We start from the raw sequence: 57,671 nt of genomic DNA, 5'->3' as shown, positions 1-57,671 counted from the left end.
TTAGATTCTCACTCTTTAGTATTGGAAAAAGCAGCCTAGCGTAAAACTTGGCTGCTTTTTTGTTGGTCAGCAAATATCAAAAGTAGCAATCAAAACTAGTTTCTGCTTAAATCAATAGGAGATGTCATTGATACATTCAGGTGGGCAATATATGGTTTTAGATAAACAAGGATACGATGAGTTAGTCATGTACCTAACGCAACACTTAGCCTTGTTTGAGAAGCCGGGTGTGGTGAAAGCCAATGCACCTAAGGTGTTGGAGTTAATAGAAGATGTGATTGCTGAACACGTGATCCGCCTCTGTGAGCAACAGACCGGATTGACGACCGAACAACGTAGCCTGATTGTCAGAGAAGTTGACGGCATCGTATATGATTTGCAGGAAGTACTCTCCAGCGTCACTGAGCAGCGCGTAACCGAAGAACAAAGAGAATTTATTGAAGAATTCGCCGGGTTGGTGAAAAATCTGTTCGATAATGCAATTAACTGACACCGTTTTGGCTGTCAGGTAGTAAAGATAACACCGCCTTATGGCGGTGTTATTAGTTTTAGGAACTAGAGGAATAATAAACATGCAAGCAAGTGTGAAGTGGGTTGATGGCGATACCTTTATTGGGCGTTCTCATTCTGGTCATAACGTGGTTTTTGATGCCGGTGCTGAAAGTGCTGCACCCAGCCCGATGGAAATGGTGTTGATGTCGGCAGGTTGTTGCTCATCGGTGGACGTGGTGAGTATCCTGAAAAAAGCCAAGCAGGATGTCAGTGATGTCACTGTGGAGCTGACGGCTGAGCGCGCTGAGAGCGCACCTAGAGTATTTACAAAGATCAATCTACACTTTGTAGTGACTGGCAATAATGTGTCTGAAAAGCACCTAGCACGCGCCGTGCAATTGTCTGCTGAGAAGTACTGTTCTGTGGCCTTAATGCTTGAAAAAGCAGTAGAAATTACCCATAGCCATGAGGTGGTTGAAAACAGCGCAAAATAGTGCTTTTTCGAGACGCTATTTTCGTATAAAATCCGCGAACTTTTATTTCTGCAGCGCAGATTTTCACGTTTTAAGGTGGGTCTATCGTGAACAAGCCCTTTGATAAAATTAAACTCCATGGCTTTAACAACTTAACTAAGAGTTTAAGCTTTAGTATCTATGATATTTGCTATGCAAAGACCGAGCAGCAGCGAAAAGAATATCTGGAATACATCGATGAACAGTATAGTGCCGATCGTCTGACCGACATTCTGCGCGATGTTGTCGATATCATTGGTGCCAATGTACTGAATATTGCACGTCAGGATTATGATCCTCAGGGGGCGAGTGTCACCATTTTGGTATCGGAAGAGCCAGTGGAACAGCAGACATTCGACAGTAATGAAGCGCCTGGTCCGTTACCGGATTCGGTTGTTGCGCACCTGGATAAAAGCCATATCTGTGTGCACACCTACCCTGAAGCACACCCGCACGATGGCATTTGTACGTTCCGTGCTGATATCGAAGTATCGACCTGTGGTATTATTTCTCCGCTGAAGGCGCTAAACTTCCTGATCCACAAGTTGGAGTCAGATGTGGTGACTATCGACTATCGTGTACGTGGTTTTACCCGCGATGTGAATGGCGTAAAACATTACATAGACCATGCGATCCACTCTATCCAGAATTACATGACGGAAGACACCAAAGAGGCGTATCACATGGTGGATGTGAATGTGTATCAGGAAAACCTGTTCCACACTAAGATGATGCTAAAGGAAACCGACCTGAATACTTATTTATTCGGCATCACGACGGATGACCTGAATACTGAAGAGGAAGAGCAGATCCGTGAGCGTCTGAATCGCGAAATACAGGAAGTATTCTACGGCCGCAACCTGCCAGAGTAATGAATAGATACTAATAAAAAAGGCGCTCATCGAGCGCCTTTTTTCATTAGGCTTACAGATCGTATGTGAATGTCAGGCCAAATACCCGAGGCTCACCATACTGAACATAGTTTCGTGCTGTGTAGCCATCACGTGGATCATTACCAAAGTAAAATCCTCTGACGGGCACGTCGCGATCGGCCAGATTACGTCCCCAGGCAGTTAATGACCATTGTTCACCATAATAACTCACACTGGCATTGATCAGGTTTTGGCTCGGTGCTTGCTCATTGTGGCTGTCCGAGAAGAAATAATCATCTTTCCCTTCCAGGCCCAGCGTGACCACCAGGTTTTCCAGGATGTTGTAGTCTGCTGCGAACGCATATTGATACTTGGGTGCCTGTGCTTGCTCACGGCCGTCAAAGTTATCACCTGCTGTGGTGATAAAGTCTTCAATTTTAGTATCCAGATAACCCAAACTGTAGTTCAGCGTCAGCTGATCAGTGATCAGGCGTTGGCCTTCGATTTCCAGACCATAGTTCTCACCTTTACCTGCATTACTGATGAAACCGGCAAACTGTACACCATCGATTTGCCATTGCTTAAGCTGCATGTCTTCGCGTTCCATGTAGAAGGCGGTGACTGCCAGCGTGTGTTTTTTATCTTCAGACTGGCCTTTCACACCAAACTCTGCATTCCACAGATATTCTGGTTCAAAAGAAAATGCTGAGGCAGGAATGCTAAAACCATCATCTTTGGCTTTTGCCAGTGCTTCGCCATTGGCACCACCGACTTTATAACCGCGACTCAGGCTCGTGTAGATCATAGTACGTGGGACAACCTGATACTCCAGTGCCAGCTTACCGCCCACCATGGTTTCATCTTGTTCGATATTAAAGCCGTTGGAATCGAGGTATTCACTGTCGTAGCGCTCAACCCGTAATCCTGTAATTAAGCGGGTTTGCTCATTCAGATGTGTGACTTTCTGGCCAAATAATGCCTGGCTGGAGACATCATAGCTAGACTTAAACGATGCGTTATTGCGATCTAAGTCAACGTCACGACGCTGTGCGTAGGCACCAAGAACCCAGTCGCCTTGTTTGTCTTTGAGTTTAACTTCCAGGCTGCCGCGTTCATGATCGCGCAGATAACTGTCGAAGCTGACATAGTGATCAGGGTGTAACCCTGCAGCGCAGAGTTGAGCCTGGGTTGCGTCATGGCACGTCCAATCTTCGTCGTAGCTATACTCGGTATCTGCTTGTAATCCAGTCCCCTGAACTTCTATATCAAAGGCGCTCAGGCCCGTATAAAGTGCACTGAGTGCAAAGGCGTCACTGTTTTGTGTGTCTTTACCTGGTTGGTTGGCCACGCTATTACGTGTATTGTCTAACGTGAATCCGTCGTAGCCATTATCAATATCAATGTGATGCACAGCCAGGTTCACAGCCAGAGCCTCTGTTAGCTGGCTATTTAGTTTCAAACGTGCCAGTCGTTCCTGTTGATCCTGAGTCGGTTTGTTCAAATAGAGGTTATCGACATACCCGTCAGAGCCTCGTTGGTACAGGCTGATACGGGCGGCCGTGTTGTCTGTTAATCCAGTACCTGCGGCCAGACCCGCTTCGTAGCTATTATAATTCCCTGCGCCGACACGTAGTTTAAGAGCTGTATCTTGAGTGGGGGCATGAGATTGAAGATTGATGATCCCGCCCATTGCATCGGCACCAAAGCGTGTGCCCTGAGGGCCGCGGTACAGAGTGACCTGATCAATATCGAATAGCAGAGCACTGCCACCCAGGCCAGAGTAATTAATGCCATCGACCAGCATGCCAACACTGGGGGTGATTGGATCGACAAACTGAGAGCGCAGGCCAACCCCCCGGATCTGCACAAAGCGGCCGCGCGATGCACCGGCGGTAAAGTTAACGTTTGCTGTGCTGTTCAGTAGCTCATCGAGATAACTGGCGCCGCGATGGGTCACTTCAACTTCACCCATCACACTGGCACTGGCACTCAGTGTTTGTAGAGATTCTGTTTGAAAGTCGCCGGTGACTTCAATGGTTTCAAGGGGCGCGGTTGTGCGTGATTCGTCAGCCACGGCTTGGTATGACAGGGCAGCCAACAGGCTAGTGCTAAGCAGAGAAAGTTTAAGCTTCATGTCTTATCTTGTTCCATTTTTAATTGCGCACAGTGTAGCAAAAGCCCGACCAGTTAACAGTTAATATGTGTTATAAATTCGGCAACTTAGTGAAGAGGAAAAGCCATGACATTTAAGCTTGATTTCAAAGTCAGGGATTACGAATGTGATTTGCAGGGCATTGTGAATAACAGTGTGTATTTTAATTATCTGGAGCACGCCAGACATGAATTTTTGATTGCCAATGGTATTGATTTCGCGGCGCTGGCAGAGCAAAAAATCAATCTGGTGGTGATCCGATCTGAAATGAATTATAAGGACTCGTTGAAACCGGGCGATGCTTTTTACGTTGAAGTTGAAACACTGCGCGTGAGCAAACTGAAGTTTGCATTTGTTCAGCGTATTGTCCGTGCCGAGGACGATAAACTCATGCTGGATGCCATTGTCACTGGTACATCGGTGAATGAACGAGGGCGTCCGTTCCTACCTCAGGAAATTGATCAGCTTTTTGGCTGATTTTTTTACTAAAAAGGCAGAAAATTACAGATTTTTACTGCCTTTTCCATACCGCCTGACGTTATAATATTAATCATATTTTAAGCGGTTGGTTTACCATGAAAATTTCCATTTTTTTATGCCTAATGTGCGTAATATTGATGGCATGTTCCAGTACAGGGAAGGTAACCAGGGAACAGCTTAAGCACTCTCACTGGCAGTTAACTCAGGTTGATGGAAACAGTGTTGCAGATGCTGCTGCCATCGAAATCGAATTTCTCGATGCTTTACAGGTAGTTGGTTTTGCGGGTTGCAATCGGTTTTTTGCTGAGGGCAACATTGAGTCGGATGTACTCAAATTGGCTCAGTTAGGTATGACCCGTAAGTCATGTGGCGATGTGCTGGATGCGCAGGAAACGCAGTTTCTGGAGATGTTACAGCAGGGCGTGACCGTCACCATCCAGAATAGCAAGCTACACCTGCAAGGCCAGAAGATCTGGCAATTTAAAGCGCTGGACGCAGAGCCTTTGACTAACTAGGCGCGATTCAGTACACTTTTTCACAGTTCGTTACTTGTCGGAGTGCCCATCTGGGCTGAGATCGCAGTATTGCGGGATCCGTGGACCTGATCAGGTTAATGCCTGCGTAGGGAACAAGCTACCTAAGTTGGTATATCGCAAGATATCTAGGTTGCCAGCCATGTTGTGCCTGTGCCAACATGCTCCACTGAATGAAACCAGCACACAGTATTCACTGCTGTGAATTTGGTTTGGACCCTTCTCGCTCCCTTTGTGGAGTTCTGACAAGACACCTTAACTTAATAATGAGGCATGTCATGTCAAACAACAGTAGCAAGTTATCACGTCGTGAGTCACGCGAGGCCGCGTCGGATTTTATTTACAACCTTACCGGACAACCCTTTCCCAATTCCGAGAAAGTCTATGTTGATGGCGAGCAGGCGGGTGTACGCGTCGGAATGCGCGAAATTACCCTGAGCGATTCTTTTATTGGTGGCACCGAAGAAGATCCGATCTATGAGCAGAATGAGCCGGTTCGTGTTTACGATACATCAGGCCCTTATACCGACCCTGAATTTAAGCTGGATGTGCGCACGGGGTTGCCGAAATTCCGCGAACAGTGGATTTTGGACCGGGATGATACAGAGGTGCTGGAGTCGGTCACTTCGCAATTTTCTCAGCAGCGTATGGCAGATGAAGGGTTAGACCATATTCGTTTTGAAAATTTGCCTAAAATACGCCGCGCTAAACCCGGGCAAAACGTTACGCAAATGCACTATGCGCGTCGTGGCATTGTGACTCCGGAAATGGAATATGTTGCGATCCGTGAAAATATGGGGCGTGCCAAGATCCGTGAAGAGTTACTGGCGCAGCAGCACAAAGGTCAGTCTTTTGGTGCGGAGATCCCGGATTTCATTACCCCGGAGTTTGTCCGCTCTGAGATCGCTCGTGGTCGCGCCATCTTGCCAAACAATATCAATCACCCTGAAACAGAGCCGATGATTGTGGGTCGTAACTTCCTGGTGAAGGTGAATGCCAACATAGGTAACTCGTCGGTGACTTCTTCTATTGAAGAAGAAGTGGAAAAGCTGGTGTGGTCAACACGCTGGGGCGCAGATACGGTGATGGACCTGTCTACTGGACGTTATATTCATGAAACCCGTGAGTGGGTAGTGCGTAACTCACCTGTGCCTATCGGCACAGTACCTATTTACCAGGCGCTTGAAAAAGTGAATGGGGTGGCTGAAGATCTGACCTGGGAGATTTTCCGCGATACTCTGATTGAGCAGGCAGAGCAGGGCGTGGATTACTTCACAATCCACGCGGGTGTATTGCTACGCTATGTGCCCATGACGGCTAAACGTGTCACAGGTATTGTGTCACGTGGCGGTTCTATCATGGCGAAATGGTGTTTGGCGCACCATAAAGAAAACTTCCTGTACACGCACTTTGAAGACATTTGTGAAATCATGAAACAGTACGATGTCTGTTTCTCTCTGGGAGATGGTTTACGCCCGGGATCAATCGCCGACGCCAATGACGAAGCGCAACTGTCTGAGTTACGCACCTTAGGTGAGCTGACAACGATCGCCTGGAAACACGACGTACAAGTGTTCATTGAAGGCCCGGGCCATGTCCCTATGCACCTGATCAAAGAAAACATGGATGAGCAATTAAAGCACTGTCATGAAGCGCCTTTTTACACCCTTGGCCCACTGACCACAGATATTGCACCAGGTTATGATCATTTCACTTCGGGTATCGGTGCGGCGCAAATTGCCTGGTACGGTACGGCGATGCTGTGTTATGTGACGCCGAAGGAACATTTGGGTCTGCCAAATAAAGAAGACGTGAAAGAGGGTCTGATCACTTACAAGATTGCGGCGCATGCAGCGGATTTGGCGAAAGGTCACCCTGGCGCACAAATTCGCGACAATGCCTTGTCTAAAGCACGTTTTGAGTTCCGCTGGCACGATCAGTTCAATTTGAGTCTGGACCCGGAACGCGCGCTGTCTTATCACGATGAAACACTACCGCAGGAATCGGGTAAAGTCGCGCATTTCTGCTCTATGTGTGGTCCTAAATTCTGCTCAATGAAGATCACTCAGGATGTACGTGACTATGCTAAGCAGCTGGAAGCTGAGGGCATAGATCCAAACAATGCGGGCGAAGCCATCGCGATAAAAATGATCGATGTGGAAGCCGAAATGAAAAATAAATCACGTGAGTTCAAAGAGACGGGCTCAGAGCTTTACCACAAAGCACTGTGATTGAAGACGGCGGGCCCATTTGGGCCCGCATGGAGGCAAGATGTCCCAGACAAATAAACCGCGTGTTGCCATCGTCGGTTTTGGCCTGATCGGTCGGGTTGCTGCCTTGATGTTGGCAGAGCACTTTCACCTGAGTATCTTTGAACGTGATCCGGTCTCGGCGCCTTCCAGCGTCGGAACTTTAGCTGCGGCCATGCTCGCCCCCATGGCTGAATCTGTGATTTGTGAGCAAGATCTGGCGGAGCTGGGTTTAGAAGCGATGGCCTTATGGCCTGAGTTGCTGGCCAAACTTGATACGCCGATATTTTTTCAGCAGCAGGGGACAGTGATTGTTGCACATCAGCAAGACCGGGGTGATTTACTGAGTTTTCAGCGTCGTCTTAAGCCTTTGGCTGGTCATCAGGCACAAAGCCTGGATGGCTGTGGTATTGGTGCGTTAGAGCCTGAGTTAGCTGGTCGATTTCATCAGGGTTTGTATTTACCCTGTGAAGGTCAACTCGATAATCTGGCATTCTTTGCGGCGAGCCTCGGCACATTACAGAACATGGGCATGTGCTTTCATGAGGGGGCTGATGCACAGATTGAACAGGGCCGTGTGAATGGTGAGGCGTTTGACTGGATCATCGATTGCCGCGGGTTAGACGCAAAAGCGCAGAGCCCAGGGTTGCGTGGCGTGCGGGGGGAAGTTGCACGCATTTATGCGCCTGAGGTGAACTTACAACGCCCAGTACGTCTTATGCATCCGCGTTATCCACTCTATATTGCGCCTAAGCCAAACCATGAATTTGTGATAGGTGCCACCGAAATTGAGTCTCAGGATCGGGGCGATATCACAGTACGTTCGACGTTGGAGTTGTTATCGGCGGCTTATACGGTGCACAGTGGTTTTGCTGAGGGGCGTGTGATGTCATTACGTGCAGGGTTACGCCCAGCATATAAAGACAATCGCCCACAAATCAGTGTGACAGACAATGTGATCCGAATTAATGGTCTGTATCGACATGGCTTTTTGCTGGCACCTGCTGTGGTGCAACAAGCGTTACAACAAGGGGTATTATGAATATTAGTTACAATGGTCAGGCACTCACGTTGTCGCAGCCACACTCTCTGTTAGAGGTAATTGAAGCACAGGGGGCGCAAGCACCCTACGCGGTTGCGCTCAATGGCCAGTTTGTACCGCGCAGCGGGTTGGCAGAGCAGCAATTGCAAGAAGGTGACAGCATTGAGTTGTTATCGCCTATTCAGGGAGGCTGATGATGCAGACTGATAAGCCTTTCACGGTTTATGGAGAGCAGTTTGACAGTCGATTGTTGATAGGCTCTGCACTTTATCCCTCGCCGGAGGTGATGCAGCAAAGTTTGCTGGCTTCCCGGGCGCAAATCGTGACGGTTTCTTTACGGCGACAAAATTCTGTGTCAGCGGGGGATGATTTCTGGCAATTGATCAAGGATACTGGTTTGCGGGTATTGCCGAACACTGCCGGGTGTCACAGTGTTAAAGAAGTGGTGACACTGGCGCAAATGTGCCGCGAAGTGTTTGCCACTGACTGGATAAAATTGGAACTCATCGGGGATGAATACAATTTACAACCAGATCCGATTGCGTTGCTCGAAGCAACCGAGATTTTAATAAAGCAAGGGTTTAAAGTGCTGCCCTACTGCACCGATGATTTAGTGGTGTGTCAGCGTCTGGCGGATCTGGGGTGTGAAGTTCTGATGCCCTGGGGTGCTCCCATAGGTACCGGTAAAGGCTTACTTAATCCCTATAATTTGCAAACCATTCGTGAGCGTCTGCCTGACCATACCCTGATTGTCGATGCGGGACTGGGCTTGCCATCTCATGCCGTTCAGGCGTTGGAGCTGGGCTATGACGCCGTGTTGCTAAATTCGGCCATTGCAGGTGCCGGGTGTCCTGTGACTATGGCCAGCGCCTTTCATCATGCTGTGGTTGCCGGGCGTGCTGCCTATGTGGCGCAGGCGATGCCTGAGAAAGAGGTGGCGGCGCCTTCTACCCCGACAATGGGTATGCCTTTTTGGCATCAGAATTAAACACACGTTTACGTGTCATGAAGACTGTGTGGCGTATTGCACTTAATCATGCGCCCATGTTCAACAGTATAAGTAGGAGTAATTGTGGCTGAACTGGTATGGACCATTGCAGGGTCGGACTCGGGTGGGGGAGCAGGCATACAGGCGGATGTGAAAGCTATGCACAGCTTTGGTGTGCAAACCTGCACGGCCGTAACCGCACTGACGGCGCAAAATAGTCTCGCGGTAGAGGAAATTAACGCGGTGTCCAGTGAAGTACTGGAATCTCAGTTGCTGGCGCTCGAAGCTGACTTAAAAGCGACTGTGATTAAGATTGGCATGCTCGCTAATAGTACGCAGATCCAGTTGGTTGCAGAGCATCTGGCACAGTACAAAAGCCGCTGGGAAAGACCGCCTGTGGTGGTTTTTGATCCTGTTGCGATTGCATCCAGTGGCGATGCGCTGACCGAAGAAGATACCCTGGATGCGCTGAAAAAGTACCTCTTGCCGCTGGTTGACGTGATCACGCCCAATACGCAGGAAACACAGGTACTGACTGGGGTATATCTGATTGGCCCAGACGCAGTCAGGGACGCTGCCCGTAAACTGAGGGAGCTTGGGGTGAAATCGGTGATTATTAAAGGGGGTCACTGGGATTACCCTAACGGTTACTGTATAGATTATTGCTGGAGCGAGGGCGAGGAGTATTGGCTTGGTAATGAGGCGATACAAACACCACATAGTCATGGCACTGGTTGTAGCTTTGCATCCTCTGTCGCTGCATGTCTGGCGAAAGGTTACCCTATCAAAGATGCCTTTATTCTGGCCAAAGCTTACATCAATCAGGGGTTGAAAGTAGCACAACGATTTGGTGAGGGCAGGGGACCACTGGCCCACGCCGGGTTCCCAGAACAGATCAGCGATTTTCCCCAGGTCATAGAGGCGGGCAGCTGGCTGGGCGATGAGCTGGAGTTTGCGGTTAGCGAAGAGTTTAACTTTGCCGCAGGCTTTGCTCCGGTGGGAGAAGAGCTGGGGCTCTATGCTGTTGTTGATTCCGTAGACTGGGTGGAAAAATGTCTGGCTGAGGGCGTGAAAACCGTGCAACTCAGAATTAAACAGGCTGACGAAACTACGCTGGAAGAAGACATACAGTGTGCGATCACCCTGGGGGAAAAGTATCAGGGTCGGGTTTTTATCAATGACCATTGGGAACTGGCCATTCGCCACGGAGCTTATGGTGTCCATCTTGGTCAGGAAGATTTGGATTCGGCTAACCTGGTTGCCATTCAACAGGCGGGTTTACGTCTTGGGGTATCAACACATGGTTTTTACGAAATGCTACGCGCTCATAACTACCGACCCAGCTATCTGGCGTTTGGGGCAATATACCCTACGACGACGAAAGACATGACAGGTCAGATCCAGGGGCTGGAGAAACTCAGACATTTTGTGCCCCTGATGCGTGAGACGTACCCTACAGTGGCTATTGGGGGGATCGACCTGACTCGTGCTCCTCAGGTCGCTGCGACGGGGGTCGGGAGCGTCGCGGTGGTGCGTGCCATTACAGAGGCCAGTGACCACAGGCAAGCGATTATTGACCTGAAACGGGCCACGGGCGAATCATGAGTACAGAGCTCAATGACAAAGAGCGGCTTAGGTACAGCCGCCATTTGCTCCTCAATGCAGTATCTGAAGCTGGCCAGATGCGGCTCAAAGCGGCCCGAGTGGCCGTAATTGGGTGTGGTGGCCTGGGAAGCCCTGCGCTATTTTACTTAGCCGCAAGCGGTGTTGGTCAGTTGAGCTTTTGTGATGATGATGCGGTTGAATTGTCGAATTTGCAAAGGCAGATTTTGTATAAGATTAATCACATTGGCCAGTCAAAAGCAAAAGCAGCAGGAAAAGTCTTAGCGAGTCTGAATAATCAAATTTCACTTATTCCACTGTCATTGAAGCTCGACACGAGCAATATAGACTCGGTTTTGCAAGACAGTGACTGGATCCTCGATTGCAGCGATAATTTCGCCACGCGCTACTTACTGAATCAGTATTGCCTGCGTGAACGTAAAGTACTTATCTCTGGCGCAGCGCTGGGCACTCAGGGACAGTTTATGACGTTTGACTTCAGAGCATCGTCTCCTTGCTATCATTGCGTCTTCCCTGAGTCGCCAGAATCTACCGAATTAAATTGTCAGAATGCCGGCGTAGTCAGCCCATTGCTTGGCATGATTGGCTCTATGCAGGCTATGAAAGCGGTCAGTTTGATTGTCTCTGGTGTACCAGACAAGGCGAGTGAGATGATAGTGGTTGATGCGTTAAGTTTGCAGCAGAGACAATTTGCACTGGAAAAAGATCCCGCATGTACGGTGTGCTGCTAATCCTGTCATGCTAATGTGTTTTCGTATTGTCGATTTATTCATCAATAAGGAAACATTATGAAAATCACACTCTCTAAAAAGAACCTCAAACAATTAAGCTCGCAAAGACGTGAGATAAACCCGCAGGAAACCCCTAAAGTTGCTGGTGGGGTGTCGGTACTTGCGCCTTGCTATACAGGCCCGGCTGGTTCGTGCGTCTGGTCTGTGTGTACGCTGATTGGATGTCCTTAACGTTCAGTTTAGCACCCATATCTTGGTACTCTGACACTAAAAAGCCCGCATGCGCGGGCTTTTTAGTGTCTTATTTGGGTGGGGTTATTCACGAATGGTCGCGAATGGCGTGCCCATGCGGGTGACTGTTTCTGGCAACTGGTTTGCGAGGAAGTCGGCTTTATCTTCTCCCCAGGCCAGGATCACCGTTGAGCCCAGCTTAAAGCGACCCATTTCGTCGCCTTTTTTCAGCTTAACGGCGTTATCACCCTCGGCCGGGTAATCCCAGCTGAAGACGTCTTTGCCTGCGGGTGGAGTGACAGTGGCTGCCCAGATGGTCTCAATGCTGGCGACTATGGTTGCGCCCACCAACACCATGGCAAGGGGACCGATTTCAGTATCGAAGATGGCCACAACGCGCTCGTTACGTGCAAACAGGTTCGGGACGTTTTGTGCTGTCAAAGGGTTTACAGAGAACAGATCGCCAGGTACGTAGATCATCTTTTTCAGCGTACCATCAAGGGGCATATGAATACGGTGATAGTCTTTGGGTGCCAGGTAAATGGTGGCAAATTTACCACCCAGATACGGCGCTACGTCTGACTCTTTGCCACCCAGTAGGGTTTGCAGGCTGTAGTCATGACCCTTAGCCTGAATGATCTGACCATCTACTACATCGCCCAGCTGGCTGATGGCGCCGTCAACCGGGTGTGCCACGATGCTGGTTTCCTCAGCAAGCGGGCGGATCCCCGGCTTGAGCGGGCGAGTAAAGAATTCATTAAAGGTTTTATAGTGAGCTGGATCTTCATGCAGCGCTTCACTCATGTCTATCTTGTATTGTTTGATAAACAGTTTAATTAAGGTGGTTGTCAGTGCACCCGCTTCGGCTGCTGCCAGTTTTCCCACCAAACGTGATACGGCATGTTTGGGTAAAGCATATTGCAGGGCAATTTTTAGTTTATCCAAGTTCACTTTTATTATTCCTGAAAAAATTTTGAAGATAGTATCAAACTCTTGGCGCGCGCGCACCTGCACGGCCATCTGCCATCGACTCCAGAATGCGGTGATAGCTGTCGAAGCGCAGTTCGCTTATTTTGCCTTCGTCAACCGCTTCCAGGATCAGACAACCAGGATCGTTGAGGTGTTTGCAGTCTCGAAAACGGCAGCCACCGATAAACTCACGGAACTCTTTAAAGCACCAGGTAACGCGTTCTACTTCGAGATGCCACAGACCAAACTCACGGATCCCCGGGCTGTCGATCAGGTTACCGCCACTAGGTAAATGATGCAGTTTAGAGACGGTTGTGGTGTGCTGACCCAGGCCACTGTTTTCAGACACTTCCTGGGTCAGGATGGCTGCATCAGGCAGTACCGTATTGACCAGTGTTGATTTCCCGACCCCAGACTGACCAACGAAGATATTATTCTTATCGGTTAGCAGGGCTTTGAGCTCATCGATCCCTTCGCCTGTCTTGTTACTGACCAGTAAGACGCGGTAGCCTAAGTCGCGATAGATATCCAAGACTTCATCGACATAGTCGAGGCCTTCGTCATCGAGCAGATCGACCTTGTTGAGCAACAGAATTGGTTCAATACCCATGTCTTCACAGGCGACCAGGTAACGGTCAATGATCTGTGGGGTAAATTCAGGCACCACGGCGGACACCATTAAAATCTGATCTATGTTGGCTGCCACCACCTTAACGCCATCATAAAAATCCGGACGAGTAAGCTGAGAGCGTCGAGGCTCGACGGCTTCTATGACGCCGGCCAAATCGCCTTCGCTCACTTTGGCGCGACGGAAAATCACTTCGTCACCACACACTAAGCTGGTGACGGTACGGCGGATATTGCAGCGTAGCACGTCGCCATTTTCGCACTCGACATCGGCATGTTGCCCAAAGCGACTGATCACCACGGCGGGTTCTGTGGGGCCCAGATTGTCTGTTTGCCAGCTTACCTGAGTGTCGGATTGTTGTTTCGCTTTATGCAAGCGTTTTTGATGATTGGCACTGATCCGTCTGGATTGGCCCTTACTGAGTTTTTTGCGTTTTGCCATATCTAATAAACTCGCGACACGATTTATTGCTATCGAGTGGTATACAGGCCAATCATGGACTATAACTCAATAAATTGCCCCGCTTTGTAAAAAAAAGCTTTTGGTCGAGTGATGAAGCTAATATGATATATCTAATTGCATTGGATCTAAAGGAAAGTACCGTTAGGTAGTGTATGTCTTTTCATGAATCAAACCTGATCTGGCTCGACTTAGAAATGACGGGTCTGGAACCTAAAACAGATAGGATCCTCGAAATTGCCACTGTGATCACAGACTGTGATCTTAACGTACTGGCTGAGGGACCTGTAATTGCTATCCATCAAAGTGATGAATTACTTGATAATATGGATGAATGGTGCACAAACCAGCATGGCCGCTCAGGCTTAACTGCGCGTTGTAAGGCCAGTTCTCATTCTGAATCTGATGCAATCAAACAAACCTTGGACTTCCTGAAGCAATGGGTGCCGCCGGGCAAATCGCCTATGTGTGGTAATTCGATTGGTCAGGACCGTCGTTTCCTCAATAAATACATGCCTGAGCTGGAAGAATACTTCCACTACCGCAACCTGGACGTTAGCACGATTAAAGAGTTGGCACGTCGCTGGAAGCCTGAGCTGTTAAACGGGATCCACAAAAAGAGCTCTCACCTGGCTCTGGACGACATTAAAGACTCCATTATGGAGTTGAAGGTCTATCAGCAAAAATTCTTCAATCTTTAAAAAATTTAGAAAAAGTACTTGCAATGCTTTTTCTATCTTGTAGAATCCTGCCCCGCTCAAGACGGCAAAGCTTATTTGTCTCTGGGGTATTGTATTTTAAAGCGGCACTAGCTCAGCTGCTAAAACGTTAGACGCGACCCGTCGTGCTCCAGTGTTTAAAACAATCGAGCAATTGTGGAATGCGGCACTGGCTCAGCTGCAAAAACGTTAAACGCGACCCGTCGCGCACCAGCGTTTTAATATTCCATAACTTATGAAGCGGCACTAGCTCAGCTGGTAGAGCGCGACCTTGCCAAGGTCGAGGTCACGAGTTCGAACCTCGTGTGCCGCTCCAACACTTTTTCAGGTGTATAAACTAGATGCTTTCTATGAAGCGGCACTAGCTCAGCTGCTAAAACGTTAGACGCGACCCGTCGCGCACCAGCGTTTAAAACAATCGAGCAATTATGGAATGCGGCACTAGCTCAGCTGGTAGAGCGCGACCTTGCCAAGGTCGAGGTCACGAGTTCGAACCTCGTGTGCCGCTCCAACACTTCTTCAGGTGTATAAACTAGATACTTTATTATGAAGCGGCACTAGCTCAGCTGCTAAACGTTAGACGCGACCTCAAGGTTGCGCCCAGCGAGAAACTAAGAGCTACATTGTGATGCGGCACTAGCTCAGCTGGTAGAGCGCGACCTTGCCAAGGTCGAGGTCACGAGTTCGAACCTCGTGTGCCGCTCCAACTTTCCTCTCGTTTTCGACCTTCATTTTACCCTTATTTTTTCATTCTGACTTACTCACTCAACTTTAAATCTTATTCCACCAATTTTCAGAGATAAACTGATTGCTTATTTTTAGCGCGGCACGTAAAATACGCGCTCTTTCGGCCTAACTAACTTTAGTTCCTTGCCTTACCCCGACTGGCCGAAACGGGACAAGGCTATATTAACCGTAAGGAATATCCATGCGTCATTACGAAATCGTATTCATGGTTCACCCAGACCAAAGTGAGCAAGTACCTGGTATGATCGAGCGTTATACTGGTGCCATCACAGAAGCTGGCGGTAAAATCCACCGTCTAGAAGACTGGGGCCGTCGTCAACTGGCTTACCCAATCGAAAAGCTTCACAAAGCACACTATGTTCTGTTGAACGTTGAAGCACCTACTGAAGTAATCAGCGAGCTTGAAACTTCTTTCCGCTACAACGATGCAGTGCTTCGTAACCTGGTTATGCGTACTAAGAACGCTGTAACTGAAGCGTCTCCTCTTGCTAAAGAAGAGAAAAAAGAAGCAGCAACTGCTTAATCGTTATTGATTCGGAATTGACCTGGTAGTTTGGTGAGCACTCAGTCTGAACTGTATACAAACCAGCTGGTATTATCTGGCACGGTCTGTAAGCCACCTAAGTACAGTCAAAGCCCCGCCGGCATCGCGCATTGTATTTTTGTTTTAGAACATAAATCGATGCAGGTAGAAGCCGACCTAAATCGTAACAGTTATGTACGTATTCAGGTGGTTGCCAGCGGACAGCAGTTCCGGACTCAACTAGAGCATTTATACGTTGGGCAGACCTTACAGGTACGCGGTTTTTTAAACCGACACGAAAGTCGCAGTGGCTTGAGTCAACTTGTATTACATGCACAACATATTGAAAGAATTAATTGAGGAAATTTACTCATGGCACGTTATTTCAGACGTCGTAAGTTCTGCCGTTTCAAAGCGGAAGGCGTACAACAAATCGATTACAAAGATCTGGCTACTCTTAAAAACTATGTAACTGAAAGTGGCAAAATCGTACCTAGCCGTATCACAGGTACTAGCGCTAAATACCAGCGTCAGCTAGCAACTGCTATCAAGCGTGCTCGCTACCTAGCCCTTCTTCCGTACACTGACTTACACAAGTAAGCAGCTGATTAACAGTTTTTAAAAGGTGTAGAGACATGCAAGTTATTCTACTAGACAAGATCGCAAACCTAGGTGGCCTAGGTGACCAGGTTTCAGTTAAATCTGGTTTCGCACGTAACTTCCTTTTCCCTAAGGGCAAGGCAGTTCCTGCAACTAAAGCTAACATCGAAACTTTCGAAGCACGTCGTGCTGAGCTTGAAGCGAAAATCGCTGAAGAGCTAACTGCTGCACAAGCGCGCGCTGAAAAACTAGAAGCACTTGCTGAAGTGACTCTGGTTTCTAAAGCGGGTGACGAAGGTAAGCTATTCGGTTCTATCGGTACTCGCGATATCGCCGACGCTATCACTGCAGTAGGTCTTGAAGTTGCTAAGTCAGAAGTTCGTCTGCCTACCGGTACTATCCGTGAGACAGGTGAGTTCGACGTAACTATCCAGCTTCACACTGACGTGACAACAGCTATCAAAGTAATCGTGATCGCTGAAGCTTAATTTTATTAAGCACCAACCGCGCGCATCTGTGCGCGGTTGTATTCCCAATCTCTGAAAGACAATAACAACTCCAATTTTCAGTGTGTGGATCTGATGATTATCGGGATCATCATGGAAGGTTTACAACACAAGTCGGAAAATTAATCCAAATCAAAACAACGGCGCTCGTAAACGGCTTATAGTCATTACGGGAACAATTGAAGCTAAAATCTAATGGTCTGACCTCACGGTTGTTCTAGGGTAAAAAACCCGGCTGTTATAGACTGTAAGCGCGTTCCTGTTTTAGCTAATTCTGTTTTGTGATATTTTAGTTAACTGTTTTTATTACAGGCACTTTTTTTTATTGGTTAAATGTCATACAGTCTACTCAATGATTTATGACAGCGTTATCATTTAGGTGGGAAACCCAATATGCTTAAGACCTCCAGAATGCGTGGATTTACTTTGATAGAGCTGCTGATCGCCATTGCGATCGTCGCCATCCTGGCCAGTGTGGCATTGCCAAACTACAGCGAGTATGTGCGTGAAAGCAGACGACTGGATGCACAACACTTGTTGTTGCAAACCAGTGCCACGTTGGAGCGTATCTATTCCCGCAATGGTGGTTACCCCAATACAGCAACATTTCAGGGTCTGCCTGCTGCTGAGTTCTACACGTTCAGCTACGAGGCGCGTAATAAGCCACAAGGTGCGAACGGTGATTTTCGCAATATGGGCTATATTTTAAGAGCGACACCAGTGGCTGATGAGGGCCAGAACAGAGACGTGTGTGGCGTGCTGACTTTAGACCATTTGGGCAATCAGGGAGGCAACCTGAATGACTGTTGGTAAACACACCCAGCGCGGCGTAACGCTCATTGAATTGTTGGTGGTGTTGGCGATTATTGCCATTCTGGCCATGGTTGCAGCACCTTCTTTAATTGGTCAGATTAAACAAGACCGGGTTAATACCACGGCAAATGAGTTAAGTAGTTTTTATCGCTTTGCGCGCAGTGAAGCGGTAAAGCGTGAAGTGCCGGTAAAGCTAGAGTTGGAAAACAGCGACTGGGTCATGAAGGTGGTTGAGCAAGGTCAGGAAGTGACCTTAAAGCGTTTTACGATTGATCATAACCAAGTAGCGGTGAACCTGGTCGACAGAACATTACGTTCAAGTGGTGAGTTGAGTGCATTTAGTAACATACTGATTTCAGATAACGATGCGGCAACGGATGATGTACGTTTGTGCATTCTACATAGTGGGCAAAGTTGGTTGGGTAAGGCGACAGATAATTGCGCGTAGTAAAAGGTTTTTCATTGCTGGAAGTCATGGTGTCTATGGTCATCGCGGCCATTGCCTTGCTGGGGCTTGCTGCGGCGCAGATAAAAGCCATACAGTTTGCACAGAATAGCTTTAACTACACCATTGCCCTGATCCATGGACAGAATGCAATTGAACGTATCTGGCCGGATATTTGTCACTACCAAAGTGTCAATACCAGTCTGAATCCTGGTACGAATCCTACCGCGGCGGGATTGTACCCAAATGATCCGCGTTTCAAGCTGACGCTACCCGACACGTTTAACCTTGATATGAGTGTGTCAGTCAGCTGGCATGACGAACGTATGACTGATACGGGGGTGGATCAAATTTCCCTGCATGCCAGCTTTGTTAATGTTTGCTTATGAGACGTCTGATGAACAGCCGCGGATTTACCCTGTTGGAGCTTTTGATAGCATTATCGATAGGGCTGTTTATGCTCGGTGGTATAGCAGTGGCCTATTCGACCATTCGCAGCACCATTGCTGTTAATCAGGAATTGGCACAAGCGCAGGAAGTTATCCGCTACACCAGTCAGCTTATGACCCGAAGTATCAAACAAACAGCTTCTACGCCCCAGGTCAGACTCAATGGTAGCGCGTTAGAAGTTACGCAGGTAGCCAACACGCCGGCCTGTGATGGCAGTGTACCTGCAGTCACTTATACAGAAACTTTTTCTTTGCTTGATGGTTATTTGTTGTGTGATATCAGCTCGGATAACTTGCCTGCACAACGCTTATTGCGCGGTGTGAATGCTTTGAGCTTTTCAGTCAACGGCTTGATCACGTCGATCACTGTAACGCCGGTGGGGATTCCTGTGCAGTATGCTGCGGGGATCCAAATAGACGTAGCTGCGAGCCAGCAAGTGCTCGCGACGGCTAATTGGTGACACTATGAAGATGCAGAGTTTACAACAACGTGGATTTACCCTGATTAAAGTCATGCTACTGAGTTCAGTGGCCAGCGTGGTTGTGTTTGCTGCATTTAAAGATACCCTGGTGCAGGAGCGCCTGAGTGGTAACTATCAAAAAGACCTCAACGCGCGTCTCCTGGCCGAAAAAGGGGTTATAGAGCGGGGCCAAGCACTTAAAGCCGCCATCACCAATAACGCCAATCTGACACTTGAGCAAGCCGTGCAGCAGATAGGCGCCGGGCTGGGTACTGGCGAGCTGGATGGGACAAGCTATAACGCACAGTTGTCAGTCAATGGAGACGAAGTGTCGATTGCCAGCCTCGGTCAGCGTTATGATGATCAGGCGCATGCGCGAATGGTCTCTTATTTTAAATACACGCCCGCCGAACGCAGTTCAGTGTTTCAAAATGCGGTCACTGGATGTAAAGGCGTTAATCTGGCAGGTAGCGGTCTGGTTGACAGCTATGACTCTACTGTTGGTAGTTATGAAGACACGCGCACCAGCAATGGTGACGTGAATACTGTGATTGGTGATGCAGATGTGGTATTGAATGGTCACTCACCGATTATGGGAGATGTAAAAGCATCTGGCGTTTTGTATCTCAAAGGGTCTTCACCTGTCGTGGGCACCGTGCAATCGAATACCGGGATCGACATTTCGGCGGGAAGTGGGGTGCGGGTTGATGGAGATGTACTCACTCAGGGATATGTAAAACACAATGGCGGCCAGATCACAGGTGTGCTGCGCGCAAACGGTGACGTAAGCATGAAGTGGGGTGCTGAGATCCTCAATCAAAATCAGGCTGAGCTAGATATCATGTATGGGGGAACGGGGAGTTTTCAAAGTAGTCATGTACAGGACGGGCTCCATTACTCAGCGGATCGTTTCAATGTGAACCCTGAAGTTGAAGCGGTTCGTGTCTATGATCCAAGTTCGCCAGATTATGACCCTAATGACCCTGACAAAGAATGTGACCCACTGGCTTTACCGCTCAATATGCCTTCCGTGATCGACAGCAATAACACTTACACGGATTTTACGGTGGGTGCACAGACCGACTATGTATTCACGCCAAGTGAGGGGCGTTATATACGGGGTGGTAGCGATACCTGGTCTTCGAGCCCTGCTGACATCTATTTGTTCCAGCATTTGACGCAAAATCATGGCCAGAGTAATACCAGCAGCGAATATGTCTTTGGTATGAAAAACATGAAGCTTACCAGTGATGGCACCATTACCATAGAAGGCGGTGATGTGATCTGGCTGGTTGATGGAGACTTCAAAATGACGGGCCATACCAGCATCACCATCAAAGCAGGCAGCAGCCTGGCCATTTTTGTCACCGGTAAAGTGGATTTTGGCGCCAGTGGGGTAGTCATCACAGAGCAGGAAGGATTGACTAACAGTGGTTTTCCAAGCTTGAGCATTTTCTCATCCTATTCAGGCCAGAATGGCATCACAATGCGCGGCGCCAGTTCAATGTATGCTGTTATATATGCGCCGGTGACCAGCATTGCTATGCGCGGGAGTGGCCAGTTTTATGGCACCATTCGCGGCGCAACTATAGATGCGACTGGCGGCAGTGGTGTGCACTTTGATGAAGCGCTGAAAAACTTCAATCTTGGCAATGGTGGCGTGATTACGCCGGCGAAACTGGAGTTTATGGGGTGGCGTTTTGAGTCTGGTGAAGATTACCAGGCACCGGATGAAGACGAAGAGTAACCTGCCTGTCAGTTATTTAGAAAATTTTTCTTTCCTGTTTAAACCTTTTGTTGTTCCACGCTCGTCTTATCCTCTAAACATCGCACCATTGGGTTACTTTCTTTATGGCACCTGATATGTCACGATGATGACACGCAAGCGAAGGAATACTCTATGATAATCAATGCCAAAGAGGCATTTAATCCAGACACGATTGAGTTGTTAGTGCAGCGTGCTCAGCAAGGCGAGCAAGCGGCATTTGAACAGCTCTATCAGCAGTGTTATCGCAGGGTGTATGGACTGTGTTTGCGTTTGCTCGCTGATCAGGCCCATGCGGAAGATGCGACACAGGAGGTATTTGTACAACTTTGGCACAAAATTGCCCAGTTTCAGGGGCAGTCAAAATTCACTACCTGGTTGCACAGTGTCACATCGAATGTCGCGATCAGTTATTTACGTAAACAAAAAAACTGGCTGCAAAAAGTGGTAAGTCTCGAAGACAGTGGGATGGAATACGCCGAGATAATGCAATGCCAATCGCTCAATGGGCTCGACAAACTGATCTTACGTTTACCAGAGCGAGCACGTCTGGTGTTTGTTTTGCACGCGGTGGAAGGGTACCGCCACGAAGAAGTTGCCAGCATGTTGAATATGGCGGTGGGATCAAGTAAATCGCAGTTTCACCGGGCCAGGAAATTGTTACAGGAGTGGTATGACAATGAGTAAACCAACATTTGAGCAGTTTCTGAAACAACAGCTGCCGCGCCAGCAAGATCAGGACCAGCTGCCTGAACCACAAAAAGACTTGTGGCAGGGCATTGAAAAAGCGATCAATGTATCCAGTACAGTGGCTCCGCCACCTAGCCCCTGGATAAAGTTAGCGGGAGTGGCAGCCTGTGTATCAGCAGGTTTACTGAGCTGGCAGGTCATTATGACGCAGCCCAGAGAAGATACCATGACCCATATGAGTGCTTTTTTTGAACAGAAGAAACAGACATTATTGGTTCAGTATGAGGCACAGCCGGCCTTGACGAAAGACTGGCAAGTGCCATTGCAGGAACTAGAGGAAGCAGAGCAGGCGATTAAGCTTGCACTGATGAAAGACCCTGACAACGCTGCCCTGCTTAAGATGCTGGCACAGGTTTACCAGCAGCAGTTAGATTTAATCACTAAGGTACATCAGCCCCAGTGGCAACAGATTTAGGAGAGAAGCATGAAAGCAATCATTTTTGGACTGGCTACGCTGCCGCTGTTTGCCCTGGCGGGTGACAAGATTGACGAACAGATAGAGATACCGCTGGATGGCAAAGTCGTTATCGAAAGCCAGCGAGGCAAAGTGACAATTAAATCATGGGATAAGCCAAGCTTTCAGGTCATTGGTGAACTGGATGAACTGGCCGAAGGCTATACGCTGGAAACTCAGGGCAGTGTGACCGAGTTTATCGTTAAAATGCCACGCCGCAGTAAAAGCTGGAATAACCAGCGAGACGGCTCTCGGCTGACGATTTATATGCCACGGCAAAGCGAGCTTAACTTTGAAGGGGTGAGTGTTGACGTGGATGTTAGTCACTTTGATGCTGGTGTGGCCGTAACCACAGTCAACGGGGACATTGAGGCCAATGAACTCAGCGGCAAGGTTGAACTGGAGACCGTGAATGGCGATATTGAAGGCAAAAAGTTATCTGGCAATATTCGTTATGAAACGGTCAATGGTGACATTGAAGATATGGCATCAAATGGCAAGTTGCGTTTCAATGCGGTCAATGGCGGCATTGAGGGTGTGACTCAGGCTACTGATATTCGCGTTGAAAACGTCAATGGAGAAGTCGATTTTGACATTGCCAGCCTGAAAGACTTACGTATGAGTACGGTGAATGGTGAGATCAACGTGCGTCTAAGAGCACTCGAAAAAAGCGCGAATATTCGTTTTGAGTCGGTCAGCGGAGATGTCGACTTTTACTTCCCGGCAGAACTGTCCGCACGCTTCGATATTGATGCCCATGCAGGTGGACGGATCATCAATGAGCTTTCGACAGACAAAGAGAAGAAAGCCAAATATGGTCCATCCCGGGAATTGGAATTTGTGGTCAAAGATGGAGACGTGGATGTGGAAATCGATACTGTCAGCGGGCGCATTGCATTGAAGAAACTGTAAAGCAAACGGTGGGGGCGCAGTGCGCCTCCTGTGGTCATCATCAGACAGATAATCAAGATTCATTTCCACCCCATTTGCGTATACAATAACAGGTCTTTCCCTTAGTGTTTGTAGTGATATGGCGAAACCTGATCAACAAGTCGATACCCTGAAAGTTCCCCCCCATTCCATCGAGGCTGAGCAGTCTGTGCTTGGCGGACTCATGCTTGATAACCAGGCGTTTGACAGAGTGGCAGAGCTGGTCGTCGCGCAGGATTTTTATACCCGCACTCATAAGCTGATATTTGAGGCAATGACCAAATTGGTCGAGGCCAGCCAGCCGATTGACCTTATCACTATTTCGGAAAATCTTGAGAAGAATAACCAGCTGGACACAGTAGGTGGCTTTGCTTACCTGGCTGAGATTGCGAAAAATACCCCCAGTGCGGCGAACATTGATGCTTATGCCAGTATTGTCCGCGAGCGTGCGGTGGTCCGTGAGATGATCACGGTTGCCAATGAAATTGCCGAAGCGGGTTTCAACCCGGAAGGACGCGACAGCCACGAATTACTGGACCTGGCGGAAAGTAAGGTATTCAAAATCGCTGAGCAACGCACTAAGAGTACCGAAGGTCCGCAGAGTATTCACAGCATTCTGGAAAAAACCGTGGATAAGATCGAAGAGCTTTACCAGTCGCCGCAGGATGGTGTAACCGGGGTGAGCACGGGCTACTCTGACCTTGACCAGATGACCGCAGGCCTACAACCGTCAGACCTGATCATCGTCGCGGCACGTCCGTCGATGGGTAAAACCACTTTTGCGATGAACCTGGCCGAGCATGCGGCGATGACGCAAGACAAGCCTGTACTTATTTACTCGCTGGAGATGCCTTCAGAACAGATCATGATGAGGATGCTGGCCTCACTGGGACGAATTAACCAGACTAAGGTCAGGACCGGTCAACTGGATGATGACGATTGGGCACGCCTGTCCTCAACTATGGGCTTGCTAATGGAAAAGGGCCAGATGTACATCGATGATGCCTCTGGCCTGACACCGACCGATGTGCGCTCTCGGGCGCGGCGGATAGCGCGGGATCATGGCGGGATCAGCATGATTATGGTGGACTACTTGCAATTAATGCGAGTCCCCAGTTTGTCGGATAACCGGACCTTAGAAATCGCCGAGATATCTCGTTCACTTAAGGCATTGGCAAAAGAGCTTCAGTGTCCGGTGATAGCCCTGTCGCAGCTTAACCGTACACTGGAACAACGGGCGGATAAGCGCCCGGTTAACTCAGACTTACGTGAATCGGGGTCTATCGAGCAGGATGCCGACTTAATCATGTTTATCTACCGGGATGAAGTGTATAACGACGACAGCCCGGATAAAGGCGTTGCAGAGATTATTATCGGTAAACAGCGTAATGGCCCGATTGGTAAGGTTAGGTTAACCTTCCAGGGGCAATTCTCTCGGTTCGACAATTATGCTGGCCCTGCAGTGGATGACGAATACTAAGATATTCGTCTGTTGTGACTGACTCGGCAGCCTGAATTAGGAGTAAGTATGCGCCTGGCAACCGCCGAAATTAACCTCGCGGCATTAAGTTATAATTTAAAACAGATCAAGGCACTGGCTCCAGGTGCCCGGGTGATGGCCGTGCTTAAGGCCAATGCCTATGGCCATGGTTTGGTCAAGATTGCGCAGCATCTTAATGATGCTGATGCCTTTGCGGTTGCGCGCATTGATGAAGCGCTGGCGTTGCGTGCCGGTGGCCTGACTAAACCAATCGTGTTACTTGAGGGCTTCTTCAACCGTGCTGATTTGCCTATTCTGATCGCCAATAACTTTGAAACCATTATTCATGATGAAAACCAGTTGCGGGCCATTGAATCCAGTCAGCTGGACGCGCGTTTGCCGGTTTGGCTCAAGGTAGATACAGGCATGCACCGACTAGGTGTGGAGCCTGAGCAGTTTGAAGCGTTTTATCAGCGCCTTAAAGCCTGTGAGAATGTCGACCCCAAGATTAAGCTGATGACGCATTTCTCCTGTGCGGATGATGTCAATAATACACAAACATCAAGCCAGATTGCCGCATTTGAGCGGTTGGTTCAGAGTAAACCGGAAGCCAAGTGTCTGGCTAACTCTGCCGGGGTGATCGGCTGGCCTCAGTCTCATGGCGACTGGATCCGACCTGGTTTGATGATGTATGGCGTCTCACCGATGCTGAACCGGGTCGGCACAGAGCATGGCCTTAAACCTGTGATGCGCTTGATAACACGTGTGATCGCTATCAAAACAGTGGCTGCAGGAGAGAAAGTCGGGTATGGCGGTCGTTGGCAAAGCAATAAACAAACTCAACTTGCTGTCGTGGCCATGGGGTATGGTGATGGTTATCCGCGTAACGCGCAAGATGGTACACCTGTAGTTATAAGGGATAAACGCTATGGCATTGTTGGCGCAGTATCTATGGATATGATCACGGTGGACATAGGGAGAAACCCGGATGATATTCGCGTTGGCGACGAGGTTGAAATGTGGGGCCCTACACTGCCAGTTGAAGAAGTGGCATCGTGTGCAGGTACTATCCCCTATGAATTGCTATGCAATATCACACCTCGGGTGAGTTATGACTACCTTGCTCAGACAGACCAAGTAGACTGACTATTCCAGCAGCTGACCATGCAAGGTTGCGACGATAGCGCGATTGCCCGCCTGGTCTCTGTGTTCCCCGAGATAGATCCCCTGCCATGTGCCTAATTGCAGGCGTCCCTGACTTACCGGGATCGTGACCTCGCAGCCCAGCGTACTCGACTTAATGTGCGCAGGCATGTCATCGTCCCCTTCGTAATCATGGCGATAGTAACTCTGCCGTTCAGGTACAAAGTGGTTGAAGTGACTTTCCATATCCATACGTACGGTGGGGTCGGCATTTTCATTGATGGTGAGACTGGCAGATGTATGCTGGATAAACAAATGCAGTAAGCCTACTTTGTAGTAACCCAGCTGTGGTAGTTGGGTCAGGACTTCGTCATCAATCAAATGAAAGCCGCGTTGACGCGGCCTGAGTGTGATGTGTGTTTGATGCCAGCTCATAGCTTATCGAAGCTCACCTCTATGTTGGCGTTGCCGTCATCTGACGTAAACGGCATGATGATCTTAGGGCCTTCACACTTGTGCGTGATGGTGTGGCCAGGCCCGGACACCACGATTGGGGTGGCCATATCAAACTCATAGCCTTTTTCGCCCAGTAAATTTTTTGCGCCACCGGTGACCATATTGGTGATTTCACCCACCATATCAGTGACTTCTTCGTTAATTTTCTCCGGACGCTCGCCCAGCATTCTTTCCATAATGGTCAGAGCCAGACCTTCATCAAAGCTGATAGAAAAGGAGCCTTTGGTCTGTGGGCCCACCATGCCAATCAACCCGGACACGTCGCCACGTGCCACTTCATCTTTTTTAATCTTAGGCTTGCCAGGCGTTAGTTCTGTTTGTGCCATGGTGGCCAGTACATTCATCAGAGACGATAAAAAAGGGTTGATGAATTCTACATTCATATGCTTCTTCCCTAGGTTCCTACATTGTAACGGACGCTGAATTAAGTGTAGTGGGCTTTTTACTATGCTGCACTACTCATTACATTTTCCACAACGCCCGTGTGCTTCAATCGTTTGTGCTTTAACAAGAAAGCCATGCTCGGCAGCCAGGTTATTCAGTTCATGTGAAATGGAATTGGAATGCAGCTCTTGTACGTGACCACAGGAATCGCAGATCAATAATTGCACAGGGTGAATACAATCGAAGTGATGGCACAACATAAATGCATTTGTGCTTTCAATCTTGTGAATAAACCCGAGCTCTGAGAGAAAATCCAATGCGCGATACACAGTTGCTGGCTTAGCCCCGGATTCGGTCAGCTTGAGCTCTTCCAACAGGTCATAGGCGCCTACGCCGCCTTGTTTGGCAGCGAGTAAGCGAAAAACTTTCTCTCGGATAGGGGTAAAACGTGCACCCCGGTTGTCACAAACTTGCTTAGCTTTACTTACCAGTTGTTCTATATTCATGTTCTAAATCCTTACACTGCCATGCAATACTAACATATTCTTTTTAATAGTCTTGTATCGACAGGGATTTATTCATTATATTCTCAGGACGGGAAAAGTTGTGTTCAAGCCAATCCTGAAATGCCGCTTCAGGCATTGGCTGACCGATCAGGTAGCCCTGTCCAATGTTACACTTGAATTCTACCAGGCGGTTTAGCTGCTCGTGATCTTCTATGCCTTCTGCAATCACTTTGAGCCCCAGGCCATGCGCCATGGTAATGATATTTTTGACCAGATATGCTGATTCGTTGCCTGCATGCATGTCGGCGATGAAGCTCTGGTCAATTTTTAATACGTCAAATGGGTATTGGCGCAGATAGTTCAACGAAGAGTAGCCGGTACCAAAGTCATCCATTGAGATTAAGACCCCCATTTTTTGCAGGGTGTTAAGGGTGGCCTTAATAGTACTGTCACCGCTTAATAGCAAGCCTTCTGTGATCTCCAGTTCAAGAGTACCGGGTTGTAAAGCACAATGTGCTATCAGGTGTTTCACATGGCTGAGCAGTTCCGGATCGTTAAACTGGCGGGGTGATAAGTTGACCGCCAAACGCAATGACGTATTAAACTGCGTATGGATCTGTTGCAACGTACTGGCTGCTGAGTTTAAAACAAACTTACCCAATTCAATAATAAAGCCTGTTTGCTCAGCCAATGGAATAAACTCAGCGGGTGAGATTGGTCCCATGGTTTCACTGTGCCAGCGTAACAATGCCTCTGCGCCGACGACTTTACGTGCCTGGAGGTCAAGTTGAGGCTGATAGTAGACTTCAAACTCCCCTCGCTCTAGCGCACCTTGCATGCTTTCTTCAAGCATCAATCGCCGCTGTAGCGTATTACTCATGCTTTCAGTGAACAAGCAATAGGTATTGCGACCTTGTTGCTTTGCGTTATACATGGCTGAGTCGGCTTTACGCAGCAGATCATTAGGGGTGTCGGCATCTTGAGGGAAAATCGCGATCCCCAGACTCAGCGAAATATTAAAAGCGCGACCGTCAATGTCGAATGGGGCATGAAAGAGTTTAACCAGCTTGGTTGCAATAGGATGGATATCAGCACTGGTTTTCAGATCCCCCAGCAAAATGATGAACTCATCGCCCCCTAAGCGAGCCACAGTGTCTTTTTCTCGCAGTGCCGATTTGAGTCGCTGCGCTGAGTGGATCAGGACTTTATCACCGACTTCATGCCCCATCGAGTCATTGACTTTTTTAAAGTCGTCTAGGTCAATAAAGCCAACACCAACCAGTGACTTGTCTCGTCTGGCATCATGGATCAGTTGCTGGAGACGATCGAGCACCAAAAAGCGATTGGGCAAGTCTGTCAATGTGTCGTAAAAGGCATGGTGAAGAATGATCTCTTCCTGGCGCTTTTTATCTGTGATATTGCGTACGGCAATGACCAGTGAATCCGAACCGGGCAGGGCACTGAGACGTGCTTCAAAGTGACGGTTGCCATCGTCAAAGGGCAAGGTGTACTCGAGCTGTGTTAGTTGTCCTGGCTGTTCTATGCTTTGGATCGCACGCGCAAAGTGGCGGGAGGTCCGTGCGGGTAAAAACTCTTCAATTTTATGCCCCAGAAATTGGGCTTCTGGTACGTACAGGTCGTCGGTTTGCCCACTATGGTACTCTAAAATAGTGCCTTGCTTATCGATGATAAAAAACAAGTCAGGAAGAGCCGAGAAAATACCTTCCAGTATTGCTGTTTTGCGCCTGGCTTCAGCCTCAGCCTGAAGTGTTTGCTGCCATCCGGTTTGCAGGCTGTGTGCCATTCGATTGAGGTTGTCAGCAAGGTGTTTAAATTCTCCAGCGCCTCGTGTTTCGAGTGCTTCACTGAAATCGAAGCTACTCAGTCGCTCACTGAGCGCAACCAGTTGAGAGACCGGGCGATGGATAAACAGCCGGGTGAAATACAGCACAAGTGCGGTTAACAGTGATGCGATAGCGAGGATGGACAGCGTTTTCATCCGCGTGTATTCCAGTAGTTGTTGTGCCTGAGTGGCAATGGAATATTCAGCATAGATGAGGGCAGGCAGTGGCGTGCTCGCCGTCACGGCGCTTTGTTGCTCATAGGTGCTGTAGGCCTGAAACAGATGTTTGTGTTTAGTGTATTCCACCATTAAATAAGGCGGACTGAGGCGTTGGCTGAGCGCTTCTGGCTTGATCTGTAAGGGGGTATCGCTGAAATGCTGACCCTCATAATTCTCTGTACTGCTATATAGTACAATGCCTTGCGCATCGACCAGGGCAAGTTGCGCGTAGTGCTGACCTTGTTTATAAGCAATCAGGGTGTTACGGATTTCATTTAGTTCATTGTGGGAGAGGTGCTGCTGGATGGTCAGGTTGAGTGATGAAAGGTCCCGTTTTAATGTCGCGTCGGTAATCGCCAGTAAGCTTTCTTGCTGGGTGTCGTGATGCACTTGTACCAAAGCGACTGCCAGTAGGGCGGCAAATAAAAAAGCACTGAGTGTAAGCCATAGCTTGAGGTCAATGGAGTACAGTTTGGTCACTCGGCTATCTCTCTTCTGTGTTATCACATGGCCCTGTGACTGAGTAGTCGATTTTGGGCTGTCCTTTGTTCAATCTGGACCTCGCGTAAAAAGCCATCTAAATATAAGTGTAGTTGAAAAGTACTGATTACTCGGTGTTATTTCAGATTAAAGAGAAAAAAGAGAGTCGCTCGGCCAGATGAAAGAAAATCATCACCAAATCATGCAATGTGTTTGGCCCGATTGATGTTTTTTAGCTAGGGTGAGAAAGACACTAATAGAGGTTAATACAAGGAGCGGCTATGACCAGCCAAGATACAAAGACATTGAGTAAAAGTGCTCAGCGGGTTCAGGATGCGATAACGTCTGCGGGGTGTGAATTTACCGTACTGGAATTGCCCGGCAGTACGCGCACGGCGGAGGAGTCGGCACACACCATAGGGTGTGAACTGGGGCAAATCGTAAAATCACTGATTTTTAAAGGCAAAGAAAGCGGTAAGCCAGTGTTGTTGTTGGTTAGTGGCAGCAACCGGGTAAAAGAAAAGGTTGTGGCAAAACATCTGGGAGAAAAGCTGGTAAAAGCCGATGCTGAATTTACCCGTGAGGTAACCGGGTTTGCCATTGGCGGTATTCCGCCCATCGGGCACCTTACCCTCCCTGTTACTTATATTGACCAGGACCTGCTGCAATACGAGACGATATGGGCTGCGGCTGGCACGCCACACGCTGTGTTTTCGTTGCCAGCGGCTAAACTGGAACCACTGACTCAGGGCACGGTGATTGCTGTAAAAGCCTGATAATGATGGGGCGTTATCCGGTAAAGAGTTGTAGTGTGATCTGCACTTCGTCTGACTCAAACTCGGCGACGCCCTCATAGCCTTCGATATTGTAATTAAAGCTGAAAAAGCGCCTTAGCCACAGGTCATCCTGGTTCTCTTTTAATACATCAATAGAAATATCCATCAGGTTTTCCGCGACATTCATCCCAACAGCAAACAAAGGGTTTGCTGCCGCAGCTGCTACAGTGCGAGTGAGCTCGCCAAATGCCGTAGTTTTTCTGACTTTTGCCATGAGCTTAGCTGTACTGCGGATGTCACTGTCATCTTCCAATACGGCAATATGCGCATCCAGAAAACGGGGGATCTGACCGGCCCGGTTACGATAAATTGTGTAACCAGCAGGGCCAAAGCTGATGGTGCCGCCTTCACTGACTGGCATCACATTGAGTTCCATATTAAATGCATGATCCGCGACCCCGTCGCTTACTGCACTGAACACTTTGATCTCAAACTTGCGCTCACTGAGTAACTTGTCCACCAGGCCCAGCGATTTAACGTGAATAGACATGATACGCAGTTCGACATCGGTAAACATTTGATTAGGCATGATTAAAGTCCTTTGATATGCAATGGTATTAGCATACTTGGAACCAGATTGGGGCGCTATGGTTTTTTGGTTGTTGCAAAGTGGGGGAGCGGTCTGGAGTTTTCGTTGAGAGTTTTGCGAATATCCAAGTGGCTAAGAAGTACAGGCGTCATGTATAACGCCCTTACTTACTTGTTTGGTTACTCTGCAGTGTAACTTGGTTTTGAGAATCAATGGCTTTGTCGATTACGTGTGAATAAACGCGCTTCTTTTCGCCTGAATTCGCATTTAACACAAAATTGGACAGCTTAGAGCTTTGTGGACTCTTTGATTTGAACGAGGTAGAAAACATACATATTCCTCCTTAACAGGTTGCTCACTTTATCATCAAATTTAATTCTTCGCGAGTAAATTTTTCACCAACATGGTGCTCTACTGCCTGGATATTAGCATGGTAAAAGCGTGTGTTACCCACATTGTTTTTTACCAGTAGGTCTACATTTATAAGATTGCCAAACTTAGCTTTTAGTTCCCTGATCACTTGTTGAGAGTCTAAGAATTGATTGATGAAAGTTTTAGCACGAATTCTACGGCCTTCTAATTTTTCTCTGTTTTGCACAAATTTCCAGGCGAGCTTCGGATGCTGATATACAAACAGGATGAGCACTGCCCTTTTTTTGCGCAGGGAGCGCGCAATATTTTTTTCCGCGACAGCGTAGCTTGATAATGTTCCGTCTAAAAGAAAAGATTGTTTGTTCTTGAATGCACGATCAAGCATTTGCTCGACAATTAAGGAAACTGCACCATGGAACAGGTAAGAGTTATTTCCTGTGTAATCCTGAAACCTTTCTCGCAGATCATCGGGGTCCAACCTAAGTACTGTCTCCTCGCCAATTTTCTCAAGGAATGCTTTGGATGCTTCTGTTTATCCTGCACCGGGAGAGCCACTCATAAAAACCGATACTGGTTGTTTATCTGGTGGAAAGCGGTCTATATCTGTCAATTCTCGAGCAATTTTGGTTCTATTTTTCTTAGCAAACTCTTTTGCTCGCGCAGTGATTTCGGCTTCTGAGTCCGTCAATTTAGCATATCAGTAACTAGGCATCAGATAAGTATGGCATGGATGATGTTCTGCGCAATAAAAGCTATGACTGGTTTGGTAGAGAGTTGGATATCCTGAAATGAGGTTTGCTTGTATTTTTGATTGGAGATGAAAAATGGTGGCCCCACCTGGACTTGAACCAGGGACCTACCGATTATGAGTCGGGTGCTCTAACCAACTGAGCTATAGGGCCATTTTCAAATTGTAGTGCTCAATAAATTCATCCATGAAGCGAGGTCCTGTCGGCGTCCTGCCTCCACCTCAACAAGCTGCGAAGCGGTGCTTCGGTCTTGTTTCGCCCAACTGAGCTATAGGGCCATTTTTTAGATTGTAGTGCTCACTAAATTGAGCATACTCTTTAGCAGAGACCTAAAAAGCGCTGGCAGTATAAAAATTTTTAACAGGCTTGTCACTAGCAAAAGAGGAAAAAGTCGCACATATCTGGTTCAATTGCTTAATAAAAAGCCAAACTAATGCGCTAAGCCTGTTTCTTTATTCGGTTCGTCCGCTTTACATCTGTGAGTTAGATCCAGACATCGTTTTGTGCGGTGAGTGAGCTGTCGGCATCTCCGGTGTTGACGACGCCTTTGGGTTCGACAATCAATACCTGACACTCTTGCTCGGCATAGGGTTTGTGCTCTGCGCCCTTGGGCACAACCAGCATTTCACCTTCTTTCAGATGCTCTGTGCGGTCCCGAAAGGCAATCTGCATCTCACCGGATAGCACAATGAACACTTCGTCGGTATCGGGATGATCGTGCCAGACAAATTCGCCCTGAAGTTTTACCAGTTTGAACTGGTAGTCGTTCATTTCAGCAATGACTTTTGGGCTCCAGTGTTCTGAAAATAGCGCCAGCTTTTCGGCAAAGTTGATTGTAGAGTGAGGCATTGCATTTCCTTATAGCGACGGACAAAAGAAAAAAGCCTTACCCGACTGGACAAGGCTCATTGATTAGTTAAGTCGTGAAACCACAAAGTAGGGATTCAGATAAGACTCTTTTTGATTGTATAGCAGTGGGCTGCCGTCCAGCTGGGTAACGGTTGCACCGGCGATTTTCGCGACTGCGTGTCCTGCACCGGTATCCCACTCACTGGTTGGGCCTAAACGGGGGTAGACATCAGCAGCACTTTCAGCGACCAGACACAGTTTTAATGAACTGCCTTTTGGCACCATGTTCACATCGTCAAACTGTGTGAGATACTCAGCTAAATCAGGTGACGGGTGAGAGCGTGAGCCAACCACCTGGATGGTGCCCTGGTTGGCTATACGGGTGACTTTCAGCTCAATGCGTGCTTCGTCACACTCTTTAAAAGCGCCGATGCTGTTGGCAGCGAAGTAACTCACGTTCAGTGCCGGTGCATGGACCACGCCCATGACGGGTTCGCCATTTTCAATTAAGGCGATGTTGACCGTGAACTCACCGTTTTTCTTAATAAACTCCTTAGTGCCGTCGATGGGGTCGACCAGCCAGTAACGTTGCCAGGTCTGGCGTTCCTGCCAGCTGATCTCTGCGCTTTCCTCACTGAGGATCGGTAAATCCGGGGTAAGGGCTTTCAGACCCGCTGTGATCACGTCATTAGCGGCTAAGTCGGCGTCGGTCACCGGGCTTTTGTCGTCTTTGTACTCTACGTTAAAGTCTTTGGCATAGATGGTGAGGATCTTGTCTCCGGCGCGTCGTGCCAGATTCACTATCTCCTCGAGTAAGTCGGTGTCGTTCATGGTTTTTCCTTGGTACTACAGATGGATTATCTCGCGCTGTTGTAGATACGCTACCAGCTGTTGCACCGATTGGTCCAGACTATTTTCACCGGTATTAATGCGGATCTCCGGGTTTTTTGGTGGCTCATAGTCAGAGTCTATACCAGTAAAGTGTTTGATCTCACCGGCACGGGCCTTTTTATATAACCCTTTTGGATCGCGTTGTTCACACACCTCCAGCGGTGTATCCAGATACACTTCAATAAACTCGGCCTCTTCAACCAGCTCTCGAACCATGTCACGCTCAGCCTGGAAGGGCGAGATAAAGGCGGTGAGTACGATCAGGCCGGCATCGACCATGAGTTTACTCAATTCACCCACACGACGAATGTTTTCGACTCTATCCTCGTCGCTGAATCCGAGGTCTTTACACAGACCATGACGCACATTGTCACCATCGAGTAAATAAGTGTGTGCGCCAAGTTGCTGCAGGGCACTCTCTAGTGCATTGGCGACGGTGCTTTTGCCCGACCCAGAATAGCCAGTAAACCATAAAATAACAGGACGGTGGCCTTTTTGTTCGCTGCGATGTGTTTTATTTACGGCATAGTTATGCCAGACAATATTCGTATCCATAATTCCTATCCACTAAAACGGGAAAACCAAGGGGATCAGCGTCAGCACAGTGATCGAGTAAATAATTGAGAGCGGCAGGCCGACGGTCACATAGTCTTTGATCCGGTAATTACCTGCACTATATACCATCAGATTAGTCTGATAGCCAAAAGGGGAAATAAAACTGGCCGATGCGCCAAAGGCGACTGCCATCACAAATGGCAGTGGGTTCACACCAAAACCAATCGCCAGTGCGTATGCCACAGGAAATGACAGCGCGGCGGCCGCATTGTTGGTGATCAATTCGGTGAACACCACCGTCATCACAAAAATGGCGATAAAGGCACCATACGGACCAAAGTCGCCCAGTACATAAAACAGCGCATCGGAAATTTGCCCGGCTAACCCTGTGTCTATCATCAGCTTAGCTAAGCCAATGGCACTGCCGACAATGGCAAGCAATTCAATGGGAAAGCGGCGCTTCATCTCGCTGACTTTGATGGAGCCAAACAGCACCAGTCCGAGTAATAAAACCATCAGGCCTTTGACTAAAGGCACAACATCGAAGATACCCAGACCGAGCACGGCAACAAAGGCAGCCATCACTTTATTCGATTGTGGCTGCGTTAAATGGGTTTGCAGGTCCAGGCCAGAGATATAAACAAATTCGCGTTTTAGGTCGGGTAGCTGATAAAAATCTCCGCCAGGGGCTAGGATCAAAGAATCTCCTGCCTGCAGTTTGACCTGACCCAGGCCACCAGGCAGGCGGTCGTGACCACGGCGAATGGCAATCACCGCGGCATGAAACTGTTCGCGAAAGCGGATCTCTTTGAGTGTTTTGCCTAAAAACTTAGACGACTGACTGATCACGACTTCCACCAGGTGTTCGGCGTCTTTTTCGTGTTTGTCATGTACCACCTGCAAGCCGTCGAAGCGGCGCAATAAAGGCACAGATTTGATGTCGCCGACAAACAGCAGAACATCGCCCTGCTGTATTTCCTGTTGTGGTGTGACCGCACAAATACGACGCTCGCCGCGGATGATCTCAGCGAGGAACAAGTCACGCAGGTCACGCAGGCCGTTTTCTTCGACTGTCCGGCCAATCAGTTTCGAGCCTGCGGTTACTTTCCCTTCCAAATAAAAAGGCACAACCTCTTCTTCTTTGCGGCCGTGATCGGGCAAAAACTTCAGTAATAGAATAATGGTAACCAGGCCAACACCCAGCGCGCCAATACCGACCAGCGTAAAGTCAAAAAAGCCCAACGGCGCCATACCGGCCTCAATAGCGAAACCATTAACGATTAAATTAGTTGACGTGCCGATCAGGGTCAGTGTCCCCCCCAGGATAGCGGTATAGGACAATGGCAATAATAGTTTAGACGGTGAATGGGTTTTACTGTCTTTGATGGTACTGATCAAAGACGCCACCACGGCGGTGTTATTGGTAAAAGACGATAAAAAAGCCGTGGATAATCCCAGTTTCATTACCGAGCGTGCCAGCGAGCCGTTGGCCAGTGAGCGCGCCAGGTATTGTACCAGGGTGGTTTTTTCGATGGCGATAGATACCAAAACCAGTAAAACCAGGGTGATCAGCGATGGGTTCGCATAATTGACCAGCATGGTTTCCAGATCGATGAGCCCAGCCAGGTAAGCGCTGCTGATGGCGCCAACAAATAACCAGGCCGGGTTGAGCCGCGTGCCAAAAAGACACGCGACCAGCACGAGCATGATGCCTGTTAAGATGATCTGCTCTAGCAGCATAGATAACTCCCGTTAACAGGCATACAGCCGTTACTTCAGCTTGCTTAAATCAAGCGCTTGCCAGTGTGGGAAGTGCTTGCGAACCAGGGCATTCAGCTCCAGCTCAAATTCGCTGAATTGCTGATTTTCACTAACTAGCTCATCCAGAATGGCATCGATCATGCCTGCGCCTACGGTCAGGTTGCTCAGACGGTCAATCAGGATAAAGGCACCTGTTTCGTGGTTATCACGATACACATCGGCAGCGATGGTTTCCGTCAGCTCAAGTGTAACGATTGCAATTTCGTTTAGCTGTAGACTGTCAGCCTTGCCATGCTCCAGAGTATTGACGTCAATGGTGTGGTCTATCTGCTTCACGATGGCAGCCGTACTCTTCGCGCCCAGCTTGAAGTTGTACGTTTTGCCTAGCACCAGAGGCGCCTCGTGCATCCATACCAGCTTGGCCTGGATCAGGTTGGTTGCCTTAGTCGATGAGTCTGCCGGGACAATTACATCCCCACGACTGACATCCACTTCGTCATTCAAAGTGATGGTCAGTGCCTGACCGGTTTCAGCTTGCTCGAGGTTACCGTCGAACGTCACCAATTCTTTGATGGTGCTGGTTTTACCCGAAGGTAAAATCTTAATCGCCTGACCAACAGTTAGCGCGCCAGAGGTCAACGTGCCCTGAAAACCACGGAAGTCCAGATTAGGGCGTACTACATACTGCACCGGGAAGCGGGCTTCAAATGCACTGTTTGGTTCAGCAGCCGGAGAGTCTTCCAGTAGCGCCATCAGTGGCTGATCTGTGTAGTAAGGCGTGTGCTCAGAGCGAGTCACAACATTGTCACCTTTAAGAGCCGAAATAGGCACAAACTTGATGTCATTGACGTCCAATTGCTCAGCAAACTTCAGGTAATCGGCTTTGATTTTCTCGAACACGGCTTCATCAAAGTCAACGATGTCCATTTTGTTGATGGCCACAACAAATTGCTTGATACCCAGTGAGTCACAGATAAAGCTGTGGCGTTTGGTCTGGATCTGTACACCATAGCGGGCATCCACCAGAATAATCGCCAGATCACTGGTTGAAGCACCCGTCACCATGTTACGGGTATATTGTTCGTGTCCCGGTGTATCGGCGATGATGAACTTGCGCTTCGCAGTGGAGAAATAGCGATACGCCACATCAATGGTGATCCCTTGTTCTCGTTCTGCCTGCAAACCATCAACCAGCAACGCCAGATCCAGCTCTTCACCAGCGTTACCTACTTTTTCGTTGTCTTTGTGCAGCGCCGCCAACTGATCTTCATAGATTTGGTGGCTGTCGTGCAGCAAGCGACCGATCAGGGTGGATTTACCATCGTCTACACTGCCGCAGGTCATCATGCGTAACAGGCTTTTGTCCTGTTGGCGTGATAAGTAGGTTTCAATCCCCAGTTCTTTTACTTCATTTGCGGTAGACATTAGAAATACCCCTCACGTTTTTTCTTCTCCATTGACCCGGATGAGTCATGGTCAATAACCCGGCCTTCACGCTCGGAAGAGGTCGATAACAACATTTCTTCGATGATCCCGGTCAGGGTGTTTGCTTCTGACTCAACTGCACCGGTCAGCGGGTAGCAGCCCAGTGTACGGAAGCGTACCGACTTCATTTCAGGCACTTCACCTTCCGCCAGCGGCATACGCTCGTCGTCGACCATGATTAAAGTGCCATCACGCTCAACCACGGGGCGTTTCTCTGCCAGATACAACGGCACGATCTCAATGTTTTCCTGGTAGATGTATTGCCAGATATCCAGCTCAGTCCAGTTTGACAGCGGGAATACACGGATACTTTCGCCCGGGTTCACCTGACCGTTGTAGGTATTCCATAGCTCAGGGCGCTGATTTTTAGGGTCCCAGCGATGGTGTTTATCGCGGAAAGAATAGACACGCTCTTTCGCGCGCGATTTTTCCTCATCACGACGCGCACCACCAAATGCGGCATCGAAGCCGTACTTGTTTAATGCCTGTTTAAGGCCCTGGGTTTTCATGATGTCGGTGTGCTTGGCTGAGCCGTGCGTGAATGGACCAACGCCCATCTCTAACCCTTCCGGGTTTTTATGCACAATCAGGTCAAAGTTGTATTCTTTGGCCAGACGATCTCGAAACTCAATCATCTCGCGGAATTTCCAGTCCGTATCTACATGCAGCAGAGGGAAAGGGATCTTTGCCGGGAAAAACGCTTTACGTGCTAAGTGAAGGAGTACCGATGAGTCTTTACCGATGGAGTAAAGCATCACTGGGTTTTCAAACTCAGCAGCGACTTCGCGAATAATCTTTATACTTTCAGCCTCAAGTTGCTGAAGGTGAGTTAAAGCCATTGTCGTCGTCCTACTTAATACTAAAAATAAAGTGGTTCATGCGTCAGGCGATCTTAGCGAGCGGCTGAGCGTAACTTGCAATTTGTTCTGTTTTACCAAACCAGGCCAGTTCCTGATGCAGTGCAGCGACCTCGCCAATGATCAGTAATGCCGGTGACTGGATATTATTGGCTTCGATTTGTGCTGCCAGCTGGCCAAGCTCAGTGGTCACAACACGCTGCGATTTGCGGGTGCCATTTTCGACGATGGCCACCGGTGTGTGTTCACTGCGGCCATGGGCCAATAGTTGGGCCTGAATATGTGGAGACTTAATGACCCCCATATAAATGGCCAGAGTTTGATTTGGTTTGGCCAGTGACTGCCAGTCCAGCTCCTGGCCTTCTTTTTTACAGTGTCCAGTGACAAACTGAATCGCCTGAGCGTGGTCACGGTGTGTAAGCGGAATACCCGCATAGGCACTGCATCCCGCAGCAGCTGTGATGCCCGGGACGATTTGATAGCGGATGTTAGCCGCAGCCAGTACCTGAACTTCTTCGCCACCCCGGCCATAAATGAACGGGTCACCGCCTTTGATACGGCATACCTTTTTACCTTGCTGGGCCAGCTTAACCAACATCTGATTGGTGTCTTCTTGTTTAACACTGTGGTGTCCGGCACGTTTACCGACACAGATGAGGTCGGCATCGCGTCTGACCAGTTCCATAATTTCATCGGACACCAGGTAGTCATACACCACAACATCAGCTTGTTGCATCAATTGCAGTGCTTTGAGCGTCAATAGCTCCGGATCGCCCGGGCCTGCGCCTACGACATAGACTTCGCCTTGTGGCTCTGCGGTGTCGTTCAGCATATCATGCAGCTGTTGTTGTGCACCTTGTGTGTCTCCGCTTTGTACTTTACTGACAACATGTGAGTCGAATACTCGCTCCCAGAATTGACGGCGATCAGCAAAATGCTTAAAACGGCCTTTGACCTTGTCTCTGAATCCGCCAACCAGTTCAGCCAGTGGGCCGATATGCTGAGGGATCAGGGTTTCGAGTTTTTCTCTTAAACGGCGCGCCAAGACAGGTGCTGTACCGGCACTGGAAATCGCAATTGTAATTGGGTTGCGGTCGACGATAGACGGGAAAATAAAGCTGCACTTGGGCTGGTCATCCACCACATTGACGAAAATATTGCGCGCATCTGCTGCATCGCGCACCTGCGCGTTGACGTCATCGTTGTCGGTGGCAGCAATAACCAGCGCCATGCTGTCAACGGCGTCGGCGCTAAAGTAGGCTGTTTTCAGGTGCAGTTCGCCTTCTTCAGACAACTGCATGAGTTCGTCACAGAATTCAGGGGCCAGTACGGTTACATCGGCGCGAGCTTTGAGCAGTGCGCGGATCTTTCTCAGAGCAACTTCACCGCCGCCGACGACCAGCACGGGTTTGTTGTCCAACTTGGTAAAGATAGGTAAGTACTGCACGCTGTTGCCCCTTAAACATCGTAAAACTTGATATAAGCCAACTCTGGCTTTTTCTAGAGTGGCAGAATATCCCGCGTACTGGCAGGGAAAAAATAACTTAAACCCAGTTTTTATAACTAAAAGTTATATAAAACGGAGGGAAAAGGCTTACCTCATATATATCAAGGGGTTTAGCGTGATAGCACACACCTATTCACAGTTATAGCTATTGGTTATGAGTTATAATTTCCACAATTTAGCGTGTGCCGGGCGTATTGACACCCCTGTGAAGCGCTATGTTTGCTGTTTTCTGACCAGGTGACAGGGGCTGCTTAGTAACATTTGACCGATGTACCATCATAAAGGGTGCGGACAAATGTCCTGTGGTCCGATAGGGCAAGCAGCTAACGTTGAGGTCCGACTCATATGATGCAGCTTGTCCACAGAGCAGGGTGCAGTTAAAAGGAAACCAATATGAAAATGCAAGCCGTCGCACGCGAGGTGCTTGGATTAATGGATCTGACGTCGTTAAATGAGCAAGATAACGAGGCCAGCATCATTGCGTTGTTAGACAGCATTCGTCCTGAATTAGGGCTACCCGCAGCCGTATGTGTGTATCCCCAGTTTGTCGCGCTGTGTAAACAGGAATTAAACCGCCGAGGCTGGACTGAGGTAAAGGTCGCGACTGTGACCAACTTTCCCTGTGGTAAGCATTCATTGCAACAGGTGCTGACACAAACGAAAGAGGCGTTGCAGGCCGGAGCCGATGAGATTGATCTGGTGATGCCTTATCAGCAGTTACAGGCGGGCGATCCGGATACGCCATGGCAATATGTACGCTCAAGCAAGCAGCTGTGTGGTGCTCAGGCCAAATTAAAAGTGATCATTGAATCTGGTGCACTCGAAAATACGCAACAAATCGCGCAGGCCAGCGATGTCGCGATTCTGGCTGGTGCCGACTTTATTAAAACCAGTACTGGTAAGGTGCCGGTGAACGCCACACTGGAAGCAACCAGAGTCATGCTGGAGCGGATCCATGTATCGGGTAAGGCAGTGGGCTTCAAAGCCGCCGGAGGAGTTAAAAGCGTCGAGCAAGCAAGTGATTACTTACACCTTGCAAAAGAGATAATGGGTGATGACTGGCTGACCACCGAGCATTTTCGCTTTGGTGCGTCGAGCTTGTTGCAAGATGTCCATCGGGAGCTGGGCAGTGCAGACTAGCGGAAAGTAGTGTGAAGCATGATCAGGCAGTAATACGTGATAGTGAGCGGGAAAAACTGCAGCTGGAACATGGCGCTGCCAAATTGTTCATGCGCAGTTATGAGCGACTGACTCACACGCCGATGCGTCACATCTGGCATAACCAACCGGCCAAACCTGATGTCAGCTGTTACCTGGCGCAGTCGCGCTTAGATATTGAAGTAGCGCATCTCTATGCCAGTGAAACGGAGGCCATGGCTGTGCTTGGCCGCCCTTTGTCGCTGACCATGCAGCGCGAACTGGCGTTGATGGCACAGGCTCCGAGTACACAGCGGTTGCATACGGGTCTTGCTCGCTTACTCAAGCAAAAGGCGGGCAAGCGTTACCACTCTCAGCGCGTCTGGCTGTTGATCCGCAATGCCAGTCCGATGTGGCATCGGGCTGATTTTGAAAATGAGCTAGCGCATCTGGTGGTACCAGATTGCCATCCTTTTGAACAGATATGGCTGTTGTGCGATTTCTTTTATGGTGATCCTCTGCGCTTGTATTAACTAAGAAACTTCCACTGAGTGAGGTTCAGTATGAGTTTCACCTAGCTGAAATTGGCACAAATACCGCTTTGCGCATCTTTTACTCTTGTTTTCAGTTTGTTCGTCAGTATAATGGGCATCCACTTTGCAGGGGCGTAGTTCCAATTGGTAGAACAGCGGTCTCCAAAACCGATGGTTGCGGGTTCGAGTCCTGCCGCCCCTGCCACTCTTATAATCAGTCCAAATCTAAAATAATGGGTCTTATCACCACCGCTTATTTGTAAATTTGGATTGAAATGGATTAACCCTGCTCTCATGTAGGGTTGTTGTGTCTGTATTTAAGGTAAAAATAAATTATGAGCACTAATGTTGAAAACCCGTCTAGCTCGATGGACACGGTAAAGTGGATGTTGGCAGTCGTTTTACTGGCTGGCGCAGTTGTTGGTAATTATATGTATGCTGATATCTCAGTATTGACTCGCGCAATTGGCGTTGTGGTCGCTGTCGGTGCAGCATTGGGTATTGCAGCAACAACCGAAAAAGGGCGTACCTTTATCGCTTTTGCCAAAGAGTCTAGAATTGAGGTTCGCAAGGTAGTTTGGCCAACGCGTCAGGAAACAACACACACGACCTTTATCGTAATGGCTGCAACAGTAGTAATGGCACTGATCCTGTGGGGATTGGATGGCATTCTGTTTCGTGCAGTTGGCTATTTAACCGGTTTGGCCTCGTAACAGGTTAGCGTTTTAACTGGATTGGAGATCTGATCCCATGTCGGATGAGAACAAAGAAAAGAAATTACGTTGGTACGTAATTCAGGCGTTTTCAGGTTTTGAAAAGCGCGTCGCTCAAACTATTCTTGAGCACATTAAAATCGAAGGTCTGGAAGACTACTTTGGTGAAGTACTGGTCCCAACTGAAGAAGTTGTGGAAATGCGTGCCGGACAAAAACGTAAGTCTGAGCGTAAATTCTTCCCGGGCTATGTGTTAGTTGAAATGGTGATGGATGATGCATCTTGGCACCTGGTTAACAGCACACCACGCGTGATGGGCTTTGTTGGTGGAACGTCAGATCGTCCAGCACCAATCAGCAAAAAAGAAGCGGATCGCATTCTTAACCGTCTGCAGGAAAATGCAGAAGCACCTAAGCCAGCAACTCTGTTTGAGCCAGGTGAAGTGGTTCGTGTTATCGATGGTCCATTTGCTGACTTTAACGGTGTTGTGGAAGAAGTTGATTACGAGAAGAGCCGTCTGAAAGTGTCAGTACTTATTTTCGGTCGTTCTACGCCAGTTGACCTGGAATTTGGACAGGTTGAACAAGATAAATAATTTTGCTGTTTAAAACAGCAAAAGTTATTGCCAAAGGCCGCTGGTTAATCTATAATCAGCGGCCTTTTTGTATGTCATTACTATGACGCACAAAAAGACAGTTTTTTAATTGGGAAGCCGTCTGAGTACGCGTCCTCGCGCGCACAAGGCTAAGACCCACATAACGAGGTATTATCATGGCTAAAAAAGTTGAAGCTTTAATCAAGCTACAAGTTGCTGCTGGTATGGCTAATCCTAGTCCTCCAGTAGGTCCTGCACTAGGTCAACACGGTGTAAACATCATGGAATTCTGTAAAGCGTTCAACGCACGTACAGAATCTATCGAGAAAGGCGCACCGGTTCCTGTAATCATTTCTGTTTACAACGACCGTTCTTTCACTTTCGACATGAAAACTCCACCTGCTTCTTACCTTCTTAAGAAAGCAGCTGGTATCAAGTCTGGTTCTGGCCGTCCTAACACTGAGAAAGTGGGTACTGTTACTCGCGCTCAGCTTGAAGAGATCGTTGAGACTAAACGTCCGGATCTTACTGCTGCTGATATGGACGCAGCTGTACGCACGATCGCAGGTTCTGCACGTGCAATGGGCTTGAACGTAGAGGGGTAATTGAGAATGGCTAAATTAACTAAGCGTATGCGTACTATCCGCGAAAAAGTGGATGTTACTAAAGAATACGAAATCAACGAAGCTGTTGCTCTTCTTAAAGAACTAGCTACTGCTAAGTTCGTTGAAAGTGTAGACGTTGCTGTAAACCTGGGTATCGATGCTCGTAAATCTGACCAAAACGTACGTGGTGCAACTGTACTACCTCACGGTACTGGTCGTGAAGTACGCGTAGCGGTATTCACTCAAGGTGCAAACGCTGACGCAGCAAAAGAAGCTGGCGCTGATCTGGTAGGCATGGAAGACCTTGCTGAACAGGTTAAGAAAGGCGAAATGAACTTCGACGTAGTTGTTGCTTCTCCGGATGCAATGCGTGTTGTTGGTCAACTAGGTCAAATCCTAGGTCCACGTGGCCTTATGCCTAACCCTAAAACTGGTACTGTAACACCTAACGTTGCAGAAGCAGTTAAAAACGCGAAAGCGGGTCAGGTTCGCTACCGTAACGACAAAAACGGCATCATCCACACCACTATTGGTAAGGTTGATTTCGACGCGAACCAGCTTCAGGAAAACCTGGAAGCACTTATCGTTGCGCTTAAGAAGGCTAAGCCTTCACAAGCAAAAGGTACTTACGTGAAGAAAGTAAGCATCTCAACGACTATGGGCGCGGGTGTTGCTGTAGACCAAGCTACTCTAAACACGCAAGTGGCTTAATTTAGAGATAAGCGTTTACATGGCGTAAAAATTAGACTATAATTTTGCGCCATTTCGTTGAGAGCTGAGCTCAAAACGAAGCAAAGAATTCGGGTTGAAGCGCATAATTTCGGCACTTTGCAGACTTTATAGTCTACAATGATCCGATAAATTGCGTTTCCGTCCAAGACCGTAGGTGTAACCTAGTTACTTAATTCCCTACGTAGACGGTGTGAATCCCAGCTAGATTTTCCTAATCTTCTGGTTCTCGCCGTAAAAAGCAGCTCACAGTCGTAAGACGATGAGTAAAGTAGAACTGGGACATGTTCCCATCATAACCAGGAGTAACACCCATGGCTTTAAATCTTCAAGACAAAAAAGCAATTGTTGCTGAAGTCAACGAAGCTGCCAAAGGTGCTCTGTCTGCAGTTGTTGCAGATTCTCGTGGTGTAACAGTAGATGCGATCACTGCACTTCGTAAAGAAGCTCGTGAAGCAGGCGTATGGATGAAAGTTGTCCGTAATACCCTAGCTAAGCGCGCTGTAGAAGGTACTGACTATGAGTGCCTTAACGAATCGCTAGTGGGCCCAAGCCTAATCGCTTTCTCTTCAGAGCATCCAGGTGCTGCAGCTCGTATCTTCGCTGATTTCGCGAAGAAGAACGAGTTGTTCGAACTGAAAGCGGCTGCATTTGAAGGCAATGTTGTAGACGTAGACATGCTAGCTAAGCTGCCTACTTACGACGAAGCTGTTGCACGCCTAATGAGCGCTATGAAAGAAGCGTCAGCTGGTAAATTGTGTAAAACAATTGAAGCTGTACGTGTTCAGAAAGCTGAAGCAGCTGCTTAATAGCACGCTTCTTACTTTCAAAAATAAATTTTTAGAACCCCATGGTTCGTGATTAATTAGGAAACTTAAAATGTCTGTAACTAAAGACCAAATCCTTGACGCGATTGCTGAAATGTCAGTAATGGAAGTTGTTGAACTAGTTGAAGCAATGGAAGAAAAATTCGGTGTAACTGCAGCTGCTGCTGTTGTTGCTGCTGGTCCTGCTGAAGCTGCTGAAGAGAAGACTGAGTTCGACGTAATCCTAGCTGGCGCTGGCGGTAACAAAGTTGCTGCTATCAAAGCTGTACGTGGTGCAACTGGTCTTGGCCTTAAAGAAGCAAAAGCTCTTGTTGAGTCTGCTCCTGCGCCAATCAAAGAAGCTGTTTCTAAAGAAGAAGCTGAAGCACTTAAGAAAGATCTTGAAGAAGCTGGTGCTGAAGTTGAGATCAAGTAATCTGGCATTTGCTAGGTTCGCTGCCTGAGCAATCAGGCAAGGGCTGGTGATTATTTAATCACCGGCCCTTTTGCGCTATAGAGCGACGCTTTCCTGTTGCGCAATAAATTCCTATGTTTTTCTTATTTTTCAATCTGTTAGAAGTATTTTGAAAGTGAGTGACTCATAGGACGACAATTAGATGTTGTTATCATGGCTTAGATGCCAATGAAGTCTGTTCTCCATGAACAGGTTGGGTCAAAGATCAGCAAGCTGAGGAACCCCATGGCTTACTCTTATTCTGAAAAGAAACGTATCCGTAAGGATTTTGGTAAACGTCCACAAGTTTTGGACATACCTTTCCTTTTGCAAACGCAGTTGGAATCGTTCAAAAAGTTCATTACACCGGACGCGGATGGTGATACCGGACTGGAAGCGGCATTCCGTTCTGTGTTCCCGATCAAAAGCTACTCGGGCAATTCTGAGCTTCAATACGTTAGCTACCGTATTGGAGAGCCAGTATTCGATGTAAAAGAATGTCAAATTCGCGGTGTGACTTTTTCTGCTCCACTTCGCGTAAAACTTCGTCTTGTGCTAATGGACAAAGAAGCACCAGGCACAGTCAAAGACATTAAAGAGCAAGAAGTTTACATGGGCGAAATCCCGCTCATGACTGACACAGGTACTTTTGTTATCAATGGTACTGAACGTGTTATCGTTTCTCAGCTACACCGTTCACCTGGTGTATTCTTTGATAACGACCGTGGTAAATCACACTCGTCGGGTAAAGTACTATATAACGCACGCGTGATCCCTTACCGTGGTTCGTGGTTAGACTTTGAATTCGATGTAAAAGATAACCTGTTTGTACGTATCGACCGTCGTCGTAAACTGCCTGCGTCAATCATTCTACGTGCCCTTGAATTCTCAACAGAAGAAATCCTAGGCATGTTCTTCGAAACGACTGCGTTCGAAGTGACTAACGGCAAAGTGATGATGGAATTGGTACCATCTCGACTACGTGGTGAAACCGCTGCTTTTGATATCAAAGATGCAGACGGTGAAGTCCTGGTTGAGCAGGGTCGCCGTATCACAGCCCGTCATATAAAAACAATCGAGAAAAAGGGCATTGACCAGTTAGAAGTACCGCATGAGTACATCATTGGTCGTGTGGTTGCGAGAAACTACATCGATGAATCAACTGGCGAGATCATTGCTGAAGCAAATGCTGAGCTATCTCTGGAGTTGATGGCCGAGCTGGTTAAAGCTGGTCACACAAAAATCGACACCCTGTACATCAATGATGTAGACAGCGGTGCTTACATGTCAGAAACTGTTCGTATCGACAGCACGGCAAACCGTCTGGAAGCACTGGTAGAAATCTACCGCATGATGCGCCCGGGTGAGCCACCAACAAAAGAAGCAGCAGAAGCCTTATTCGACAATCTGTTCTTCTCTGACGAGCGTTATGACTTGTCAACGGTTGGTCGTATGAAGTTTAACAGCCGTGTTGGTTATGATACTGACACAGGTCCTGGCACGCTGAGCAAAGAAGACATTGTTAGCGTGATGAAGGTGTTGATCGACATCCGTAACGGTAAAGGCGATGTGGACGATATCGACCACTTAGGTAACCGTCGTATCCGTTCTGTAGGTGAAATGGCAGAAAACCAGTTCCGCGTTGGTTTAGTACGTGTTGAGCGTGCTGTACGTGAGCGTCTGAGCTTGGGTGATCTGGACAATGTAATGCCTCAGGATCTGATCAACGCTAAGCCAATTTCTGCTGCCGTTAAAGAATTCTTTGGTTCTTCACAGCTGTCTCAGTTTATGGACCAGAACAACCCGCTGTCAGAAGTAACGCACAAGCGTCGTATTTCTGCACTTGGTCCGGGTGGTCTGACTCGTGAGCGTGCTGGCTTTGAGGTTCGAGACGTTCACGTAACGCACTACGGTCGTGTTTGTCCTATCGAAACTCCTGAAGGTCCAAACATCGGTCTGATCAACTCATTGTCTACGTACGCACGTACCAACGATTATGGTTTCCTTGAAACCCCATATCGTAAAGTGGTTGACGGCGTCGTAACGGATGACGTTGATTACCTGTCTGCAATTGAAGAAGGTCAGTTCGTAATCGCACAGGCGAACACTAACCTGACTGAAGAAAACCAGTTTGCAGAAGAGCTGATCCCATGTCGTTATAAAGGTGAATCAACCTTTATGCCAAGCGACAGCATCCAGTATATGGATGTATCACCACAGCAGGTTATCTCTGTGGCTGCGGCACTTATCCCATTCCTTGAACACGATGATGCGAACCGTGCATTGATGGGATCGAACATGCAACGTCAGGCTGTACCAACACTGCGCGCAGACAAGCCGCTGGTAGGTACAGGTATTGAACGTACGCTGGCAAAAGACTCTGGTGTAACCATTGTTGCTAAGCGTGGCGGTGTGGTGAAGTATGCAGATGCAAGCCGTATCGTTGTTAACGTGAACGAAGAAGAGCGCGTACCTGGTGAAGCGGGTATCGACATCTACAACCTGACGAAATACACCCGTTCTAACCAGAACACCTGTATCAACCAAAAACCAACTTGTATGGTTGGTGAGCCGGTTGTACGTGGTGACGTTCTGGCGGATGGTCCTTCGACTGACCTGGGCGACCTGGCTCTTGGTCAAAACCTGCGCGTGGCATTCATGCCGTGGAATGGTTATAACTTCGAGGATTCAATCCTACTTTCAGAGCGTGTAGTTCAGGAAGATCGTCTAACTACGATCCACATCCAGGAACTCCAGTGTATTGCTCGTGATACTAAGCTTGGTCCAGAAGAGATCACAGCGGATATCCCGAACGTGGGTGAGTCTGCGTTAGGCAAGCTGGACGAATCAGGTGTTGTATACATCGGTGCTGAAGTAAAAGGCGGCGATATCCTGGTTGGTAAAGTAACGCCGAAAGGTGAAACGCAGTTGACGCCTGAAGAAAAGCTACTACGTGCTATCTTCGGTGAAAAAGCGTCTGACGTGAAAGACAGCTCGCTACGTGTACCTAACTCTGTATCTGGTACGGTTATCGACGTTCAGGTCTTTACCCGTGACGGTGTAGAGAAAGACAAGCGTGCACTGGAAGTTGAAGACATGCAGCTTCGCGAAGCGAAGAAAGACTTCAACGAAGAATTCCGTATCCTTGAAGGTGGTATTCTGACTCGTGCACGTGATCTGCTGGTACGTGCTGGTCTGAGCGAAGATAAGATCGCAGATCTGAACGCTGAAAAGCTACTGACGCAAAGCCTGGCTGATGAAGAGCAGCAAGCTGAATTAGAGCAATTGGCTGCGCAGTATGACGAGCTGAAAGCGGAATACGATAAGAAGTTTGAAAACAAACGTCGCAAGATCACCCAAGGTGATGATCTGGCGCCGGGCGTGCTTAAGATCGTTAAGGTTTACCTGGCAGTTAAGCGTCGCATCCAACCGGGTGATAAGATGGCGGGTCGTCACGGTAACAAGGGTGTTATCTCTACTATCGTGCCTGTTGAAGACATGCCTTACGATGAAAAAGGTCGTACGGTAGACATCGTTCTGAACCCACTGGGTGTACCATCGCGGATGAACATCGGTCAGATCCTTGAAACTCACATGGGTCTTGCTGCACGCGGTATTGGTGAGCGCATTGAAGACATGATGAAAGAGCAGCGTGAACTCCACGAAATGCGCGATTTCATCAAGAAAGCCTACGAAATCGGTGATTGCCGTCAGAAAGTTGATATTGCTAACTTCTCTGATGATGAGATCCGTCGTCTGGCACATAACCTGAAAGGTGGTCTGCCAATCGCAACGCCAGCATTTGACGGTGCACGCGAAGCTGAAATCAAAGACATGCTAGAGCTGGGTGGTTATCCAAGAAGTGGTCAGGTAACGCTATATGATGGTCGTACTGGTGATGCATTTGAGCGTCAGGTAACAGTTGGCTACATGTACATGCTGAAACTGAACCACCTTGTTGATGACAAGATGCACGCACGTTCTACCGGTTCTTACAGCCTGGTTACTCAGCAACCGCTGGGTGGTAAGGCACAGTTCGGTGGTCAGCGTTTCGGTGAGATGGAGGTATGGGCACTTGAAGCATACGGTGCTGCCTACACGCTACAGGAAATGTTGACAGTTAAGTCGGATGACGTAAACGGTCGTACTAAGATGTATAAGAACATCGTAGACGGCAACCATAAGATGGAACCGGGCATGCCGGAATCGTTCAACGTATTGTTGAAAGAGATCCGCTCGCTGGGTATCAACATCGAATTGGAAGAAAGTTGATCCGCCGGGTCGCCAAGCGGCCCAGACCGGACTGAAAAGAATGAAGGGGCGAGCCCAGGCTTGCCCTCAAGATTAACTCCGACAGGAGAGCTAAGGTGAAAGACTTACTTAAGTTTCTGAAGCAACAAAATAAGACCGAAGAATTCGATGCAATTCGTATTGGTCTTGCTTCGCCGGACATGGTGCGTTCATGGTCTTACGGTGAGGTAAAGAAACCTGAGACAATTAACTACCGTACTTTCAAGCCTGAGCGTGACGGCTTATTCTGTGCCCGTATCTTCGGCCCAGTAAAAGATTATGAGTGTTTGTGTGGTAAGTACAAGCGCTTAAAGCACCGTGGTGTGATCTGTGAGAAGTGTGGCGTTGAAGTTACACTGACTAAAGTACGCCGTGACCGCATGGGTCACATTGAGCTGGCTAGCCCAGTTGCACACATTTGGTTCCTTAAATCATTGCCGTCTCGTATCGGCCTGATGCTGGACATGACGCTTCGTGATATCGAGCGTGTACTTTACTTCGAATCATTCGTAGTAACTGAACCTGGCATGACAACGCTTGAGCGTGGTCAGCTATTAGGTGAAGAAGAGTACCTGGATGCACTGGAAGAGCACGGTGATGAATTCGAAGCGAAGATGGGTGCCGAAGCGGTACTTGATCTGCTACGTGATTTGGACCTGGGTCAGCTAATCGCTGAAATGCGTGAAGAGCTGCCAACCATCAACTCTGAAACTAAGCGTAAGAAAATTACTAAGCGTCTTAAGTTGATGGAAGCGTTCCACCAGTCAGGTAATAACCCTGAGTGGATGGTAATGAGCGTATTACCAGTTCTGCCACCTGATCTACGTCCACTTGTACCACTGGATGGTGGTCGTTTTGCGACGTCTGATCTAAACGACTTATACCGTCGTGTTATCAACCGTAACAACCGTCTTAAGCGTCTACTTGATCTCGCTGCTCCGGATATCATCGTACGTAACGAAAAGCGTATGTTGCAAGAAGCGGTGGATGCACTACTAGATAACGGTCGTCGTGGTCGTGCGATCACAGGTTCTAACAAGCGTCCTCTGAAGTCGCTTGCAGACATGATCAAAGGTAAGCAAGGTCGTTTCCGTCAAAACCTACTAGGTAAGCGTGTAGACTACTCTGGCCGTTCTGTAATTACAGTTGGTCCTACACTGAAACTACATCAGTGTGGTCTGCCTAAGAAGATGGCACTTGAGCTATTCAAGCCATTCATCTACGGCAAACTGGAGCGCCGCGGCATGGCGACTACCATTAAAGCTGCGAAGAAGATGGTAGAGCGCGAAGTACCAGAAGTTTGGGACGTACTTGACGAAGTGATCCGTGAACACCCGGTTCTACTGAACCGTGCACCAACACTTCACAGACTTGGTATCCAGGCGTTTGAACCAGTACTAATTGAAGGTAAAGCAATCCACCTGCACCCACTAGTGTGTGCGGCGTATAACGCTGACTTCGATGGTGACCAAATGGCGGTACACGTACCGTTGACGCTGGAAGCACAGCTTGAAGCGCGTGCGTTAATGATGTCGACCAATAACATTCTGTCTCCTGCGAATGGTGAGCCAATCATCGTACCTTCACAGGACGTTGTATTGGGTCTGTACTACATGACGCGTGATCGTATCAATGCAAAAGGTGAAGGTATTGCCTTTAAAGATGCGAAAGAAGCTGAAAAAGCTTACCGTACTGGCGCTGCAGAACTGCACGCACGCGTAAAAGTACGTATCGCAGAAGTACATATTGATGGCGAAACAGGTGAACGTAAAGACGTGACTGAAGTGGTTGAAACCACGGTAGGTCGTGCGATCCTGTCTTTGATCATGCCGACTGGCCTGCCGTTTGAACTAATCAACCGTGCGCTAGGTAAAAAGCAAATCTCTGGCCTGTTGAACGAGTGTTATCGTCGTCTGGGTCTGAAAGATACCGTTATCTTCGCGGACCAAGTGATGTACACCGGTTTCCACTATGCGATGAAGTCGGGTGTTTCTATCGGTATCAACGATATGGAAATCCCACCAACTAAAACAGGCATCATCGAAGCGGCAGAAGCTGAAGTTACAGAAATCAACCAGCAATTCCAGTCTGGTCTTGTAACTGCGGGTGAGAAATACAACAAAGTTATCGATATCTGGTCACGTGTTAATGAAAACTTATCACGCGAGATGATGGCGAACTTGTCGAAAGACACGGTTGTGAATGCGCAGGGTGAAGAAGAAGAGCAAGACTCTTTCAACTCAGTGTTTATGATGGCCGACTCGGGCGCACGTGGTAGTGCTGCTCAGATCCGTCAGCTAGCCGGTATGCGTGGTCTGATGGCTCGTCCGGATGGTTCAATCATCGAAACACCTATTACAGCAAACTTCCGTGAAGGTCTTAACGTACTACAGTACTTCATCTCGACGCACGGTGCGCGTAAAGGTCTTGCGGATACCGCACTTAAGACAGCGAACTCGGGTTACCTGACTCGTCGTCTGGTAGACGTTGCACAAGATTTGGTCATCAACGAAACAGATTGTGGTACCCTTGAAGGTACAGTGATGAAGCCGCTGATTGAAGGTGGTGACGTTGTAGAGCCATTGCGTGAGCGAGTATTGGGTCGTGTTGTAGCAGAAGACGTGGTTATCCCAGGCACTGACGAAGTGCTGGTTGAACGTAACGTGATGCTTGATGAGAAGCTGTGTGACCTGTTAGAAGAGCACTCAGTGGACGAAGTAAAAGTACGTTCAGTTATCACCTGTGAAAACGACTTTGGTGTGTGTGCTAAGTGTTATGGTCGTGACCTTGCACGTGGCCACATCATCAACGCGGGTGAGTCTGTTGGTGTTATCGCGGCACAGTCAATCGGTGAGCCGGGTACACAGCTTACGATGCGTACCTTCCACATCGGTGGTGCGGCATCTCGAGCGTCTGCAGAAAACAGCGTTCAGGTTAAGAACAACGGTAGCATGAAGCTGCACAATGCGAAGTTCGTAATCAATACCGACGGCAAGATCGTGATCACCTCACGTTCAACCGAAATTACGGTTATTGACGAGCAAGGCCGTGAGAAAGAGCGCTATAAAGTGCCTTACGGTGCCGTATTGTCAGTGAGTGACGGTGCAGAAGTTAAAGGTAACGACATTGTCGCGACCTGGGACCCGCATAGTCACCCAATCATCATCGAGCACGAGTCTAAAGTATCGTTCAGCGACATCGACGATTCTAACACGGAAGCACAAACAGACGAGCTAACTGGTCTGACGCGTGTGGTTGTTAAAGACCTTGCTAAGGTGAATGCAAAAGAGCCTAAGCTGATCATTGAAAATGAAGAGCGTGGTCTGCAGGAAATTCGTCTGCCTTCGTTCACTACCATCGAAATCACAGATGGTGCAACGGCACAGCCGGGTGACGTTCTGGCACGTATTCCACAGGAAGGTTCGAAGACTCGTGATATCACGGGTGGTCTACCTCGAGTTGCTGACTTGTTTGAAGCGCGTAAGCCGAAAGATCCAGCAATCCTGGCAGAAATCACAGGTACCGTTAGCTTTGGTAAAGAAACCAAAGGTAAGAAGCGCCTGGTGATTACACCGGAAGAGGGGGATGCATACGAAGAAATGATCCCGAAATGGCGTCAGCTGAACGTGTTCGAGGGTGAGCAGGTATCGAAAGGTGAAGTTATCGCCGATGGTCCTGAATCTCCGCACGACATCTTACGTCTGCGTGGTGTAACTGACGTATCTAACTACATCGTAAACGAAGTACAAGAAGTATATCGTCTACAGGGTGTAAAGATTAACGACAAGCACATCGAAACCATCATTCGTCAGATGCTACGTAAATGTATCATCCTTGATGGTGGTGACAGTGAGTTCCTGGCAGGCGAACAAGCCGAAGTGGCGCGCGTTAACATCGCAAACCGTGAGCTAGAGAAACAAGGTAAGATCCCAGCGAAGTTCGAAATTCAGCTGATGGGTATTACCAAAGCCTCACTGGCAACAGAATCTTTCATCTCTGCAGCCTCGTTCCAGGAGACGACACGTGTCCTGACTGAAGCCGCAGTAAATGGTAAGAGTGATGAGCTTCGTGGTCTGAAAGAAAACGTTATCGTGGGTCGTCTGATCCCTGCGGGTACCGGTTTCTCTTACCACTTAGATCGCATCAACCGTCGTAAGCAAAATGAAGCTGCAGTTGAAGAGCAAACTGTAAGTGCTGAAGAAGCATCTCAGGCACTGACAGACGCACTAAATGCAGACTTGCTTGGTGGCCAAGACTAAAATTGACGAAAAACACGTCAATTGCAATAAAAAGGCAGCTTTAACGCTGCCTTTTTAGTTGTTTTGGTTGACAGGTTAAACTTTGCTCATTAAAATTCCGCCACCCATTTATTCGTTCGAATAACAGAACGCTTAAATTGGCGAAATTTGATTTTTTCAGTAGTAATTTTTATTAATTCAGGAGCTATTTAATGGCAACTATTAACCAGCTAGTACGTAAGCCACGTCGCAGCAAGGTTACTAAGAGCAACTCAGCTGCTCTTAAAGCTTGTCCTCAAAAGCGTGGTGTATGTACTCGTGTATATACAACTACACCTAAGAAGCCAAACTCTGCACTACGTAAAGTAGCGCGTGTTCGTCTAACGAACGGCTTCGAAGTAACATCTTACATTGGTGGTGAAGGCCACAACTTGCAAGAGCACAGTGTTATCCTAATCCGTGGTGGTCGTGTTAAAGACTTACCAGGTGTGCGTTTCCACACAGTACGTGGCGCGCTGGACTGTGCTGGCGTAAATGACCGTAAACAAGGTCGTTCTAAGTACGGTGCAAAACGTCCTAAGGGCTAATGGTTCTCCGTTAGTAAGGCCAAGCACTTAAGTTTTAATTTATATATTTTGTTTTGGGAATTCGTCGTAGTAAGACGAACCTGAAGATACCGGAGAAAGAAAATGCCTAGAAGACGCGTAATAGGTCAACGTAAAATTCTTCCAGATCCGAAGTTCGGATCAGAGCTTCTTGCTAAATTCGTTAACGTAGTAATGCTTGACGGTAAGAAGTCTACTGCTGAAAAAATCGTATATGGTGCGCTAGACGTGGCTGCTGAAAAATCAGGCAAGTCGCACCTAGAAATCTTCGAGTCTGCACTTGAAAACGTACGTCCACAGGTTGAGGTTAAATCTCGCCGTGTTGGTGGTTCTACGTACCAAGTACCAGTTGAAGTACGTCCAGTTCGTCGCAACGCACTAGGTATGCGTTGGTTGGTTGAAGCTGCACGTAAGCGTGGCGAGAAGTCAATGGGCCTTCGTCTGGCTCAAGAGATGATCGACGCTGCTGACAACAAAGGCACTGCGGTTAAGAAACGTGAAGACGTTCACCGTATGGCTGAAGCGAACAAAGCATTCGCTCACTACCGTTGGTAATCTGCCCAAGACCTTTAAGAGGATAATATGGCACGTACAACTCCTATTGAGCGTTACCGTAATATCGGTATTTGTGCTCACGTAGATGCGGGGAAAACCACCACTACGGAACGTGTACTTTATTACACGGGCCTGTCTCACAAAATTGGTGAGGTGCATGATGGTGCCGCAACTATGGACTGGATGGAGCAGGAGCAGGAGCGTGGTATTACCATCACTTCTGCTGCGACCACGTGTTTCTGGAAAGGGATGGATGCTCAGTTTGATGAGCATCGTATAAACATCATCGATACTCCCGGACACGTAGACTTCACCATCGAAGTAGAACGTTCATTACGTGTACTAGATGGCGCTGTAGTCGTATTATGTGCTTCATCAGGTGTACAACCACAAACGGAAACCGTTTGGCGTCAGGCGAATAAGTACGAAGTACCTCGCATGATTTTCGTCAACAAAATGGACCGTACCGGTGCAGACTTTCTGGCCGTTGTGGATCAGGTGAAAAAGCGTCTTGGCGCTGCACCTGTGCCAATTCAGTTACCAATCGGTGCTGAAGATGAATTTAAAGGTGTTATCGATCTCATTAAGATGAAAGCCATCAACTGGAATGCTGAAGACCAGGGGATGACTTTCAACTATGAAGAGATCCCGGCAGAGCTTCAGGAGCTGGCAGAAGAGTGGCGCGCAGAGCTACTCGAATCTGCCGCAGAAGCGTCTGAAGAGCTAATGGACAAATATCTTGAAGAAGGTGAACTGAGCGAGGCCGAAATTAAGGCCGCGATCCGTCAGCGTACATTGAACAATGAAATTGTGCCAATGAGCTGTGGTAGTGCATTCAAGAACAAAGGTGTTCAGGCTGTGCTTGATGCCGTGATTGAATACATGCCTTCTCCAACAGAGGTTAAAGAGATCCAGGGTATCCTGGACGATGAAAGCGAAGCAACGCGTCCTGCGGACGATGATGCGCCGTTTTCTGCTCTGGCGTTTAAAATCGCCACCGACCCTTTTGTTGGTACGCTTACCTTCTTCCGAGTTTATTCCGGCACAGTAGGTCAGGGTGACTCGGTTTATAACCCAGTTAAAGGCAAAAAAGAGCGCTTTGGACGTATCGTTCAGATGCACTCTAACTCGCGCGAAGAGATCAAAGAAGTTCGCGCCGGGGACATTGCCGCTGCAATTGGTATGAAGGATGTCACCACAGGTGACACGCTTTGTGCTCATGATGCTGTTATCACGTTAGAGCGTATGGAATTTCCAGAGCCAGTGATTTCAGTTGCAGTAGAGCCTAAGACCGTTGCTGACCAAGAAAAAATGGGTATCGCGTTAGGTAAGCTGGCTGCGGAAGACCCGTCTTTCAGAGTTGAAACCGACGAAGAATCAGGCCAAACCATTATTTCAGGTATGGGTGAACTCCACCTGGATATCATCGTAGATCGTATGAAGCGTGAATTCAGTGTTGAATGTAACGTAGGTAAGCCTCAAGTTGCTTATCGTGAAACGATCCGCGGTTCGGTTGAAGCCGAAGGTAAATTCGTACGTCAATCAGGCGGACGCGGCCAATATGGTCACGTTTGGTTGAAGCTCGAACCTATGGAAGTTGCTGATGAAGACGCACCAATTTACGAGTTCGTTAATGAAATCGTAGGTGGTGTGGTACCTAAGGAATACATTCCTGCGGTTGACAAAGGCATCCAGGAACAGATGAAGCAAGGTGTTCTTGCTGGTTATCCTATGCTGGGTGTGAAAGCTACCTTGTTTGATGGCTCATTCCATGATGTTGACTCAAACGAGATGGCGTTTAAGATTGCCGGCGCAATGGGCTTTAAGAAGGGCGCGCTTGATGCGCAGCCAGTGATTCTTGAACCCGTTATGAAGGTAGAAGTCACCACCCCTGAAGCAAACATGGGTGATGTCGTTGGCGACCTGAACCGTCGTCGAGGCATAATCGAAGGTATGGACGACTCATTTGGTGGTCTGAAGCAAGTTAATGCTCAGGTCCCACTGTCTGAAATGTTTGGTTATGCAACTGATCTTCGTTCTGCAACACAAGGTCGAGCTTCGTACTCAATGGAATTTTCCAAGTACGCAGAAGCGGCGAAAAACGTTGCTGACGCAATTATTGCAGCTCGCGCTGTTAAGTAATTTTAGTTCGGTCCGGTCTTAGGGCTGGACTTTAATTTCTTTATAGGAATTTTTAAAATGGCAAAAGAAAAGTTTGAACGTTCGAAACCGCACGTTAACGTTGGTACTATCGGCCACGTTGACCACGGTAAAACTACCCTAACTGCAGCAATCACTAACGTACTTGCAAAAGTATACGGTGGTG

The 57,671-nt window shown here is 48.2% G+C and carries 57 protein-coding genes, 5 tRNA genes, 1 pseudogene and 1 riboswitch; of the genes and pseudogenes, 46 read left to right on the top strand and 17 right to left on the bottom strand.

Going from position 1 to position 57,671, the window contains the following annotated elements:
- Positions 1-151 precede the first annotated feature (151 nt).
- The 3 genes from IY568_RS15155 (at position 152) to speD (ending at position 1,876) form a co-directional block, all read left to right on the top strand.
- Positions 152-490 carry a DUF3802 family protein gene (locus tag IY568_RS15155; protein ID WP_010386242.1) on the top strand — a complete coding sequence of 113 codons (339 nt, stop codon included), beginning with the start codon at positions 152-154 and terminating at the stop codon, positions 488-490.
- An 82-nt stretch (positions 491-572) separates the two neighbouring features.
- Complete coding sequence (locus IY568_RS15150; RefSeq protein WP_125563116.1) at positions 573-986, top strand: OsmC family protein; 414 nt, start codon at positions 573-575, stop codon at positions 984-986.
- A gap of 86 nt (positions 987-1,072) precedes the next feature.
- Entirely contained in the window at positions 1,073-1,876 is an 804-nt protein-coding gene (gene speD / locus IY568_RS15145; RefSeq protein ID WP_010386245.1) for an adenosylmethionine decarboxylase, read from the top strand.
- Positions 1,877-1,928: 52 nt separating this feature from the next.
- Here the strand turns inward: speD and IY568_RS15140 are convergent, their stop codons facing one another.
- Positions 1,929-4,010, bottom strand: a complete 2,082-nt coding sequence (locus IY568_RS15140; RefSeq protein WP_194868013.1) for a TonB-dependent receptor — start codon at positions 4,008-4,010, stop codon at positions 1,929-1,931.
- Positions 4,011-4,115: 105 nt separating this feature from the next.
- Between IY568_RS15140 and IY568_RS15135 the strand changes: the two genes are divergently transcribed.
- From IY568_RS15135 to IY568_RS15095, 9 genes are all read left to right on the top strand, one after another.
- Positions 4,116-4,505, top strand: coding sequence for an acyl-CoA thioesterase (locus IY568_RS15135; protein ID WP_125563120.1), 390 nt, complete (start codon positions 4,116-4,118; stop codon positions 4,503-4,505).
- A 140-nt stretch (positions 4,506-4,645) separates the two neighbouring features.
- Positions 4,646-5,023, top strand: coding sequence for an META domain-containing protein (locus IY568_RS15130; protein ID WP_171045036.1), 378 nt, complete (start codon positions 4,646-4,648; stop codon positions 5,021-5,023).
- 28 nt (positions 5,024-5,051) lie between these two features.
- Positions 5,052-5,153, top strand: a riboswitch (TPP riboswitch).
- A gap of 166 nt (positions 5,154-5,319) precedes the next feature.
- Positions 5,320-7,272, top strand: a complete 1,953-nt coding sequence (thiC, locus tag IY568_RS15125; RefSeq protein WP_049864897.1) for a phosphomethylpyrimidine synthase ThiC — start codon at positions 5,320-5,322, stop codon at positions 7,270-7,272.
- A 40-nt stretch (positions 7,273-7,312) separates the two neighbouring features.
- Positions 7,313-8,332, top strand: a complete 1,020-nt coding sequence (locus tag IY568_RS15120) for an FAD-dependent oxidoreductase (protein WP_194868012.1) — start codon at positions 7,313-7,315, stop codon at positions 8,330-8,332.
- Entirely contained in the window at positions 8,329-8,526 is a 198-nt protein-coding gene (gene thiS, locus IY568_RS15115; protein ID WP_138537811.1) for a sulfur carrier protein ThiS, read from the top strand. Before IY568_RS15120 ends, thiS begins: the two co-directional genes overlap by 4 nt.
- Before the next feature lie 2 nt (positions 8,527-8,528).
- A complete protein-coding gene (locus tag IY568_RS15110) occupies positions 8,529-9,320 on the top strand; it encodes a thiazole synthase (protein WP_125563186.1) in 792 nt (263 codons plus the stop codon).
- 84 nt (positions 9,321-9,404) lie between these two features.
- Positions 9,405-10,925 carry a thiamine phosphate synthase gene (gene thiE / locus IY568_RS15105; protein WP_125563127.1) on the top strand — a complete coding sequence of 507 codons (1,521 nt, stop codon included), beginning with the start codon at positions 9,405-9,407 and terminating at the stop codon, positions 10,923-10,925.
- Complete coding sequence (locus IY568_RS15100) at positions 10,922-11,674, top strand: HesA/MoeB/ThiF family protein (protein WP_194868011.1); 753 nt, start codon at positions 10,922-10,924, stop codon at positions 11,672-11,674. The genes thiE and IY568_RS15100 overlap by 4 nt, the downstream gene beginning before the upstream one ends.
- Before the next feature lie 57 nt (positions 11,675-11,731).
- Positions 11,732-11,905 carry a hypothetical protein gene (locus IY568_RS15095; RefSeq protein WP_164517606.1) on the top strand — a complete coding sequence of 58 codons (174 nt, stop codon included), beginning with the start codon at positions 11,732-11,734 and terminating at the stop codon, positions 11,903-11,905.
- A gap of 84 nt (positions 11,906-11,989) precedes the next feature.
- Here the strand turns inward: IY568_RS15095 and asd are convergent, their stop codons facing one another.
- The gene (asd, locus tag IY568_RS15090; RefSeq protein ID WP_194868010.1) at positions 11,990-12,856 is read right to left on the bottom strand and encodes an archaetidylserine decarboxylase; all 867 of its coding nucleotides are present in this window, start codon (positions 12,854-12,856) and stop codon (positions 11,990-11,992) included.
- A 34-nt stretch (positions 12,857-12,890) separates the two neighbouring features.
- Entirely contained in the window at positions 12,891-13,943 is a 1,053-nt protein-coding gene (gene rsgA, locus IY568_RS15085) for a small ribosomal subunit biogenesis GTPase RsgA (RefSeq protein ID WP_125563134.1), read from the bottom strand.
- 173 nt (positions 13,944-14,116) lie between these two features.
- On the opposite strand from rsgA, the gene orn reads away from it, so the two are divergent.
- From orn to alr, 18 genes are all read left to right on the top strand, one after another.
- Entirely contained in the window at positions 14,117-14,662 is a 546-nt protein-coding gene (gene orn, locus IY568_RS15080) for an oligoribonuclease (protein ID WP_010386260.1), read from the top strand.
- A 258-nt stretch (positions 14,663-14,920) separates the two neighbouring features.
- Positions 14,921-14,996: transfer RNA gene (locus IY568_RS15075), tRNA-Gly, on the top strand.
- 119 nt (positions 14,997-15,115) lie between these two features.
- Positions 15,116-15,191 (top strand) — tRNA-Gly (locus IY568_RS15070).
- A 119-nt stretch (positions 15,192-15,310) separates the two neighbouring features.
- A tRNA-Gly gene (locus tag IY568_RS15065) sits at positions 15,311-15,386 on the top strand.
- Between the two features lie 222 nt (positions 15,387-15,608).
- A complete protein-coding gene (gene rpsF / locus IY568_RS15060) occupies positions 15,609-15,950 on the top strand; it encodes a 30S ribosomal protein S6 (protein ID WP_010386261.1) in 342 nt (113 codons plus the stop codon).
- A gap of 30 nt (positions 15,951-15,980) precedes the next feature.
- Positions 15,981-16,310 carry a primosomal replication protein N gene (priB, locus tag IY568_RS15055; protein ID WP_125563136.1) on the top strand — a complete coding sequence of 110 codons (330 nt, stop codon included), beginning with the start codon at positions 15,981-15,983 and terminating at the stop codon, positions 16,308-16,310.
- Between the two features lie 12 nt (positions 16,311-16,322).
- The gene (rpsR, locus tag IY568_RS15050) at positions 16,323-16,550 is read left to right on the top strand and encodes a 30S ribosomal protein S18 (RefSeq protein WP_010386263.1); all 228 of its coding nucleotides are present in this window, start codon (positions 16,323-16,325) and stop codon (positions 16,548-16,550) included.
- A 35-nt stretch (positions 16,551-16,585) separates the two neighbouring features.
- Entirely contained in the window at positions 16,586-17,038 is a 453-nt protein-coding gene (gene rplI / locus IY568_RS15045; RefSeq protein WP_010386264.1) for a 50S ribosomal protein L9, read from the top strand.
- Between the two features lie 411 nt (positions 17,039-17,449).
- Positions 17,450-17,869, top strand: a complete 420-nt coding sequence (locus IY568_RS15040; RefSeq protein WP_125563138.1) for a type IV pilin protein — start codon at positions 17,450-17,452, stop codon at positions 17,867-17,869.
- Positions 17,856-18,317: a pilus assembly FimT family protein gene (locus IY568_RS15035; RefSeq protein WP_049865203.1), complete on the top strand. Its 462-nt coding sequence runs from the start codon at positions 17,856-17,858 to the stop codon at positions 18,315-18,317. The genes IY568_RS15040 and IY568_RS15035 overlap by 14 nt, the downstream gene beginning before the upstream one ends.
- The gene (locus tag IY568_RS15030; protein WP_125563140.1) at positions 18,308-18,703 is read left to right on the top strand and encodes a type IV pilus modification PilV family protein; all 396 of its coding nucleotides are present in this window, start codon (positions 18,308-18,310) and stop codon (positions 18,701-18,703) included. Before IY568_RS15035 ends, IY568_RS15030 begins: the two co-directional genes overlap by 10 nt.
- Positions 18,700-19,224, top strand: a complete 525-nt coding sequence (locus IY568_RS15025) for a PilW family protein (RefSeq protein ID WP_194868009.1) — start codon at positions 18,700-18,702, stop codon at positions 19,222-19,224. The genes IY568_RS15030 and IY568_RS15025 overlap by 4 nt, the downstream gene beginning before the upstream one ends.
- 4 nt (positions 19,225-19,228) lie before the next feature.
- On the top strand, positions 19,229-20,971 hold the full coding sequence (locus IY568_RS15020) for a PulJ/GspJ family protein (RefSeq protein WP_194868008.1): 1,743 nt from the start codon (positions 19,229-19,231) through the stop codon (positions 20,969-20,971).
- Positions 20,972-21,124: 153 nt separating this feature from the next.
- The gene (locus IY568_RS15015; RefSeq protein WP_125563146.1) at positions 21,125-21,676 is read left to right on the top strand and encodes an RNA polymerase sigma factor; all 552 of its coding nucleotides are present in this window, start codon (positions 21,125-21,127) and stop codon (positions 21,674-21,676) included.
- Complete coding sequence (locus IY568_RS15010; protein WP_138539481.1) at positions 21,669-22,154, top strand: hypothetical protein; 486 nt, start codon at positions 21,669-21,671, stop codon at positions 22,152-22,154. Before IY568_RS15015 ends, IY568_RS15010 begins: the two co-directional genes overlap by 8 nt.
- A gap of 9 nt (positions 22,155-22,163) precedes the next feature.
- A complete protein-coding gene (locus tag IY568_RS15005) occupies positions 22,164-23,105 on the top strand; it encodes a DUF4097 family beta strand repeat-containing protein (protein WP_194868007.1) in 942 nt (313 codons plus the stop codon).
- 118 nt (positions 23,106-23,223) lie between these two features.
- Positions 23,224-24,603 (top strand): replicative DNA helicase, encoded by a 1,380-nt coding sequence (gene dnaB / locus IY568_RS15000; protein WP_046004973.1) that lies wholly within the window; start codon positions 23,224-23,226, stop codon positions 24,601-24,603.
- Positions 24,604-24,651: 48 nt separating this feature from the next.
- Positions 24,652-25,749, top strand: a complete 1,098-nt coding sequence (gene alr, locus IY568_RS14995) for an alanine racemase (protein WP_194868006.1) — start codon at positions 24,652-24,654, stop codon at positions 25,747-25,749.
- On the opposite strand, the gene IY568_RS14990 is transcribed toward alr, so the two are convergent.
- The 4 genes from IY568_RS14990 to IY568_RS14975 all read right to left on the bottom strand — a co-directional run bounded on the left by IY568_RS14990 (position 25,750) and on the right by IY568_RS14975 (position 29,694).
- On the bottom strand, positions 25,750-26,181 hold the full coding sequence (locus tag IY568_RS14990; protein ID WP_194868005.1) for a secondary thiamine-phosphate synthase enzyme YjbQ: 432 nt from the start codon (positions 26,179-26,181) through the stop codon (positions 25,750-25,752). It abuts the gene before it with no gap.
- Positions 26,178-26,645 carry a chemotaxis protein CheX gene (locus tag IY568_RS14985; RefSeq protein WP_010386278.1) on the bottom strand — a complete coding sequence of 156 codons (468 nt, stop codon included), beginning with the start codon at positions 26,643-26,645 and terminating at the stop codon, positions 26,178-26,180. The genes IY568_RS14990 and IY568_RS14985 overlap by 4 nt, the downstream gene beginning before the upstream one ends.
- Before the next feature lie 72 nt (positions 26,646-26,717).
- Positions 26,718-27,152 carry a transcriptional repressor gene (locus IY568_RS14980; protein ID WP_010386279.1) on the bottom strand — a complete coding sequence of 145 codons (435 nt, stop codon included), beginning with the start codon at positions 27,150-27,152 and terminating at the stop codon, positions 26,718-26,720.
- 43 nt (positions 27,153-27,195) lie between these two features.
- A complete protein-coding gene (locus IY568_RS14975; RefSeq protein WP_125563155.1) occupies positions 27,196-29,694 on the bottom strand; it encodes a putative bifunctional diguanylate cyclase/phosphodiesterase in 2,499 nt (832 codons plus the stop codon).
- Positions 29,695-29,975: 281 nt separating this feature from the next.
- On the opposite strand from IY568_RS14975, the gene IY568_RS14970 reads away from it, so the two are divergent.
- The gene (locus IY568_RS14970; RefSeq protein WP_125563157.1) at positions 29,976-30,470 is read left to right on the top strand and encodes a YbaK/EbsC family protein; all 495 of its coding nucleotides are present in this window, start codon (positions 29,976-29,978) and stop codon (positions 30,468-30,470) included.
- 13 nt (positions 30,471-30,483) lie between these two features.
- Here IY568_RS14970 and IY568_RS14965 read toward each other — a convergent pair whose 3' ends face one another.
- The 10 genes and pseudogenes from IY568_RS14965 to cysG all read right to left on the bottom strand — a co-directional run bounded on the left by IY568_RS14965 (position 30,484) and on the right by cysG (position 40,025).
- Complete coding sequence (locus IY568_RS14965) at positions 30,484-31,059, bottom strand: hypothetical protein (RefSeq protein WP_194868004.1); 576 nt, start codon at positions 31,057-31,059, stop codon at positions 30,484-30,486.
- Positions 31,060-31,414: 355 nt separating this feature from the next.
- A pseudogene (locus IY568_RS14960) lies at positions 31,415-31,951 on the bottom strand (zeta toxin family protein); the annotation flags it as partial.
- Between the two features lie 305 nt (positions 31,952-32,256).
- Positions 32,257-32,333 (bottom strand) — tRNA-Ile (locus IY568_RS14955).
- A 330-nt stretch (positions 32,334-32,663) separates the two neighbouring features.
- The gene (locus IY568_RS14950) at positions 32,664-33,029 is read right to left on the bottom strand and encodes a cupin domain-containing protein (protein ID WP_194868003.1); all 366 of its coding nucleotides are present in this window, start codon (positions 33,027-33,029) and stop codon (positions 32,664-32,666) included.
- Between the two features lie 63 nt (positions 33,030-33,092).
- On the bottom strand, positions 33,093-33,860 hold the full coding sequence (gene cysQ, locus IY568_RS14945) for a 3'(2'),5'-bisphosphate nucleotidase CysQ (RefSeq protein WP_138539484.1): 768 nt from the start codon (positions 33,858-33,860) through the stop codon (positions 33,093-33,095).
- 15 nt (positions 33,861-33,875) lie between these two features.
- The gene (gene cysC / locus IY568_RS14940) at positions 33,876-34,475 is read right to left on the bottom strand and encodes an adenylyl-sulfate kinase (RefSeq protein WP_138539485.1); all 600 of its coding nucleotides are present in this window, start codon (positions 34,473-34,475) and stop codon (positions 33,876-33,878) included.
- A gap of 12 nt (positions 34,476-34,487) precedes the next feature.
- Entirely contained in the window at positions 34,488-36,212 is a 1,725-nt protein-coding gene (locus IY568_RS14935) for an SLC13 family permease (protein ID WP_081694378.1), read from the bottom strand.
- 33 nt (positions 36,213-36,245) lie between these two features.
- A complete protein-coding gene (cysN, locus tag IY568_RS14930; RefSeq protein WP_194868002.1) occupies positions 36,246-37,661 on the bottom strand; it encodes a sulfate adenylyltransferase subunit CysN in 1,416 nt (471 codons plus the stop codon).
- Positions 37,661-38,560, bottom strand: coding sequence for a sulfate adenylyltransferase subunit CysD (gene cysD, locus IY568_RS14925; protein WP_010387327.1), 900 nt, complete (start codon positions 38,558-38,560; stop codon positions 37,661-37,663). The genes cysN and cysD overlap by 1 nt, the downstream gene beginning before the upstream one ends.
- 43 nt (positions 38,561-38,603) lie before the next feature.
- Positions 38,604-40,025: a siroheme synthase CysG gene (gene cysG / locus IY568_RS14920; protein ID WP_194868001.1), complete on the bottom strand. Its 1,422-nt coding sequence runs from the start codon at positions 40,023-40,025 to the stop codon at positions 38,604-38,606.
- Between the two features lie 453 nt (positions 40,026-40,478).
- Between cysG and deoC the strand changes: the two genes are divergently transcribed.
- From deoC to IY568_RS14845, 15 genes are all read left to right on the top strand, one after another.
- On the top strand, positions 40,479-41,225 hold the full coding sequence (gene deoC, locus IY568_RS14915; protein WP_194868000.1) for a deoxyribose-phosphate aldolase: 747 nt from the start codon (positions 40,479-40,481) through the stop codon (positions 41,223-41,225).
- Between the two features lie 89 nt (positions 41,226-41,314).
- Positions 41,315-41,755 (top strand): hypothetical protein, encoded by a 441-nt coding sequence (locus tag IY568_RS14910; protein ID WP_125563188.1) that lies wholly within the window; start codon positions 41,315-41,317, stop codon positions 41,753-41,755.
- A gap of 128 nt (positions 41,756-41,883) precedes the next feature.
- Positions 41,884-41,960: transfer RNA gene (locus IY568_RS14905), tRNA-Trp, on the top strand.
- 130 nt (positions 41,961-42,090) lie between these two features.
- On the top strand, positions 42,091-42,468 hold the full coding sequence (gene secE / locus IY568_RS14900) for a preprotein translocase subunit SecE (RefSeq protein WP_010387322.1): 378 nt from the start codon (positions 42,091-42,093) through the stop codon (positions 42,466-42,468).
- A gap of 37 nt (positions 42,469-42,505) precedes the next feature.
- Complete coding sequence (gene nusG / locus IY568_RS14895; protein ID WP_010387321.1) at positions 42,506-43,063, top strand: transcription termination/antitermination protein NusG; 558 nt, start codon at positions 42,506-42,508, stop codon at positions 43,061-43,063.
- Between the two features lie 176 nt (positions 43,064-43,239).
- Positions 43,240-43,668: a 50S ribosomal protein L11 gene (rplK, locus tag IY568_RS14890; protein ID WP_010387320.1), complete on the top strand. Its 429-nt coding sequence runs from the start codon at positions 43,240-43,242 to the stop codon at positions 43,666-43,668.
- Positions 43,669-43,674: 6 nt separating this feature from the next.
- Positions 43,675-44,379, top strand: coding sequence for a 50S ribosomal protein L1 (rplA, locus tag IY568_RS14885; RefSeq protein ID WP_010387319.1), 705 nt, complete (start codon positions 43,675-43,677; stop codon positions 44,377-44,379).
- A 332-nt stretch (positions 44,380-44,711) separates the two neighbouring features.
- Complete coding sequence (gene rplJ, locus IY568_RS14880) at positions 44,712-45,206, top strand: 50S ribosomal protein L10 (RefSeq protein WP_010387318.1); 495 nt, start codon at positions 44,712-44,714, stop codon at positions 45,204-45,206.
- Positions 45,207-45,276: 70 nt separating this feature from the next.
- Positions 45,277-45,639, top strand: coding sequence for a 50S ribosomal protein L7/L12 (rplL, locus tag IY568_RS14875; protein ID WP_023400585.1), 363 nt, complete (start codon positions 45,277-45,279; stop codon positions 45,637-45,639).
- Between the two features lie 264 nt (positions 45,640-45,903).
- Positions 45,904-49,929, top strand: coding sequence for a DNA-directed RNA polymerase subunit beta (gene rpoB, locus IY568_RS14870; protein ID WP_125563174.1), 4,026 nt, complete (start codon positions 45,904-45,906; stop codon positions 49,927-49,929).
- Between the two features lie 95 nt (positions 49,930-50,024).
- Positions 50,025-54,206, top strand: a complete 4,182-nt coding sequence (gene rpoC, locus IY568_RS14865; protein ID WP_194867999.1) for a DNA-directed RNA polymerase subunit beta' — start codon at positions 50,025-50,027, stop codon at positions 54,204-54,206.
- 191 nt (positions 54,207-54,397) lie between these two features.
- The gene (gene rpsL / locus IY568_RS14860; protein ID WP_010387308.1) at positions 54,398-54,772 is read left to right on the top strand and encodes a 30S ribosomal protein S12; all 375 of its coding nucleotides are present in this window, start codon (positions 54,398-54,400) and stop codon (positions 54,770-54,772) included.
- A gap of 102 nt (positions 54,773-54,874) precedes the next feature.
- Positions 54,875-55,345 (top strand): 30S ribosomal protein S7, encoded by a 471-nt coding sequence (gene rpsG, locus IY568_RS14855; RefSeq protein WP_010387307.1) that lies wholly within the window; start codon positions 54,875-54,877, stop codon positions 55,343-55,345.
- A gap of 27 nt (positions 55,346-55,372) precedes the next feature.
- The gene (gene fusA / locus IY568_RS14850; RefSeq protein ID WP_010387306.1) at positions 55,373-57,487 is read left to right on the top strand and encodes an elongation factor G; all 2,115 of its coding nucleotides are present in this window, start codon (positions 55,373-55,375) and stop codon (positions 57,485-57,487) included.
- Positions 57,488-57,544: 57 nt separating this feature from the next.
- Positions 57,545-57,671 (top strand): GTP-binding protein (locus IY568_RS14845; protein ID WP_228553369.1); only part of this gene is annotated, 127 nt, incomplete at its 3' end.

Origin of the sequence: Pseudoalteromonas sp. PPB1 (assembly GCF_015356275.1) — a bacterium.
GTDB classification, from domain to species: domain Bacteria; phylum Pseudomonadota; class Gammaproteobacteria; order Enterobacterales; family Alteromonadaceae; genus Pseudoalteromonas; species Pseudoalteromonas rubra_D.
This window is presented reverse-complemented; position numbering and strand designations above follow the sequence as displayed.

Coding starts and splice junctions, on each gene's coding strand:
- rplL (WP_023400585.1), top strand. CDS start 45,277: ATGTCTGTAACTAAAGACCAAATCCTTGACGCGATTGCTGAAATGTCA.
- IY568_RS15100 (WP_194868011.1), top strand. CDS start 10,922: ATGAGTACAGAGCTCAATGACAAAGAGCGGCTTAGGTACAGCCGCCAT.
- IY568_RS15020 (WP_194868008.1), top strand. CDS start 19,229: ATGAAGATGCAGAGTTTACAACAACGTGGATTTACCCTGATTAAAGTC.
- cysN (WP_194868002.1), bottom strand. CDS start 37,661: ATGTCTACCGCAAATGAAGTAAAAGAACTGGGGATTGAAACCTACTTA.
- IY568_RS15130 (WP_171045036.1), top strand. CDS start 4,646: ATGGCATGTTCCAGTACAGGGAAGGTAACCAGGGAACAGCTTAAGCAC.
- IY568_RS15015 (WP_125563146.1), top strand. CDS start 21,125: ATGATAATCAATGCCAAAGAGGCATTTAATCCAGACACGATTGAGTTG.
- IY568_RS15110 (WP_125563186.1), top strand. CDS start 8,529: ATGCAGACTGATAAGCCTTTCACGGTTTATGGAGAGCAGTTTGACAGT.
- IY568_RS15155 (WP_010386242.1), top strand. CDS start 152: ATGGTTTTAGATAAACAAGGATACGATGAGTTAGTCATGTACCTAACG.
- IY568_RS15010 (WP_138539481.1), top strand. CDS start 21,669: ATGAGTAAACCAACATTTGAGCAGTTTCTGAAACAACAGCTGCCGCGC.
- nusG (WP_010387321.1), top strand. CDS start 42,506: ATGTCGGATGAGAACAAAGAAAAGAAATTACGTTGGTACGTAATTCAG.
- secE (WP_010387322.1), top strand. CDS start 42,091: ATGAGCACTAATGTTGAAAACCCGTCTAGCTCGATGGACACGGTAAAG.
- IY568_RS14970 (WP_125563157.1), top strand. CDS start 29,976: ATGACCAGCCAAGATACAAAGACATTGAGTAAAAGTGCTCAGCGGGTT.
- cysC (WP_138539485.1), bottom strand. CDS start 34,475: ATGGATACGAATATTGTCTGGCATAACTATGCCGTAAATAAAACACAT.
- rsgA (WP_125563134.1), bottom strand. CDS start 13,943: ATGGCAAAACGCAAAAAACTCAGTAAGGGCCAATCCAGACGGATCAGT.
- IY568_RS15150 (WP_125563116.1), top strand. CDS start 573: ATGCAAGCAAGTGTGAAGTGGGTTGATGGCGATACCTTTATTGGGCGT.
- rplJ (WP_010387318.1), top strand. CDS start 44,712: ATGGCTTTAAATCTTCAAGACAAAAAAGCAATTGTTGCTGAAGTCAAC.
- rplK (WP_010387320.1), top strand. CDS start 43,240: ATGGCTAAAAAAGTTGAAGCTTTAATCAAGCTACAAGTTGCTGCTGGT.
- rplI (WP_010386264.1), top strand. CDS start 16,586: ATGCAAGTTATTCTACTAGACAAGATCGCAAACCTAGGTGGCCTAGGT.
- deoC (WP_194868000.1), top strand. CDS start 40,479: ATGAAAATGCAAGCCGTCGCACGCGAGGTGCTTGGATTAATGGATCTG.
- cysD (WP_010387327.1), bottom strand. CDS start 38,560: ATGGCTTTAACTCACCTTCAGCAACTTGAGGCTGAAAGTATAAAGATT.
- IY568_RS15025 (WP_194868009.1), top strand. CDS start 18,700: ATGAGACGTCTGATGAACAGCCGCGGATTTACCCTGTTGGAGCTTTTG.
- alr (WP_194868006.1), top strand. CDS start 24,652: ATGCGCCTGGCAACCGCCGAAATTAACCTCGCGGCATTAAGTTATAAT.
- rpsL (WP_010387308.1), top strand. CDS start 54,398: ATGGCAACTATTAACCAGCTAGTACGTAAGCCACGTCGCAGCAAGGTT.
- IY568_RS14910 (WP_125563188.1), top strand. CDS start 41,315: ATGCGCAGTTATGAGCGACTGACTCACACGCCGATGCGTCACATCTGG.
- rpoB (WP_125563174.1), top strand. CDS start 45,904: ATGGCTTACTCTTATTCTGAAAAGAAACGTATCCGTAAGGATTTTGGT.
- IY568_RS15095 (WP_164517606.1), top strand. CDS start 11,732: ATGAAAATCACACTCTCTAAAAAGAACCTCAAACAATTAAGCTCGCAA.
- cysQ (WP_138539484.1), bottom strand. CDS start 33,860: ATGAACGACACCGACTTACTCGAGGAGATAGTGAATCTGGCACGACGC.
- IY568_RS14980 (WP_010386279.1), bottom strand. CDS start 27,152: ATGAATATAGAACAACTGGTAAGTAAAGCTAAGCAAGTTTGTGACAAC.
- dnaB (WP_046004973.1), top strand. CDS start 23,224: ATGGCGAAACCTGATCAACAAGTCGATACCCTGAAAGTTCCCCCCCAT.
- thiS (WP_138537811.1), top strand. CDS start 8,329: ATGAATATTAGTTACAATGGTCAGGCACTCACGTTGTCGCAGCCACAC.
- IY568_RS15035 (WP_049865203.1), top strand. CDS start 17,856: ATGACTGTTGGTAAACACACCCAGCGCGGCGTAACGCTCATTGAATTG.
- rpsF (WP_010386261.1), top strand. CDS start 15,609: ATGCGTCATTACGAAATCGTATTCATGGTTCACCCAGACCAAAGTGAG.
- thiC (WP_049864897.1), top strand. CDS start 5,320: ATGTCAAACAACAGTAGCAAGTTATCACGTCGTGAGTCACGCGAGGCC.
- IY568_RS15005 (WP_194868007.1), top strand. CDS start 22,164: ATGAAAGCAATCATTTTTGGACTGGCTACGCTGCCGCTGTTTGCCCTG.
- fusA (WP_010387306.1), top strand. CDS start 55,373: ATGGCACGTACAACTCCTATTGAGCGTTACCGTAATATCGGTATTTGT.
- IY568_RS14965 (WP_194868004.1), bottom strand. CDS start 31,059: ATGCCTAATCAAATGTTTACCGATGTCGAACTGCGTATCATGTCTATT.
- rplA (WP_010387319.1), top strand. CDS start 43,675: ATGGCTAAATTAACTAAGCGTATGCGTACTATCCGCGAAAAAGTGGAT.
- IY568_RS14950 (WP_194868003.1), bottom strand. CDS start 33,029: ATGCCTCACTCTACAATCAACTTTGCCGAAAAGCTGGCGCTATTTTCA.
- orn (WP_010386260.1), top strand. CDS start 14,117: ATGTCTTTTCATGAATCAAACCTGATCTGGCTCGACTTAGAAATGACG.
- rpsG (WP_010387307.1), top strand. CDS start 54,875: ATGCCTAGAAGACGCGTAATAGGTCAACGTAAAATTCTTCCAGATCCG.
- IY568_RS15135 (WP_125563120.1), top strand. CDS start 4,116: ATGACATTTAAGCTTGATTTCAAAGTCAGGGATTACGAATGTGATTTG.
- IY568_RS15120 (WP_194868012.1), top strand. CDS start 7,313: ATGTCCCAGACAAATAAACCGCGTGTTGCCATCGTCGGTTTTGGCCTG.
- IY568_RS14990 (WP_194868005.1), bottom strand. CDS start 26,181: ATGAGCTGGCATCAAACACACATCACACTCAGGCCGCGTCAACGCGGC.
- IY568_RS15140 (WP_194868013.1), bottom strand. CDS start 4,010: ATGAAGCTTAAACTTTCTCTGCTTAGCACTAGCCTGTTGGCTGCCCTG.
- IY568_RS14985 (WP_010386278.1), bottom strand. CDS start 26,645: ATGAATGTAGAATTCATCAACCCTTTTTTATCGTCTCTGATGAATGTA.
- rpsR (WP_010386263.1), top strand. CDS start 16,323: ATGGCACGTTATTTCAGACGTCGTAAGTTCTGCCGTTTCAAAGCGGAA.
- IY568_RS15040 (WP_125563138.1), top strand. CDS start 17,450: ATGCTTAAGACCTCCAGAATGCGTGGATTTACTTTGATAGAGCTGCTG.